General features: G+C 64.0%; 47 protein-coding genes (1 of these 47 cut by a window edge). 23 read left to right on the top strand and 24 right to left on the bottom strand.

The genetic code is table 11. The annotated features are described in order from the left end of the window. Positions 1-187, top strand: the final stretch of a protein-coding gene (locus R4P47_RS12455) for an amidase (protein ID WP_317784896.1). It extends 1,316 nt beyond the left edge of the window; the window shows 187 of its 1,503 coding nt (coding positions 1,317-1,503); the start codon falls outside the window, past its left edge; the stop codon is at positions 185-187. Here R4P47_RS12455 and R4P47_RS12460 read toward each other — a convergent pair. Continuing rightward, positions 166-1,218 (bottom strand): NAD(P)H-binding protein, encoded by a 1,053-nt coding sequence (locus tag R4P47_RS12460; protein WP_317784898.1) that lies wholly within the window; start codon positions 1,216-1,218, stop codon positions 166-168. The genes R4P47_RS12455 and R4P47_RS12460 overlap by 22 nt on opposite strands. A gap of 87 nt (positions 1,219-1,305) precedes the next feature. On the opposite strand from R4P47_RS12460, the gene R4P47_RS12465 reads away from it, so the two are divergent. Both R4P47_RS12465 and R4P47_RS12470 read left to right on the top strand, forming a co-directional pair. Beyond that, a complete protein-coding gene (locus tag R4P47_RS12465) occupies positions 1,306-2,106 on the top strand; it encodes an alpha/beta fold hydrolase (protein WP_188078764.1) in 801 nt (266 codons plus the stop codon). Then, entirely contained in the window at positions 2,106-3,251 is a 1,146-nt protein-coding gene (locus R4P47_RS12470; protein ID WP_317784899.1) for a PP2C family protein-serine/threonine phosphatase, read from the top strand. Before R4P47_RS12465 ends, R4P47_RS12470 begins: the two co-directional genes overlap by 1 nt. On the opposite strand, the gene R4P47_RS12475 is transcribed toward R4P47_RS12470, so the two are convergent. The 5 genes from R4P47_RS12475 to R4P47_RS12495 form a co-directional block, all read right to left on the bottom strand. Next, on the bottom strand, positions 3,228-3,587 hold the full coding sequence (locus R4P47_RS12475) for an STAS domain-containing protein (RefSeq protein ID WP_068054398.1): 360 nt from the start codon (positions 3,585-3,587) through the stop codon (positions 3,228-3,230). The two genes, R4P47_RS12470 and R4P47_RS12475, sit on opposite strands and share 24 nt — an antisense overlap. Before the next feature lie 69 nt (positions 3,588-3,656). Beyond that, entirely contained in the window at positions 3,657-4,988 is a 1,332-nt protein-coding gene (locus R4P47_RS12480) for an MCE family protein (protein WP_317784900.1), read from the bottom strand. Positions 4,989-5,119: 131 nt separating this feature from the next. After that, positions 5,120-5,575 carry a hypothetical protein gene (locus tag R4P47_RS12485; protein ID WP_317784901.1) on the bottom strand — a complete coding sequence of 152 codons (456 nt, stop codon included), beginning with the start codon at positions 5,573-5,575 and terminating at the stop codon, positions 5,120-5,122. 48 nt (positions 5,576-5,623) lie between these two features. Beyond that, entirely contained in the window at positions 5,624-6,865 is a 1,242-nt protein-coding gene (locus R4P47_RS12490) for a DUF6745 domain-containing protein (RefSeq protein ID WP_411567331.1), read from the bottom strand. Between the two features lie 156 nt (positions 6,866-7,021). Next, positions 7,022-8,005 (bottom strand): sugar-binding transcriptional regulator, encoded by a 984-nt coding sequence (locus R4P47_RS12495; protein WP_094638970.1) that lies wholly within the window; start codon positions 8,003-8,005, stop codon positions 7,022-7,024. Positions 8,006-8,127: 122 nt separating this feature from the next. Here R4P47_RS12495 and R4P47_RS12500 point away from each other — a divergent pair, with 122 nt between their 5' ends. From R4P47_RS12500 to R4P47_RS12510, 3 genes are read left to right on the top strand one after another with little or no spacing between them, the layout of a single operon-like run. Then, positions 8,128-8,982: an MIP/aquaporin family protein gene (locus R4P47_RS12500; RefSeq protein WP_032379865.1), complete on the top strand. Its 855-nt coding sequence runs from the start codon at positions 8,128-8,130 to the stop codon at positions 8,980-8,982. Then, the gene (gene glpK, locus R4P47_RS12505; RefSeq protein ID WP_094687540.1) at positions 8,979-10,496 is read left to right on the top strand and encodes a glycerol kinase GlpK; all 1,518 of its coding nucleotides are present in this window, start codon (positions 8,979-8,981) and stop codon (positions 10,494-10,496) included. The genes R4P47_RS12500 and glpK overlap by 4 nt, the downstream gene beginning before the upstream one ends. Further along, positions 10,493-12,199: a glycerol-3-phosphate dehydrogenase/oxidase gene (locus R4P47_RS12510; RefSeq protein ID WP_094638844.1), complete on the top strand. Its 1,707-nt coding sequence runs from the start codon at positions 10,493-10,495 to the stop codon at positions 12,197-12,199. The genes glpK and R4P47_RS12510 overlap by 4 nt, the downstream gene beginning before the upstream one ends. A 60-nt stretch (positions 12,200-12,259) precedes the next feature. On the opposite strand, the gene glgX is transcribed toward R4P47_RS12510, so the two are convergent. Continuing rightward, entirely contained in the window at positions 12,260-14,302 is a 2,043-nt protein-coding gene (gene glgX / locus R4P47_RS12515; RefSeq protein ID WP_317784902.1) for a glycogen debranching protein GlgX, read from the bottom strand. Positions 14,303-14,424: 122 nt separating this feature from the next. Here glgX and R4P47_RS12520 point away from each other — a divergent pair, with 122 nt between their 5' ends. Next, positions 14,425-16,806: an ATP-binding protein gene (locus tag R4P47_RS12520; protein WP_317784903.1), complete on the top strand. Its 2,382-nt coding sequence runs from the start codon at positions 14,425-14,427 to the stop codon at positions 16,804-16,806. Here the strand turns inward: R4P47_RS12520 and R4P47_RS12525 are convergent. Further along, positions 16,800-17,186 carry a DUF5313 family protein gene (locus R4P47_RS12525; RefSeq protein ID WP_149407169.1) on the bottom strand — a complete coding sequence of 129 codons (387 nt, stop codon included), beginning with the start codon at positions 17,184-17,186 and terminating at the stop codon, positions 16,800-16,802. The two genes, R4P47_RS12520 and R4P47_RS12525, sit on opposite strands and share 7 nt — an antisense overlap. Then, complete coding sequence (locus tag R4P47_RS12530) at positions 17,183-17,635, bottom strand: MarR family winged helix-turn-helix transcriptional regulator (RefSeq protein ID WP_317784904.1); 453 nt, start codon at positions 17,633-17,635, stop codon at positions 17,183-17,185. Before R4P47_RS12530 ends, R4P47_RS12525 begins: the two co-directional genes overlap by 4 nt. Positions 17,636-17,880: 245 nt before the next feature. Here R4P47_RS12530 and R4P47_RS12535 point away from each other — a divergent pair, with 245 nt between their 5' ends. After that, positions 17,881-18,858, top strand: a complete 978-nt coding sequence (locus tag R4P47_RS12535) for an alpha/beta hydrolase (protein WP_317784932.1) — start codon at positions 17,881-17,883, stop codon at positions 18,856-18,858. 2 nt (positions 18,859-18,860) lie between these two features. On the opposite strand, the gene R4P47_RS12540 is transcribed toward R4P47_RS12535, so the two are convergent. From R4P47_RS12540 to R4P47_RS12550, 3 genes are read right to left on the bottom strand one after another with little or no spacing between them, the layout of a single operon-like run. Next, a complete protein-coding gene (locus R4P47_RS12540; protein ID WP_283347379.1) occupies positions 18,861-19,811 on the bottom strand; it encodes a helix-turn-helix domain-containing protein in 951 nt (316 codons plus the stop codon). Between the two features lie 20 nt (positions 19,812-19,831). Beyond that, a complete protein-coding gene (locus tag R4P47_RS12545) occupies positions 19,832-20,833 on the bottom strand; it encodes a phenylacetaldoxime dehydratase family protein (RefSeq protein WP_317784905.1) in 1,002 nt (333 codons plus the stop codon). Continuing rightward, complete coding sequence (locus tag R4P47_RS12550; protein WP_317784906.1) at positions 20,826-21,884, bottom strand: carbon-nitrogen hydrolase family protein; 1,059 nt, start codon at positions 21,882-21,884, stop codon at positions 20,826-20,828. The genes R4P47_RS12545 and R4P47_RS12550 overlap by 8 nt, the downstream gene beginning before the upstream one ends. Positions 21,885-22,185: 301 nt before the next feature. Between R4P47_RS12550 and styD the strand changes: the two genes are divergently transcribed. The 8 genes from styD to R4P47_RS12590 all read left to right on the top strand — a co-directional run bounded on the left by styD (position 22,186) and on the right by R4P47_RS12590 (position 32,478). After that, positions 22,186-23,670, top strand: a complete 1,485-nt coding sequence (styD, locus tag R4P47_RS12555) for a phenylacetaldehyde dehydrogenase StyD (protein ID WP_068054454.1) — start codon at positions 22,186-22,188, stop codon at positions 23,668-23,670. A 221-nt stretch (positions 23,671-23,891) separates the two neighbouring features. Next, complete coding sequence (locus tag R4P47_RS12560) at positions 23,892-24,461, top strand: TetR/AcrR family transcriptional regulator (protein ID WP_317784933.1); 570 nt, start codon at positions 23,892-23,894, stop codon at positions 24,459-24,461. An 84-nt stretch (positions 24,462-24,545) separates the two neighbouring features. After that, complete coding sequence (locus tag R4P47_RS12565; RefSeq protein WP_317784907.1) at positions 24,546-26,492, top strand: primary-amine oxidase; 1,947 nt, start codon at positions 24,546-24,548, stop codon at positions 26,490-26,492. Beyond that, positions 26,485-27,903: an APC family permease gene (locus tag R4P47_RS12570; protein ID WP_317784908.1), complete on the top strand. Its 1,419-nt coding sequence runs from the start codon at positions 26,485-26,487 to the stop codon at positions 27,901-27,903. Before R4P47_RS12565 ends, R4P47_RS12570 begins: the two co-directional genes overlap by 8 nt. Positions 27,904-27,908: 5 nt before the next feature. After that, entirely contained in the window at positions 27,909-28,391 is a 483-nt protein-coding gene (locus tag R4P47_RS12575) for a DUF5134 domain-containing protein (protein ID WP_317784909.1), read from the top strand. A gap of 147 nt (positions 28,392-28,538) precedes the next feature. Then, positions 28,539-30,059 carry a GMC family oxidoreductase gene (locus R4P47_RS12580; protein ID WP_317784910.1) on the top strand — a complete coding sequence of 507 codons (1,521 nt, stop codon included), beginning with the start codon at positions 28,539-28,541 and terminating at the stop codon, positions 30,057-30,059. A 120-nt stretch (positions 30,060-30,179) separates the two neighbouring features. Next, the gene (locus tag R4P47_RS12585; RefSeq protein WP_317784911.1) at positions 30,180-31,127 is read left to right on the top strand and encodes a helix-turn-helix domain-containing protein; all 948 of its coding nucleotides are present in this window, start codon (positions 30,180-30,182) and stop codon (positions 31,125-31,127) included. A gap of 115 nt (positions 31,128-31,242) precedes the next feature. Next, positions 31,243-32,478: an acyl-CoA dehydrogenase family protein gene (locus tag R4P47_RS12590; protein ID WP_317784912.1), complete on the top strand. Its 1,236-nt coding sequence runs from the start codon at positions 31,243-31,245 to the stop codon at positions 32,476-32,478. A 10-nt stretch (positions 32,479-32,488) separates the two neighbouring features. On the opposite strand, the gene R4P47_RS12595 is transcribed toward R4P47_RS12590, so the two are convergent. The 11 genes from R4P47_RS12595 to R4P47_RS12645 form a co-directional block, all read right to left on the bottom strand. After that, on the bottom strand, positions 32,489-33,394 hold the full coding sequence (locus tag R4P47_RS12595; protein ID WP_317784913.1) for a helix-turn-helix domain-containing protein: 906 nt from the start codon (positions 33,392-33,394) through the stop codon (positions 32,489-32,491). 1 nt (position 33,395) lies between these two features. Then, positions 33,396-34,703, bottom strand: coding sequence for a phenylacetate--CoA ligase PaaK (paaK, locus tag R4P47_RS12600; RefSeq protein ID WP_317784914.1), 1,308 nt, complete (start codon positions 34,701-34,703; stop codon positions 33,396-33,398). A gap of 16 nt (positions 34,704-34,719) precedes the next feature. After that, the gene (gene paaE, locus R4P47_RS12605) at positions 34,720-35,814 is read right to left on the bottom strand and encodes a 1,2-phenylacetyl-CoA epoxidase subunit PaaE (RefSeq protein WP_317784915.1); all 1,095 of its coding nucleotides are present in this window, start codon (positions 35,812-35,814) and stop codon (positions 34,720-34,722) included. Then, on the bottom strand, positions 35,814-36,275 hold the full coding sequence (gene paaD / locus R4P47_RS12610; RefSeq protein ID WP_373454764.1) for a 1,2-phenylacetyl-CoA epoxidase subunit PaaD: 462 nt from the start codon (positions 36,273-36,275) through the stop codon (positions 35,814-35,816). Before paaD ends, paaE begins: the two co-directional genes overlap by 1 nt. 41 nt (positions 36,276-36,316) lie before the next feature. Next, the gene (paaC, locus tag R4P47_RS12615) at positions 36,317-37,234 is read right to left on the bottom strand and encodes a 1,2-phenylacetyl-CoA epoxidase subunit PaaC (RefSeq protein WP_269594696.1); all 918 of its coding nucleotides are present in this window, start codon (positions 37,232-37,234) and stop codon (positions 36,317-36,319) included. Between the two features lie 28 nt (positions 37,235-37,262). Then, on the bottom strand, positions 37,263-37,625 hold the full coding sequence (gene paaB / locus R4P47_RS12620) for a 1,2-phenylacetyl-CoA epoxidase subunit PaaB (protein WP_149407179.1): 363 nt from the start codon (positions 37,623-37,625) through the stop codon (positions 37,263-37,265). Then, positions 37,622-38,569: a 1,2-phenylacetyl-CoA epoxidase subunit PaaA gene (paaA, locus tag R4P47_RS12625; protein WP_149407180.1), complete on the bottom strand. Its 948-nt coding sequence runs from the start codon at positions 38,567-38,569 to the stop codon at positions 37,622-37,624. The genes paaB and paaA overlap by 4 nt, the downstream gene beginning before the upstream one ends. Positions 38,570-38,689: 120 nt before the next feature. After that, a complete protein-coding gene (locus tag R4P47_RS12630) occupies positions 38,690-39,460 on the bottom strand; it encodes an enoyl-CoA hydratase/isomerase family protein (protein ID WP_317784916.1) in 771 nt (256 codons plus the stop codon). Then, entirely contained in the window at positions 39,457-40,308 is an 852-nt protein-coding gene (locus tag R4P47_RS12635) for a 3-hydroxyacyl-CoA dehydrogenase family protein (protein ID WP_317784917.1), read from the bottom strand. The genes R4P47_RS12630 and R4P47_RS12635 overlap by 4 nt, the downstream gene beginning before the upstream one ends. Then, positions 40,305-41,027, bottom strand: a complete 723-nt coding sequence (locus R4P47_RS12640; RefSeq protein WP_317784918.1) for an enoyl-CoA hydratase/isomerase family protein — start codon at positions 41,025-41,027, stop codon at positions 40,305-40,307. Before R4P47_RS12640 ends, R4P47_RS12635 begins: the two co-directional genes overlap by 4 nt. Then, positions 41,024-42,223, bottom strand: a complete 1,200-nt coding sequence (locus R4P47_RS12645) for a thiolase family protein (protein ID WP_317784919.1) — start codon at positions 42,221-42,223, stop codon at positions 41,024-41,026. The genes R4P47_RS12640 and R4P47_RS12645 overlap by 4 nt, the downstream gene beginning before the upstream one ends. A gap of 110 nt (positions 42,224-42,333) precedes the next feature. Here R4P47_RS12645 and R4P47_RS12650 point away from each other — a divergent pair, with 110 nt between their 5' ends. From R4P47_RS12650 to R4P47_RS12670, 5 genes are all read left to right on the top strand, one after another. Next, the gene (locus R4P47_RS12650) at positions 42,334-42,945 is read left to right on the top strand and encodes a TetR/AcrR family transcriptional regulator (protein ID WP_032380646.1); all 612 of its coding nucleotides are present in this window, start codon (positions 42,334-42,336) and stop codon (positions 42,943-42,945) included. A gap of 76 nt (positions 42,946-43,021) precedes the next feature. Beyond that, positions 43,022-45,049, top strand: a complete 2,028-nt coding sequence (gene paaZ, locus R4P47_RS12655) for a phenylacetic acid degradation bifunctional protein PaaZ (RefSeq protein WP_317784921.1) — start codon at positions 43,022-43,024, stop codon at positions 45,047-45,049. Next, complete coding sequence (locus R4P47_RS12660; RefSeq protein WP_317784922.1) at positions 45,046-45,363, top strand: EthD family reductase; 318 nt, start codon at positions 45,046-45,048, stop codon at positions 45,361-45,363. The genes paaZ and R4P47_RS12660 overlap by 4 nt, the downstream gene beginning before the upstream one ends. 23 nt (positions 45,364-45,386) lie before the next feature. Then, positions 45,387-45,755 (top strand): hydroxyphenylacetyl-CoA thioesterase PaaI, encoded by a 369-nt coding sequence (gene paaI, locus R4P47_RS12665; RefSeq protein ID WP_317784934.1) that lies wholly within the window; start codon positions 45,387-45,389, stop codon positions 45,753-45,755. A 29-nt stretch (positions 45,756-45,784) separates the two neighbouring features. Next, entirely contained in the window at positions 45,785-46,894 is a 1,110-nt protein-coding gene (locus R4P47_RS12670; protein ID WP_317784923.1) for a helix-turn-helix domain-containing protein, read from the top strand. On the opposite strand, the gene R4P47_RS12675 is transcribed toward R4P47_RS12670, so the two are convergent. Beyond that, positions 46,878-48,287, bottom strand: a complete 1,410-nt coding sequence (locus R4P47_RS12675) for an FAD-binding oxidoreductase (RefSeq protein WP_317784925.1) — start codon at positions 48,285-48,287, stop codon at positions 46,878-46,880. The genes R4P47_RS12670 and R4P47_RS12675 overlap by 17 nt on opposite strands. A gap of 295 nt (positions 48,288-48,582) precedes the next feature. Between R4P47_RS12675 and R4P47_RS12680 the strand changes: the two genes are divergently transcribed. After that, the gene (locus R4P47_RS12680; protein ID WP_317784926.1) at positions 48,583-49,884 is read left to right on the top strand and encodes an MFS transporter; all 1,302 of its coding nucleotides are present in this window, start codon (positions 48,583-48,585) and stop codon (positions 49,882-49,884) included. Positions 49,885-50,173: 289 nt separating this feature from the next. After that, a complete protein-coding gene (locus R4P47_RS12685) occupies positions 50,174-52,735 on the top strand; it encodes an AAA family ATPase (RefSeq protein WP_317784935.1) in 2,562 nt (853 codons plus the stop codon). Positions 52,736-52,775: the final 40 nt, after the last annotated feature.

Below are 52,775 nucleotides of genomic sequence, written 5' to 3' on the forward strand. Positions count from 1 at the left end.
CGTCACCGGCCGCCCGGCGCTGTCGCTTCCGCTGCACTGGACGCCCAGCGGACTCCCGATGGGCGCGCACTTCACCGCTCCGCTGGGCGGCGAAGCATTGCTCGTCCAACTGGCCGGACAGTTGGAACGAGCCGTGCCGTGGGCCCACCACTACGCCGATATCGGTCAGCGGGTAGCCCCCAGCTGAGCCTTTCCGAGGATGCCCGACGGCCGTTGCCGCACCTGGCCGTCGACGATGTCGACGACCCCTCCTGCCCACTCGGGATCGGTGTCGGCGGCAGCCTGGGGATCGGCGTGGGCATCGGTGCCCTCCTCGGCGGTCACGGTGATCGAACGCTGCAGTGCCTCCTCGACGCTCATCAGCGAGGTACCGGGCTCGGCGAACACCTCCGTTGCCGCGTTCCCGCGCCGCACCACCATGTCGTGGGTGAGGCTGTCGACCAGCGAGATCACCGTGCCGGGAGGCATGCCGGTGATGATGGCGACGGCGCGCCCCACCAATCCCGTCGGCAACAGCGGCACCGGAATCTGTGCGCGACGCAGACCGGCAACGCTGCCGTACGCCTGCAGCAGCTCCGGGTAGCTCATCGTTTCGGTTCCGCCGATGTCGAACGTTCCCGGGCGTGCGGTGTCGCCGAGGGCGCGGGCGATGATGGCGACCACGTCGACCACGGCGATGGGCTGCACCTGCCTGCGCATCCACGTCGGAATCGGTGTCAGCGGTAGCCGCTCGGTCATGCGACGCACCAACTCGAACGACGTCGATCCCGAGCCCAGGATGATCGCCGCGCGCAGCACGGTGGCGTCGACCGAACTGTCGAGGAACACCTCCTCGACCTGCAGGCGAGAGCGCAGATGATCCGACAACGGGGTGCCGTCGTCGGGGATCAGGCCGGAGAGGTAGACGATCCGGCGCAGGCCGTTGCGCTCGGCGGCGGCGGCCATGGACTGCGCGGCGTGGCGATCCTTCTCGACGAAGTCGCCCTCGTCCATCGAGTGCACCAGGTAGACGACGGCGTCGACATTCTCGGTCGCGGTGTCGAAGGTCTCGTGATCGTCGAGGTCGAAGTGCACTGCGGTGACGCGCGCGCCCCAGGCGAAACGTGATTTCTTGCTCGGATCGCGCATGGCCGCATGCACCTCGTGGCCCTGCTCGAGAAGGACCGGGATCAGCCGGGATCCGATGTATCCGGTTGCACCGGTGACCAGTACTCGCATGAGATTTCTCGTTTCTGTAGGTACAGGCCATACCCGGTCGGGGCAGTCTCACTCCCCGCTGTCGTAGCCAGGTGACAGACTGTGCGGGTGAGTGCGCGCATCAGGAACAACGTCAAGGTCGTGGGGGCTGCCGACGGTCCCGTGGTGATGTTGGCTCACGGCTTCGGATGCGACCAGACGCTGTGGCGCTCGGTGACCGACATCCTGGCACCGAATTTTTCGGTCGTGCTCTTCGATCACGTCGGGTCAGGAGCGTCGGACCCGGCGGCCTGGGATGCCGACAAGTACGCGCCGCTGGAGGCCTACGCCGACGACATCATCGACATCGCCGAGGAACTCGACCTCCGTGACGTCACGTTCGTCGGGCATTCGGTGGCGTCGATGATGGGCGTTCTCGCGGTCCAGGCGGCTCCCGAGCGATTCTCCAAGCTCTTTCTCCTGACGCCGTCTCCGCGATACATCGACGACGGTGACTATCGCGGGGGTTTCAGCCGCGAGGACATCGACGAGCTGCTCGAGTCGTTGGACAGCAATTATCTGGGCTGGTCCGCTTCGATGGCACCGATCGTGGTCAATGCGCCGGATCGGCCGGATCTCGAGAACATGTGGTCCGCGAGCTTCTGCCGAACCGATCCCGAGTGCGCACGGGTGTTCGCCCGCACCACCTTTCTGTCCGACAATCGCGCCGATCTGGCCGGGGTCACCCTGCCCACGATGATCGTTGACTGCGCACGGGATTCGTTGGCTCCGCCGCAGGTCGGCAGATACGTGCACGAACACATCGCCGGCAGCACTCTGCAGACGCTCGACGCCAGCGGGCACTGCCCGCACGTCACCCAACCCGAACAGACCGCCGAGGCGATTGCGGCCTTCGTGAGACCGGCGTAATGCACGAGCTCGACATCGAGGATCTGTACGAGAACGCGCCGTGCGGTTACCTGTCGGTCTATCCCGACATGCGGATCGCGAGGCTGAACGCGACGCTGGCGGGCTGGCTCGGCTTCGAGGTCGACGCCCTGATCGGGACCGACTTCACCCAACTTCTGACCGCCGGTGGCCGCATCCACTACGAGACCCATTTCGGTCCGATTCTGCGGATGTACGGTCAGCTCGACGGCATCGCGCTCGATTTCGTGACGTCCGATCGACGTCGGCTGCCGGTGTTCATGACCGCGAACGTCAAGACCGACGAGTCGGACACGCCGGTGCTCATTCGCATCACCGCGCTCGACGCCAGGGACCGTCGCACCTACGAACGCGAGTTGCTCGAGTCCCGGACGCGAGCAGAGCTGCTGGCCAAGACACTGCAGCGGTCGCTGCTGCCGCCTGCCCTGCTGCCGCCGTCGGGAATGACCGCTGCCGCGCACTATCACGCGGCATCGAGCGACGAGGTGGGTGGAGATTTCTACGATCTGTTCCCGCTGTCGGACGACCGCTGGGGATTCTTTCTCGGCGACGTGTGCGGCAAGGGTGCGTCGGCCGCAGCCGTGACGTCGTTGACGCGGTACACCCTGCGCGCTGCCGCGGTGTACGACCACGACCCGGTCGCTGTACTGCACAATCTGGATTCGGTTCTGCGACAGGAATTCCGCGAGAACAACGCGCAGTTCTGCACGGCGGTGTTCGGGGTGCTCAGTCGTTCGGCCGATGGATTCGAGGTGTGCATGGCCAGTGGCGGTCATCCGCCGCCACTGGTGATGCGCGCCGACGGCAGTGCGCACTACGTCCACATGACGGGCGGGCAACTCGTCGGAATTCTGCGTCATGCGCGCTTCGTGCCTGCCACCGTGACGTTGAGCGCGGGCGACACCCTGATGCTCTACACCGACGGCCTCACCGAGGCCAAGGTGGGCACAGGTCGATACGACGACGAGGGCGCGCTGCTGGAATTCGCGACTGCCCATGCCCCGGCGTCGCCTGCGGCCATCGTCGAGGACCTACGGGTACTGCTGAACAGCTTCGGCGACGGCTTGGCCGACGACGCAGCAGTGATGGCGCTGGGAGTGGCGTCAGTCGAGAGCGGCGAGAGCTGACGCGAGATCGGCGTGCAGCGCGAATTCCTGATCGAGACCCATCAGTTTGATCGGGCGGCTGGTGGTCGGCCCATCGGCGACGACCGAGAAGGCAACGGTGTCTCCGTGGTCCTTCTGCGTCGACGCCAGCACGGTCATGGCAGCCGAGGCCAGAAACGAGACCTTGCTTAGATCGACGATCAGGGCAGCCGGTGTGGTCGAAATCTGTGCTTCGATCGCGGACGACAGCGCGGGGGCCGTGGTGACGTCGAGTTCACCGGCGACCGCGATGACGGCTGCGCGCCCGTCGTTGCTGGACTGGATGGAAAATCCGGCGGTGTTCGTATCGGCTGGCATGTGTGTACTCCTGAATCGTTACCCGACGCGCTCGTCGACGGGGTCTGCGGTCCATTCAATCAGTAGGTCCTACCTGAACGTGACCTGCGTTCCTCTGAGTGCGGGAGCGCCGACCGTCGTGGTCCAGGACGGCACGGCGTCGGGCTCGATTCCAGTGGCCCCGCCGTAGACGACGGCCAAGGTCTGTTGCTCGGTGACCGAGTTCGCGTACGAAGCCGGTACGGGGGAGAGCTGCGGAGCCGGAAGTGACGGAAGGTCCTGCTGCCCGGGGTTTCTCGACGGCACCTGGTACGAGCCGTCGTTGGGGGAGCCGCCCGGGTACTGCGGGAAGTATTCGCCCGCCGAACGGTCGAGGGGGCTGGGGCAGCTCGGGGGACGGTTCTGCTCGAACAGTCGCGGTTCGTCCTGGTTCGGCAGGTACCGCCCCTTCGGGTTGACGAAAGGCATCGAGACGTTGATGCCGGGATACTCGTCACCTTCGCCCAGCAGGATCTTGCCGCGCCTGGCGCCCTCGGCGAACTGACCGACGGTGCACCCGAGAGCGGGGGAGAACTCGGCGAACACCTCGAGTGCTTCGCGGGAATTGGCAGCCAGCCCGATGAGATCGGCAGAGTTGGCATCGAGGAAGTCGGCGGTCGTGCTCGAGGCCGACGTGACCGAGGAGTACAGTGATTCGAGTGCCGGGCGCTTCTCGACGACGGTGTTGCCGGTGGTCCGCAGGTTGTCGAGCGCGTTGATCAGTTCTGGTGCCGCGTCGGCGTAGGTCTGCGAGAAGTCGGCCAGTCCGCGCAGGTCCTCCTGAATGGCCGGAAGCTCGGTGTTGAGCCCGGCAAAGATGTTCTCGAGTCGGTCGATCGTGAGGCCGAGTTCCTCGCCGCGACCGCTCAGACCCTGCGCCAGCGCACCGAGGGTGTTCGACAGGTCCTCCGGCGGCACGGCCTGGAGCAGCGGTAACAGGCCGTCGAGCACCTGTCCGACCTCGATGGCGTTGCCGCTGCGATCCTGCTTCAACACCGTGCCCTCGGTGATCGGCGACCCGGGCCTGCCGTCCGGCAACTCCAACGCGACGTATCGCTCGCCGAACAGTGTCTTCGGCAGCAGTCGCGCGGTGGCGTTCGACGGAATCATCTCGGCCATGTCCGGCTCGATGGCCAACTCCGAGGTCACGACGCCACCGTCCGTCGTCGCCGATCGCACTTCGCCGACGATCATGCCGCGAACCTTGACGTCTGCGTTGCGGGGAAGTGCGTTACCGACGGAATCGGTCTCGAGGGAGACCGTCACGACGTCCTTGAACGTCTTGTTGTACGAGGTGACGCTCCACCCGACGAACATGACGATGAGTACGACGAGACCGATTCCGAGGAGTCGGTTCTGGACCGGTGAGGGGGAGCCGGTCATGGATGAGTCGCAACGACGACAGCAGTCATGTCGCGAACCTTAGTGGTACACAACGTCACACTTACTATCGAAAATTGCTTTGTGAGATGGACCTAGCACTTCGGCAACAATGTGATGCGAGCCACTGGTTCTCAGTCGGCGATCAACTGAGGCGCATGGAACCAGCCGCCCTGTCCGCCTTCACGCTGACGGCCGATGACGTATCGACCCGGAGCGATTCCGGTGGCTCCGTGTTCGGGGTGAATGAGGTACGCCGTCTGCGAGTTGGCCAGAATTCCCAGGGCGAGACCTCGGACGTCGTGGACTGGACTGAGCCACGTGCAGATGCCGCCGTCGGCGACCAGGCTGTGCGGGTTGCCGCCCGCAGCGCTGCGCAGCAGTTCGATTCCAGTCAAGGGCACATCCTCGCGACGGGTCTGCTCGGTGGGGACGACTATGCCGTCGAGCAGTACGTACGGTACGACGATCAGATCGCCCTGGGCTTGCAGGCCGTCGATGACGGGCACGGAGATCTCCTTGTCGAGATAGTCGAATACGTCGAGGCCGGTGATTTCGGTCAGTGCGGACAGCGTGATGTTCGAGTTCATGTTTGTCACCTTGGGTGTGTTGTAAGGGTGTGTGGTCGGGGTGTGCGGTCAGGTTCTGCGGAGTAGTCGGCCGTAATCGGCTCCGGCCAGACCGTAGGTCCAGCCCGCGGCATCGACCGCGGACGAGAACGCCCCGGGGACGCGAAGCCCGTAGCGTCGGCGCTCCCCGTCTCGTTCGCGAGAGCCGTTGACGGCAAGCAGTATTCGACCCTCGTCTCCCCAGCCTGCGGGGGTGGCGAACAGTTGCAGGGTGCAGCCGGGGTTACCCGGGTCGTCGTCGGTGTCGACCAGTCGCAAACCGGCCTGGTCCAGATAGGAATCCCAGCCGATCCGTTCGATGGCGCTTCGCCGAATCTCGACGTTGCGTTCGACGGTGATGCGTTCGACCGTCGGATCGTGGATCACCCAGCCGGGAATCACTGTCCCGTTCAGGACATGGACACCGCTGCCGTCGCCGAACTCGACCGCGGGGGAGGTCGAATGATGCAGTCGCACTTCGCCGTGCACCGGATCGGGAATCGGTTCGGTGTGCAGAGCCGTCGGCCGTTCGGACATCACTGCGATGTCGTCGAACGCCCACCACCATCCCGTCGACTCGATGAGTGCGGATTGAATGTCGAGAAGCTCGTTGTCCTCGCGGCCGAACGTCATGAGGCCGAAAGAGCGATAGATGTCGTAGTAGGCGACGCGATGGGCTTCTTGTTGTCCGTACCAGCTGACGGTGCCGAAGGGGCGCGGAGCGAGGGTTCGGACAGCCGTGGCCACACCATCGAAGAGGCTGGTGTGCAGAGACTTTCGTACGGTTCGGCGAATGATCGGATCGGGACTGATGCCGGCGCGGGCCGCGTCTGTCGGTGAGCGGCGTACGACATCGATACGCGCCTGCAGATCGCGCTGTGCATTGTTGTCGGAGTAATGGTACTGCTGTGGCCATTCGATCTGTCGTCGATCGATTCGCTGGTCCATCCGTCGGCGTGAACTCGACAGCAGTGTTGCGATGAGGGAGCCTGCACCTGCGTTGTCCGCTATCGGTCGAGATGTCATGAATTCGGCGGCGGCTGCAGGCGATGCCACCCACACGAATTGCGGCTCAGGACGACCCGATTTTCGATACAGCTGTGCCACAGCAGATTCCGCGGCTGTTCTGTCGGAGGGACCGGCCTTCAGGCCGTAAGCGAGCCATCGATCGCGTTGCGCGCAGATTGCGCGAATGCTCTTGGCATAATCTTCGGGATTGTCACTGAATGTGCCGCGACGGGGAAATGTCGACGGCATCGGCACGGCGCTCACGTGAGGGAGGCGGTGTCCGCCTTTCCGGTTGTCATGAAGAAAAGAGTGACACGAGAATGGGATGAGCGCAAGGCACACGTGCACGAAACTTCGTAGCAGGGGTCGAGGTGTCTTTTGGTCGTTCCTGCAGGCTCCACTCCTACCCGCTCACGTGGGTCAGCCGCGCGAGCGGAGAATCAACTGGGCCGCGCTGATGTCGTCGATGACGAGGTCGGTGATCAGTCCGCCGCGCAGCGCGGCGGTGAGAGCATCGAGTTTCGACGCTCCGGCGACGATGCAGACTCGGCGTGGCACCACCTTGAGTCGGTCGAGGCTCGGTCCACTCGATCTGTCGTTCAACGCAATTCGATCGTGGCTGCCGTCGGAACGCAGAAACACGGTGGCAATGTCCCCGACGACGCCGTCGCGCTGTAGCTCGGCTCGATCCTCGCGCTCGAGATAGCCGGCGCTGTAGACGTGACTAGGAACGGCACTGCTCATGACACCGATGCTGAACACGGCGAGGTTCATCCGGTCCTGCAGTTCCAGTACTCGCTTGATGCTCCGCTCGCGCCACAGGTGTCGGCGGGTTTCGGGGTAGTCGAAGAATGCGGGAACCGGAAAGCCCTGCGCCACAGCGCCGTAGGCGTCGGCGAAAGTTCGGACGATGTCGGTGGCGTAGGAGACCCCGGTGGTGCGGGTGTTCGCTGCGCCGTTGAGTTGCACGACGGTCGAGTTGTGGGTTCGTTTGGGTGCGAGCTTGCGACTGACGGCGCTGACGGTGGTTCCCCACGCGACGCCCATCACCATGTCCGACTCGAAGAACGACGTCAGCAATCGGCCTGCGAAGGTGGCGACGCGGTCCAGGCGCTGCAATTCGTCGACGGTTTCCGACACGGGGACGACATGTGCACGAATGTCGTACAGATCGGCGAAAGCCCGCTCGATTCGTGGTGCCTGACCGAGAGGGGTGGAGATCTTGATTTCCACCAGTCCCGATGCCCGCGCGAACGTGATGAGCCGGGACACCGTCGAACGAGATACGCCCAGCTCACGGCCGATCGCCGCCATCGTCATGTCCTGGAAGTAGTAGAGGCGCGCTGCCTGGGTGGCATGGCCGGTCCGCAGATCCGATTCGGGTGCGATGCGTTGGTCCGTCACCATCGCCAGTGTACGACCGCTTTGCACATATGTGCATCAGCTGTGCAACGCAGTGCAGGCCGTCTACCGTGGCAAACAGCACGCAATGTGGCGTGCATCACCAACTTTGCGGAGGCTACACAATGGCTCGTAAGGAACCGGAATGGGGACTACCGGCGCACATGGCTGCCGAGTTCGCCGGAACCATGATTCTCATTCTGTTCGGCGTCGGCGTCGTCGCGCAGGTCGTCTCGGGCGGTGAATCGGGAAGTCTCGGAGACCACGACTCGATCGCCTGGGCCTGGGGGCTCGGCGTGATGTTCGGCATCTACGTCGCGGGTCGGATCACCGGCGCGCACCTCAACCCCGCGGTCACGATCACGTTCGCACTCTTCCGCGGATTCAGCTGGAAGATGGTTGCGCCGTACATCCTCGCGCAGACCGCAGGTGCCTTCGTGGCCGCTCTGCTGGTGCGCTGGAACTACAACGACATGATCAACGCAGTGGACCCCGGGCACACCACCGCCACCCAGACGATCTTCTCGACGCTTCCCGGTAACGGAACTCTGCCGGTCAGCGTGTCCTCGGCACTGATCGACCAGATCATCGGTACCGCGATCCTGCTGTTCCTCATTGTGGCCGTGACCGATTCGCTCGGCACCGCGCCGATGGCCAATATGGCACCGCTGATCGTCGGCCTCATCGTCGTCGCCATCGGTTTCGCGTGGGCCACCAACGCCGGCTACGCGATCAATCCGGCCCGAGATTTCGGACCTCGCCTGGCGTCGTACATCACCGGATACGGTGGAGCCTGGCGAGATCAATACGGCGGCCTGTACTTCTGGGTCCCGATCGTCGGACCTCTCGTAGGCGGACCGATAGGAGTGTTCCTGTACGACCTGCTCATCGGAAAGAACCTACGCAAACAAGAAGGTTCGACGCCTGAGCCGCCATCACGACTCCCAGCAGACACCCAGACCACAGGAGAGAAGCCATGACCGAGTTCGCAGGAAAGTACGTCGCCGCGATCGATCAGGGAACCACGTCTTCACGCTGCATGATCTTCGATCACGCGGGCACCGTCGTCGCGGTCGATCAGAAGGAACACCAGCAGATCTTTCCGCAGGCCGGTTGGGTCGAGCACGACGCGTCGGAGATCTGGGACAACGTGCGGGCTGTTGCGGCCGGTGCCATGGCCGCAGCGGATCTGACGCGCGAGGACATCGCCGCCGTGGGTATCACCAACCAGCGCGAGACGGCGCTGGTGTGGGATCGCGCGACGGGCAAGCCGATCTACAACGCCATCGTCTGGCAGGACACCCGTACCGATCGCATCGCCACCGCGCTGGGCGGCGGCGACGCCAACAAGTACACCGCCAAGACCGGTCTGCCCCTGGCCACCTACTTCTCCGGCCCCAAGATCAAGTGGATCCTCGACAACGTCGACGGTGCACGGGCGAAAGCCGAAGCGGGAGAACTGTGTTTCGGAAACATGGACACCTGGGTGCTGTGGAACATGACCGGCGGTGTCGACGGCGGGTTGCATTACACCGATCCGACCAACGCCTCACGCACCCTGCTGATGGATCTCGACTCCCTGCAGTGGGACGAGAGCATCTGTGCAGACATGGGCATTCCGATGTCGATGCTGCCCGAGATCCGCTCGAGCTCCGAGGTGTACGGAACCGGCCGTGAGCGCGGACCGTTCAGTGGAGTGCCGATCGCCGGAATCCTCGGCGATCAGCAGGCAGCGACCTTCGGGCAGGCCTGCCTGTCTCCCGGTGAAGCCAAGAACACCTACGGCACAGGCAATTTCGTGCTTCTCAACACCGGTACCGAAAAGGTGATGAGCAAGAACGGTCTGCTGACCACGGTCTGCTACAAGATCGGCGACCAGCCGACGGTGTACGCGCTCGAAGGTTCCATCGCCGTGACGGGCTCGTTGGTGCAGTGGCTGCGCGACAACCTGGGCATGATCTCCTCGGCCGCGGACATCGAGACCGACGCACGGTCGGTGGACGACAACGGCGGTGCCTACTTCGTCCCCGCCTTCTCCGGTCTGTTCGCACCGCACTGGCGATCGGACGCCCGCGGTGCCATCGTGGGATTGACGCGCTTCGTCAACAAGGGCCACCTGGCGCGTGCCGTCCTCGAAGCCACCGCGTATCAGACGCGTGAGGTGATCGAGGCCATGAACGCCGACTCCGGCGTCGATCTCGAGGTGCTCAAGGTCGACGGCGGCATGGTGGTCAACGAACTGCTGATGCAGTTCCAGTCCGACATCCTGAACGTGGATGTGGTCCGTCCCGTCGTGGCCGAAACCACTGCTCTCGGAGCGGCTTACGCCGCCGGACTGGCCGTAGGCTATTGGGAGAGCGAAGACGACATTCGCCAGAACTGGGCCGAGGACAAGACATGGACCCCGTCCATGGACGAAGACCAGCGGGCGAAGTTGTACGCCGGCTGGAAGAAGGCAGTAACACGAACTCTCGATTGGGTTGATGAAGAATGAGTTCCACCACAACGGCCATGAGTCCTCAGGCACGCGCAGATGCGCTGGCGAGGATGGAAGCCGAAGAGCTCGACATTCTGGTGATCGGCGGCGGCGTCGTCGGTGCCGGAACTGCGCTGGACGCCGTGACCCGCGGATTGAAAGTGGGTCTGCTCGAAGCGCGTGACTACGCGGCCGGCACGTCCAGCCGCTCGAGCAAGCTCTTCCACGGCGGTCTGCGCTACCTCGAGCAGTTCAACTTCGCGTTGGTGTTCGAGGCGCTCAAGGAACGTTCGCTGGTACTGAACAAGCTGTGCCCGCACCTCGCTCGCCCGGTACCGTTCATCTATCCGCTCGAGAAGGTGATCGACCGTCCGTACGTCGGGCTCGGCATCGGCGTGTACGACGTCATGGGTGCCGGACGCGGCGTCCCGAGTCATCACAAGCACCTCGGCAAGAAGAAGACGCTCGAGTCCTTCCCGTCGGGCAAGCGCTCGGCGATCCGCGGTGCGGTGAAGTTCTACGAGGGCCAGGTCGACGACGCCCGGCACACGATGATGCTCGCTCGTACCGCGGCCGCCTACGGCGCGTTGTGCGCCAACAGCACTCGCGTCACGGGCTTCCTTCGGGAGGACGACAAGGTCGTCGGCGTCGTGGCGAGCGACCTGGAAACGGGCCGTTCCTTCGAGGTGCGGGCCAAGCAGGTCATCAACGCCGCCGGGGTGTGGACCGACGAGGTGCAGCAGATGGTCGGTGGCCGTGGACAATTCCAGGTTCGCGCCTCCAAGGGGGTGCACCTGGTGGTGCCGCGCAACCGCATCAACAGTGCCACCGGCATCATCACGCGGACCGAGAAGAGTCTGCTGTTCGTCATCCCGTGGGGTAGTCATTGGATCATCGGGACCACCGATACCGACTGGAAGCTCGACCTGGCTCACCCGGCCGCGAGCCAGAGCGACATCGACTACATCCTGGGCCACGTGAACAAATTGCTCGCCGATCCGTTGGACCGCACCGACGTCGTCGGCGTGTATGCCGGACTGCGCCCGTTGCTGTTCGGCGAATCCGATTCCACCAGCACCCTGTCCCGGGAACATGCGGTGTCCAGCCCGGTCCGCGGACTGACGGTCATCGCCGGTGGCAAGTACACCACCTATCGCGTGATGGCCAAGGACGCAGTCGATTCCGCGGTGCACGGACTCGAACGCACGGTACCGAAGTGCGTCACCGAGGACATTCCGCTCGTCGGTGCGGACGGCTACCTCGGCGCGTTCAACTCCCGCGCTCTGACGGCCGAACGCACCGGTATGCGCGTCTCACGCGTCGAGCATCTGCTCGGCCGGTACGGCACTCTGATGGGTGAGCTGCTGGACTTGATCGACGCCGATCCAGAGCTCGGAAAGCCTCTCGAGAGTGCGCCGGAGTACTTGAAGGCAGAGGTGGTCTATGCGGCCAGTCACGAAGGCGCGCAGCATCTCGACGACATTCTGACCCGTCGGACCCGAATCTCGATCGAGGTTCCCGATCGTGGTGAAGCGGCGGCCATCGAGGTGGCTCGTCTGGTTGCACCCATCCTCGGGTGGGACGATCAGCATGTTGCCGAGGAAATCGAGCACTACCGGCTTCGCGTTCTGGCAGAACGCGATTCGCAGGAGCAGCCCGACGACGACACCGCCGATGCAGCTCGACTCGGAGCACCGGACGTGCGCGCCGGGGTGAGCTGAAACGAACAATGGCGGCAGTCCTCGTGACGAGGACTGCCGCCATTGTCGGCTGTTGCGGGGTCAGCCCTGCAGCAACGTGAACGAGTGTTCGCGAATCAGAATCGACGGCCCGCCTGCCTCGTATGCCTGATCGGGGTCGCTCGAGGTCGACTGAGTCCAATGTCCCTTCGGCAGAGTGAATTCCACGGTGCCGGGCGAGGCGTTGACCATCCACGCGAACGACGCATCGGACTCACCAGCGCGCATGAGGACCAGAATGCTGTGCGCATTGCCGTCCGACCAATCCTCGTCGGAGAGCTTCTCGCCGTCGGCGCGGTAGAAGTCGACGGTGTCCGGTCCGGCTCCTTCCTCGTCGGAATCGCTGTCGTGGCGGAACCACGTGGGGCGCAGAGCCGGGTGTTCGTCGCGTAGAGCGATCAAGTGGGTGGTGAAGTCGATGAGGTCCTGATCGGCTGTGCTCCAGTCGAACCAGGAGACCTCGTTGTCCTGGCAGTAGGCATTGTTGTTGCCGTTCTGTGTCCGGCCGAGCTCGTCGCCGCCGAGGATCATCGGCACGCCGGCCGAGAGCAACAGCGTCGCAAGGTGATTGCGCTGCTGGCGGGCCCGGAGTGCGTTGACGCCCTCGTCGTCGGTCGGGCCCTCGGCTCCGCAACCCCACGAACGGTTGTCGGACTCGCCGTCCTGACTGTCCTCGCCGTTCTCCTCGTTGTGCTTGTCGTCGTAGGAGTTCAAGTCGGCCAATGTGAAGCCGTCGTGTGCGGTGATGAAGTTGACGCTGGCCAACGTGGGACGACGAGTGCTCTCGTAGACGTCCGGGCTGCCGGTGACGCGCTGCGCCAGGGCCGGAAGCGCGCCGCTTTCGCCGCGCCAGAAGTCACGAACGTCGTCGCGGAACTTGCCGTTCCACTCCGACCAGCGGGCCGGGAAGCCGCCCACCTGGTAGCCCTGGGTGTCCCACGGTTCGGCGATGAGTTTGACAGGTGCGAGCGTCGGGTCCTGGTGTACCAGGCTCAGGAATGCGCTGTGCACGTTCAGGTCCGAGTCCTGACGCGTCAGCGTGCTGGCGAGGTCGAAGCGGAACCCGTCGACGTGCATCTCGGTCACCCAGTAGCGCAGCGAGTCCAGGATCAGTGCCAGGGCAGCGGGGTGGCCGACGTTGAGACTGTTGCCGGTGCCGGTGGTGTCGTAGTACGCGCTGCGGTCCTCGTCGACCAGACGGTAGTGCGAGCCGTTGTCGATTCCCTTGAGCGAGAGCGTCGGTCCGAGGTGATTGCCCTCGGCGGTGTGGTTGTAGACGACGTCGAGAATGACCTCGATGCCGTTCTCGTGCATGGCCTTGACCAATGTCTTGAACTCGTCCACCTGGCCGCCGGTGTCGCCGCTGCTGCTGTACTCGTTGTGCGGTGCGAAGAAGCCGATGGAGTTGTAGCCCCAGTAGTTCCGCCGCCCCTCCTCGAGCAGATGCGAGTCCTGAACGAACTGGTGGATGGGCAGCAACTCCACCGCGGTGACGCCGATGCGCTTGAGATGTGAGATCGCGGCGGGATGCGCCAGACCGGCGTAGGTACCCCGAATATCCTCGGGCACATCGGGATTGGTGGCAGTGAAGCCCTTGACGTGCACCTCGTAGACGACCGTGCGATCGAGTGGTGTGCGCGGTGACTCGTCGCCGGACCAATCGAAGTTCGACTCCACGGCAACGGAATACGGCATGTGGGGGGCCGAGTCCTCGTCGTTGCGGGTCTCCGGCTCGGCGTGGAGGTGGCTGAACACCGATTCGTTCCAGTCGACCTGACCGGTGATGGCGGTGGCATACGGGTCGAGGAGCAACTTCGCGGAGTTGTGCCGCAGCCCCGACGCGGGATCCCATGGACCGTCGACGCGCAGTCCGTAGCGTGTACCTGGCGTGACGTCGGGAACCAGATCGTGGAAGACGTGGCCGGTACGCAGCGTCAACGGTGTTGTACTGCGCTCTGTTCCGTCTTCGTTCAGCACGACCACGGACACCGAGTCCGCGGTTTCGGAGTAGACGGCAAGGTTGGCACCGTCGTTCGACAGACGCGAGACGCCCAAGGGATACGGGAGACTTGATGAGAGGGGCATGCTCGCGGCAGTACCCCCGTGGGGGATCAGCGAAACGCCTGCATACCGGTCGTTCGGCTAGTATCGATGCCGAGATCGCGCCCGCCGGACTGGAGCGGAACGACAGTACGAAGGACGAGGCGATGAATTCCCCACAACCCGATGGCAGTTCGGCCCAGCTGGACGAGCTGTTCCCGGGTGACAACGCCACCGACGCGCGATTCCGGGAACTGGACTGGGCGGCGACCGATCTGGGGCCGGTGGAGAGTTGGCCGCAGGAGTTGGTGACGGCCGTCCGCACCGTCATGCCGTCGACGATCCCGATGCTGATCTGGTGGGGCCCGCATCTGGTGCAGATCTTCAACCACACGTACACCGATTTTCTCGGGGACAAGTTTCCGCAGGCCGCAGGTCAGCGGGCCAGCGAGAGCTGGCCCGAGATATGGGACGACGTCGGCGTTCTCTGCGCGCACGTGGTCGAGGACCGCAAGCCCGTGCACGGCGTTCGGCAGCTGTTCGTCATGAATCGGTTCGGCTACCCCGAGGAGACGTACTGGACCTTCTCGTACAGCCCGATCTTCGGGGCCGGACGGACGGTACTCGGCGTGTTCGTCGCCACGACCGAGGTCACGATGCAGGTACTCGGCGAACGCCGCATGCACGCGCTGCTCGCCCTGGGCTCACTGACGGGTGACGGCGCCGAGGGGCCGGTAGGCATCTGCCGCGCCGCGGTCGAGACGCTGGGTGACGAGGCCCGCGAGTTTCCCCTCGTGGTGGCCTACCTGCGCCGCGACCTCGCCGAAGACGGGCAGCTCGATCACATCGCGACCTCGGGCGCACTCGGCTGCGACGACGCGACCTGGGACCTTGCCGACGTTCTCGAAGTGTGCGACGGACGCGTTCCCTGTTCGACGGTCGAGATTGCCGGATCCGTCGCGCAGGCGGTCATCGTTCCGCTGACGCTCGCGGGACATGCTCAGCCCATCGGAGCCCTGTTGGTCGGAGTCGACGAATTTCGCGCCCGCGACGACTCCGTCGTGTCCTTCTCGATCGCGGTGGCCGAGCGGGTGTCCACGGCCCTGACCGCCTCGCATGCTTTCGAGATGGAAAGGCGACGCGTCGCGGCACTCGCCGAAGCCGACGAGGCGAAGACACGGCTGCTCGAGAACGTCGGACACGAGTTCCGCACGCCGCTGACCTTGCTCGCCGGCCCGTTGGATTCGGTGCGTGAGAGTGTCGACTCGACGCTGACCGACGTCGATCGTGAGTCCTTGGACGTCGTTCACCGCGCCTCGACTCGACTGCGTCGACTGGTCGACGATCTCCTGGACGTGGTCAGTGCCGATGCCGGTCAGCTGCGTCCCCGTCTCGAACCCACCGACCTCGGAGCGGTGACGCGCGACTGCGCGTCGCTGTTCGAGGCGGTGGCGTCGGGCAAGGGTCTCGAGCTCGTGGTCGACGTAGCCGACGATGTCGTCGTCCTCACCGACGGTGAGATGTGGACGAAGATCGTGTTCAACCTCGTCGCGAACGCCGTCAAATACACGCCGGTCGGTCGGATCTCCGTGCGCCTGCGTACCGACAGCGACGTGGTCCGCCTGGTCGTGGCCGATACCGGCCTCGGGATCCCCGCAGAGGACCTGCCGCTGATCTTCGATCGATTCCATCGAGTCGAACGATCGGGTGCCCACAGCATCGAAGGATCCGGTATCGGACTGGCGCTGGTATCGGACCTGCTCACCGTCTTGCGCGGCCGCATCGACGTCGAGAGCGAGGCGGGCCGTGGCAGTACCTTCACGGTCGTGGTTCCGCGCCTGCCCGCCGAGGCGGCTGCAGCCGTCGAACGGCCGGCCGCCCCCGCCGATTCGGTGTCGGCGATCTTCGCCGCGAGCGACTCGATGACGGTGACCACCGAGCGTGCGGACATTCTTCTCGTCGAGGACAACGTCGACATGCGTAACTACCTGGTGCGCCTGCTGACCGGCGAGGGCTGGTCCGTCACCACCGCGGGCGACATCGAGACCGCACTCGGCAGCGCTCGATCGACGATGCCTGGCCTCGTGCTCTCCGACGTTCTGCTGCCCGGACGCAGCGGTCTGGAACTCGTGGACGAGATCCGTCGCGACGACGCCTTGCAGCGGGTGCCGGTGATCCTGCTGACCGCGCGAGCGGGAACCGACTTCGTGCTCGACGGGCTCGGGCGCGGGGCCGACGACTACATCGTCAAACCGTTCCACGACCGAGAATTGGTGGCTCGAATTCGAGTGCACCTCGAACTCTCGCGCATGCGCGAACAACTGATCCAGGAAAGCGGCAACGAGGCCGCGACACTACGGACTGCACTCGACACCCGCGGATCCATCGGCCGAGCCGTCGGAATCCTGATGTCGGTGTACCGCATCGACGCAGACGCTGCCTTCACGCAGCTGACCGAGCTCTCGCAGAACACCAACCGCAAGACCCGCGACTTGGCGGCGATGATCGCCGACGATTTCACCGCCGGGCTCGACCGAGAGCGTCAGTGATTGCGGCGGTAGTTCTCTCGCTCGCGTTCCATCTCGGCCATCTTCTTCGGGCTCTTCAGATCGGCCGGTAGCCCGTGGATCTCGAGGCGTCGAGCGCGGTTCTGGTCCATGTAGGCGGCGGTGTAGAACAGCGCGAGCAGCAAACTGAGCAACACCATCGACGCGCGTAGCCAGATCGCTCCCGGAAACAGAACGAAGAATCCGATGAAGATCGGCAGGAACGGGATCATCGACCGCAGGATGTGACGTGGTGTCGCTCCTGGGCCGACGAGGTCGCGTCGAACCCAATCCTGCATGGAGTCAGGCAGTTTGCGGCCGAGGACGGCGTAGCCCAGCCACTGACCGAAGCGCGGGCGGGTGCGGGTAGAACGAGTGTTCACGACAGTGCTCCTGCTGCGATGGCCGCGTCGTTGACGCGGGTGAGGACGCGTCGTAGTTCGTCGAGTTCGGCGAGTGACGCTCCGAGTTTCGAAACGACGGTGGGTGGAATTTTCTCCGCTTTCTTGCGAAGCGCGGCCCCGGCCGGGGTGAGCGCGACGAGTAGAACGCGCTCGTCCTCGGCGCTTCGATTGCGGGTGAGCAACCCCATCGACTCCAGACGCTTGAGAAGCGGCGAGAGGGTGGGGGAGTCGAGTTGCAGGGCCGATCCGATGGATTTGACCGACATCGGCGATTCGCCCCACAGCGCCAGCATCACCAGATACTGCGGATGCGTCAGTCCCATCGGCTCGAGCAGTGGCCGATACACCGACAGCACGGCGCGGTTGGCGACGGCGAGCGCGAAGCAGACCTGGCGGTCGAGCGCGAGTGGATCTTCGGTGGTCGTCACGATGCCCAGGCTACCAGTATTGGTTAGTGCACTAACTATTAGTGAACGAAGCGATGCGGTGAAATTGGAACTGGATGCCCGAAAAGCGTTGCAAAGAAGGGTGAATGCTCGTGCAGTGATGTGTTGCCAGAGTCCCGGTCGGTCCGAATCGGGTGGATGTTCGTAGGGCGTTCCATCCGGTCGGTTGCTGTGCAATGCTCCATGCAATTCGCCGTTCCCCTGTGACAAATCCCGAGAGGATCGCCATGCGTCGTCGACGCATCTTCACCACGTTCGCCGTCGCCGCCGCGCTGTGCGTGTCCTCGGTCGGCATTGTCTCCGCCGATCCTGCCGTCTCGGCCGCCCGCATCGTCGATACCGTGATCGCGTCCGACACCCTGCGCACGCTGAGTGTGGAATCGCCTGCGATGGGGGCCGTTGTCGAGGTGCAGGTGCTGACTCCGGCAGCGAAGACCGGATCGCGGCCGACGTTGTACATGCTCAGCGGAATCGGCGAAGAGGATCCGAACAACAGCATGTGGCTCCGCAAGGGCGGAGCGGCCGAATTCTTCGCCGACAAGAACGTCAACGTCGTGCTACCGCTGGCCGGACCGGGCAGCTTCTACACCGACTGGCAACGGGACGATCCGAAACTCGGCCGCTATCAATGGGAAACGTTCCTGACCGAAGAGCTTCCTCCGCTGATCGACGCGTCTGTGGACGGCAACGGACGCAACGCGATTGCCGGACTGTCGATGGGGGCACAGTCGGCCATGATGCTGGCCGCACGTAATCCCGATGTCTACTCCGGGGTGGCGTCGTACAGCGGGTGTTTCGCCTCCTCGGAGCCCATGGGGCAGGCGAGTATCCGCGCGATCGTCGGAGCATTCGGCGGAAATGCCGACAACATGTGGGGCGGTCCTCTCGATCCTGCCTGGGCGCAACATGATTCGGTGGTCAATGCCGAAAGCCTGCGCGGCACCGACGTGTACGTGTCGGTGGGAACGGGAGCACCGGGTCGCCACGAAAGTTTCGACAGCGCGTCGGCGCTCGACGTGGTGGTGGTCGGTGGTCTCATCGAGGTGGGCGCGAACTACTGCACCCATCGACTTGCGGATCGACTGAGCCAGTTGAACATTCCCGCCACGTTCGACTTCACCGAGACCGGAACCCATTCGTGGCCTTACTGGGTGGAGCAACTGCCCAAGAGTTGGCCCACGCTGGCGGGATCGCTCGGGATCTGAGCTCACCCGCGGTTGGTGTCGCGAAAGTCCTTGGGGGTGCAGCCGAAGCGGGCCCGGAAGGCACGGCTGAAGTGCGCCGGGTCGGTGAATCCCCAGGACGCCGCCAGGGCTCCGATGGTGGTGCGGGAATTCTGGGGTTCGCACAGAGCGCGTTTGACGCCGTCGAGTCGCTGCATCCAGATCCATTCACTGGCGGTGCACGGTTCACCGGCGAACGCTCGATGCACCGTACTCAGCGACAAGTGCAGCGAGGCTGCCACTTCCGTCACGGTCAGATCCGGATCTCGCAGCCGCGCGGTCATCGCACGCTTGATTTCGCCCAGCCGTTCGGAGGCTGCGTAGGGCGCAGGCTTTTCGACACCGGTCAGCCCCACCAGACCTGCGACCAGGATGTACTCGACGCTCTGCGACACGGCCTCGGCCGACGCGGTACTCATGTCGGCGTCGTCCATGATCGACGAGATCATGCTCACGAGCAGTTTCCCTGCGCCTTGCCGTCCGGACACCGCCCGCGCGGTCAGCGAACCCGTGTCCCGGACGAGCGTTCGCAGTGTTGCGCCGGGGAGCATCAGCACGTACTGGGCAAACGGGTCGTCGAAGCGAAGACTGTACGGCCGGGTGGTGTCGTAGAGCGCGAAGTCTCCCGGTTGCAGGACCGCCGTTCGGTCGTCCTGGACGACGAACCCGGTCCCCGACGTCTGGACGCTGACCAGGAAGTAGTCGTCACTGGTTCGGGAGATACCTGCGGGCGTTCGTAGGACGGTCTGAGCTGTCGCAGATACCCGCGACAATCCGAGGGTCGCAAGTCCGGTCGACTCGATATGCCCGGTGATGGCTGACGCGTTCTCTGGAATCGTGCACTCGAGATCGACGTACGTCCGACTCACCGCAGCGGTCCAGAAATCGACGCTGTCGGCCAGATCGACGGAGTCGGTGCGCAGCGGATCGGCCATGTCAGGTACCTCCCGTCTCCTCACAGGGTAGAACGCTCCGCAGCGGTACGCAGTAGACCCGTGCGGTCGTGGCAGCCGAAATACTCGAAGTACTGCTCGTCCGCCGCCGCGACGGTCACCTCGTGATAGAGCCTGAGGGAGGCCGCGGGCCCCATCGTCGACAGATACTTCAGCGCGGCACCGAAGATGGCGACATGCGTCGGATGCGACTCGGCCCACGCTTCGAGGTCGCTCAGGCTGCGCCACCAACTCATGCCGAACGACTTGTCGGTATCGGTGCCGTTGTCGTCGACCACGGTCATGTACCGGTTGGCGAAGCAGCCGATGGCCAGTCCGTCGTCGCGAAGAAAGTCCATGCCGGCGCGCAACACCGGTTCGACGTCCCGCAGGTACATCTCTCGTTCGGACCCGGCCGTATCGGCCCAATCCTGCCCGGATCGGATGAGGCAGAGGTTCTCCTGCGGCACAATTGTGACTCTGTCGCCGTCGCGTACGACCTGAGGCTTCCCGCCGGGAGCAAGTGAGTCGTTCTGCGACAGGGGGATTCGATCCCGGACCCCACCCCAGTAGGCATGTTCCTCGATGGAACCACTGAGCGAATCCGTCAGAGTGGCAACACCTTCCATGCGGCCGATGGAGGAGAAGAGTGTCTCGTATCGGTCGACGGTCGGTCTGATGATTTCGACGAAGCGGCCTCCGACGCTGGTCCAGTGCCGACCGACGGTATCGAACCAGCGGTCGAACACTGCGACGTCGTCCCAGTAGCCGATGAACACCGTCGTGTCGATGCCCTCCTCGTCGGTGTAGCGGGCTCGGTCCCTTCGGGAGGGACCCTCGTCACCCCACGGGGAAGCGTCGGGCATGCCCTGTATTCCGAAGTAGCCCATCACGACTCGTTCGGTGGATACCGGAAAGCGGGCGACGTACGACGGGAAGGGTGGCTGGTAGCCCTCGGGTGTGCGACGCGGACACGACCGGGGAACGACGAGATGGGCGGGAATTGCCGACTCGAGTTCAGACACGAGCGGCGCCCTCGTCGAGAGCGAGCTGCTCGGTGATCTCCAGACGTAGCTCGGCCGCGACGTCCTCGGTGAAGTCGTAGCGCGTATTCGCATAGGGCTGCGTCCCCTGAACGACGCGGTCGCCCGGAGTCTTGTTGAGCCACAACCGTGTCACGTCGGGACGGGAGTAGTGGCCGGCCGGGTCGGCGGCGGCCTTGGCGATCGAAATGAGGCTGGTGTCGATGTCGGCGTAGACGATGCCTTCCGCGTCGGGTGCGAGCGGCTCGTGCATCAGTTGGCCGTCGGGCGCGAAGATGCGGGCATGACCGCCGCCTGCGGTGAGCATCGCGCGCTTGGCGTCGTCGGTGCACATGATGTCGATCATCTCGGGGGAGACGGTCGCGCAGGGGCTGATGACGAAGCAGCCGCCTTCGACGGCGTAGATGCGGCTGGCAGCGGTGTTGACCTCCGGCCCGAGGGCATAGGCCGCGCCGGTGTAGAGCGAGAAGCTGGGCCAGGCACCGATGTGCACCTGCTCGTTCTGGGCGTACATCGCGTACTTCGACAACGGTTGCAGGTGCTCCCAGCAGCACAGTGCGCCGACGCGTCCGAGGTCGGTGTCGTATACCGACAGGTCGGAGCCGTCACCTTCGCCGTACACGGTGCGTTCGACGTGAGTCGGCTTGAGCTTGCGGCGCATCGCGACGGTCTTGCCTTGGGCGTCGATGATCCACTGCGCGATGTAGAGGCTGGCCTTGTATCGCTCGCTCAGGCCCATCACGACCATGATGTGATTGTCCTTGGCGGCCTGCGCAATTCGAGCCGCCTGCGGTGTTCCGTACTCGAGTGAGTTGTCGAAGTAGCGCTGCGTGAACTGAAACCCCCAAGCCGGTGCGTCGAGCCAGATGTACCAGGGATAGCCGGGCAGGTAGGTCTCGGGAAATGCGATGAGCTCGGCTCCGGCGCGGGCCGCGTCCTCGATCAGGCCGATCGCCTTGTCGATAGACGCGTCGAGATCGAGAAATACCGGCGCGGCCTGGACTGCTGCGGCGCGAAACTGGTGGTGTGTCATTGCGGGCCTTTCGTATGGGAGGGCACCAGTTTTGCCTGCTGAGAGGCCGATGGATGGCCTCGAAGTGTCGGAATAGTTGACTCTCCGTCGCATGCCAGGGCGGTGAAACACGGCGGTAACCGGGGCCCGGTGTGTCGACACATATTCGTCATACCGACTCGTTGGCTCGGGGCTGAGAACGGTGCGCATCTGCCGCACAATGTGTGCGCGATCACACAAGACCTTCTCGCCTGTCCGGGCGCAGTCTGGACCGGACACGCCACAGGTGCCGCGATCGGCACCCGAGAAGGAGCCAACACACATGACTGCAGTCCAGGAATCGGCCGCACCGTCGTTGCCGACCGACACCGCCACCGAGCTCTACATCGCGGGGCAGTGGCACGGCGCTTCCGACGGAGGCACGTTCACCGATATCAACCCCACGACGGAACAGCCGTTGGCCGAGGTTGCTGCGGCCACGGCATCGGATGTGGACGCAGCGGTACGCGCAGCGCGTGCTCAGCTGGGTGGGGAGTGGGGCGCAACCCCCGGAGCAGTGCGCGGGAAGCTGCTCAACCGGATTGCCGACCTCATCGAACGTGACGGGGACCTACTGGCCCGGCTCGAGGCTCTCGACGTGGGCAAGCCCGTGGGTCAACCGGCCATGCTCGACATTCCCAATGCCGCAGCCACGTTCCGGCACTTCGCCGGCTGGGCCGACAAGATCACCGGCAGCTCCATCCCCACTGCGGGATACTTCGGCCAGCCGACGCACTCGTACACCGTCCGTGAGCCGGTGGGCGTCATCGGCATGATCGTTCCCTGGAACACCCCGCTGATGATCGCCGCGTGGAAGCTCGCGCCCGCGTTGGCCGCCGGAAACACCGTGGTCGTCAAGCCGCCGGAGGATGCGCCGTTGTCCATCCTGCATCTGGCTCGTCTGATCGACGAGGCGGGAGTACCTGCCGGAGTGGTCAATGTTGTTCCAGGGCTTGGAGAAGTGACCGGCGACGCGTTGGTCGGGCATCCGGACGTAGACAAGATCAGCTTCACCGGCAGCCCTCGGGTCGGCAAGCTCATCGCCAAGAAAGCTGCAGATACGTTCAAGCGAACCACGCTCGAACTCGGCGGCAAGTCCCCGCAGATCATTCTCGAGGACGCGGATCTCGAGGCGGCGATCAACGGAACCGCGATGGGATTGTTCTTCAACCAGGGCCAGGTGTGTGCGGCCGGTACGCGGGTTCTGGTGCATCGCTCGCTGTATTCGCAGGTGGTCGACGGTCTGGCCGCTGCGGCGTCGGCTCAGGTTCTGGGTGATCCGTTCGATCCGTCGACGACGATGGGTGCGCTGGTCAACGCGAAGCAGCGCGACAGCGTTCTGGGGTACATCCAGGCCGGACGCGACGGTGGAGCGCGAGTGGCGGCGGGTGGCGGACGGCCCGACGGCGCAGGGTATTTCGTCGAGCCGACGATCTTCACCGACGCGGACAACGACATGAAGATCGCGCAGGAGGAGATTTTCGGCCCCGTGGGCACGGTGATTCCGTTCGACACCGCCGACGAGGCCATCGCCATCGCCAACGGCACGGTGTACGGACTGGCCGCGAGCATCTGGACCCGAGACGTGTCGAGGGCGCACACCCTTGCTGCGCAGGTTCGTTCCGGCGCGGTGTGGGTGAACGGTTGGGCCGCAATCGATCCCGCACTCCCCTGGGGAGGCATGAAATCCAGTGGCACGGGCCGTGAACTCGGATGGGCCGGAATCGAGGCCAACACCGAGGAGAAAGTCGTCACGATCGTTCTGTAGAGCTGACGCAGGTGAGCGGAACCTCGTAGCAGGGGTCGAAGTTCCGCTCACGTGGGGTAACGCGGTGTTTACCGACGGAAGCGCGATTCGTAACGAGCAGGTCGGAAGATTTAGTTCAACGGACGTAGAACAACGTCCGAACGGATCGGAAGGCGATGATGACGATGCCCGAACCCTAGGTCCGAGCAGGGAGCCGCTACCGTAGGGCTGTGCCGAAGCTCGTGGATCACGACGAACGCCGCCGCGCGATCACTGCGGCAACCCGGCGTTTGATCGCTGCCAAGGGGATCGATGCCGCGAACATGCGGGACATCGCGACCGAGGCGGGATACACGAACGGTGCACTGAGCCACTACTTCGCGGGCAAGGACGAGATTCTCCGCACCGCATTCGAGCACGTCTTCGAGGCAACGAACCGCCGTATCGACGAAGCTCTCGGCGATGCAACGGGATTCGATGCCCTCCGCATCTTTTGCCGAGAAGTGATGCCGACGACCGAAGAGACTTTGCTCGAGGCGAGAATTGCAGTCTCGCTGTGGCAACGCGCAATGTACGACGAGCACATGGACGACACGAACCGTCGATCCTTGGTGTCGTGGCGGGCGCGGATGGCGGAGTTTCTCGAGCAGGCTCGTGCGGAAGGCGACGCCGGCGACTTCGACGTCGATCTCGCCGTCGAAACGTTGCTCAACATGATGATGGGTATGCAGATTCTTGGCGTGCTCACTCCCGATGACACCACTGCCGACCGGCAGTTCGAGATGCTCGATCGGTTCATAGCTCAGCTGTAGTCACCCTGCGTGCGATTCGGTCCTGCCCGCATGCCTTCGTTATTCAACGTCTGTAGAACCAACACCCGACCTCGAGGAACATCCATGCCAACCCTCACGCCCCACGCAATCGACCACGCCTTGTCGTTGCCCACCGAAGACGAGATCGCACAGGTTCGGAATGTCGTCGACGACGCCGGATTCGTCACTGCTGCAACCCGGTTCGTCTACGTCGGACTGGACGAACCGGACAAGGCCGAGCTGTACGTCGCCGAACCGACCACCCGACGTACCTTCCGGGTGCTGTTGCACGACATCTCGACACCCGATGCCGTCGATCTTCTCGTCTCTCTCGACGAGCGTCAGGTGATCGGCTCCACGCGGCTCGACGCGATCCGTGACGGCCAGATGCCGGTGCTCGACGAGGAATTCGAGCTCGTCGAGAGCGTGCTCTCCACCGATCCGGACTGGCTTGCCGCGCTGGCCGCGCGCGGACTGGACGTAGCACACGTTCGAGTGGCACCCCTTTCAGCAGGGGTGTTCGACTACCCGGGCGAGCACGGTCGACGCATCCTGCGCGGCCTGGCCTTTCGTCAGGACTACCCGGCCGATCATGCGTGGGCGCATCCCATCGACGGTCTGGTCGCCTTCGTGGACGTGATGAATCGGACGGTGGACAAGGTCGTCGACCTGGGTGCGGTTCCCATTCCGGAGGAGTCGGGAAACTTCGACGATCTGTCCGTCACCGGCCCGCTGCGCACCACGCAGAAGCCGATCGAGATCACTCAACCCGACGGCCCGAGCTTCACGGTTCGGGGCAATCTCGTCGACTGGGAGAAATGGTCTTTCAGGGTCGGCTTCGATGTGCGTGAGGGCCTGGTGCTGCACCAGATCGGGTTCGAGGACGGGGGTACCGTGCGCCCGATCGTTCACCGCGCTTCGATCGCCGAAATGGTTGTCCCCTATGGAGATCCGTCCCCGGTTCGGTCGTGGCAGAACTACTTCGACACCGGTGAGTATCTGGTGGGACGGTACGCGAACTCACTCGAACTCGGGTGCGACTGCGTCGGCGATATCACGTACTTCGACGCCGTGATCGCCGACGAATTCGGCAACCCGAAAACGCTGACCAACGCCGTGTGCATGCACGAGGAGGACTTCGGAGTGCTCTGGAAGCACACCGATCTGTGGTCGGGCTCGCAGGAGACCCGCCGCCAGCGCCGACTCGTGATCTCCTTCTTCACCACCATCGGCAACTACGACTACGGATTCTTCTGGTACCTCTACCTCGACGGCACCATCGAATTCGAGGTCAAAGCAACCGGAATCGTATTCACGTCCGGGCATCCCGGTGGTGACTACCCCTACGCAACAGAGATCGCCCCTGGACTCGGAGCGCCGTGCCACCAGCATCTGTTCAGTGCGCGACTCGACATGATGGTCGACGGTACCGGCAACTCCGTCGAGGAGATCGAGACCCGCCGGGTACCGATGGGACCGGACAACCTGCACGGCAATGCCTTTGCTCTGCAACACACCCCACTGGCCACGGAAGCCGAGGCGCAACGTATCGCCGACGGCACGGTGGGCCGCGTCTGGCACGTCACCAATCCGACCTCGCTGAGCCGGCTCGGAAAGCCCGTCGGATACACGCTGCACCCCGAAGGCCAGCCATTGCTGCTGGCCGACGACAACTCGTCGATCGCGCGACGTGCCACGTTCGCCACCAAGCATCTCTGGGTGACGCAGTTCGACCGAAGCGAACGTTATGCCGCAGGCGATTTCGTCAATCAGCATCATGGGGGAGCGGGTCTGCCGGCATTCGTGGCGTCGAACCGTAGCCTCGTCGACGAGGACATCGTGCTGTGGCACACCTTCGGGCTCACCCACTTCCCGAGACCCGAGGACTGGCCGATCATGCCGGTGGACTACACCGGCTTCAAACTGAAGCCCGCGGGATTCTTCGATCGCAACCCCACCCTCGACGTGCCGCGCTCGAGTTCTGCGCACTGCGCCGCCTCGAGCTGCGCGAGCGGTGAGCAGAATGTCTGAAACGCAATCGAATTCGACGGCAGGTGCGCTCCGCGGATCCATCGGCGTCGTCGGAATCGTGTTCCTGGTCATCGCCGCTGCAGCGCCGCTGACCGCCATCGGCGGGGCCCTGCCGGTCATGATCGCGACAGGCAACGGAGCTGGCGCTCCGCTCGCCTACATCGTCGCGGCCATCGTCCTGCTGATCTTCAGCGTCGGGTACGCGGCCATGAGCCGACACATGGTGGATACCGGTGCGTTCTACGCCTACGTGGAGAAGGGGCTCGGGAGAACCATGGGCCTCGGTGCCGCGGGTCTCGCGCTGCTGACGTACACCGCCATTCAGGCGGGCATCTACGGCCTCGCTGCATCGACCGTCGACAGCCTGGTCGTGAAGTACGGCGGACCCGACCTGCCGTGGTGGTTGTGGGCGCTCGGTCTCGTCGTGATCGTGGCGCTGCTCGGCTACCGCAGCATCGATCTCGGTGCCAAGGTGCTCGGAGTACTGCTGGTGCTCGAGATCGGCATCATCGTGATCCTGTCGGTCGCCGTGTTCGCCAAGGGTGGCGCCGCGGGCATCGACGTCGAATCGTTCACTCCCTCGGCCTTCTTCAGTGGATCGCCGGGAATCGCCCTGATGTTCGCCATCGCGTCGTTCATCGGCTTCGAGGCCACCGCGATCTACGGCGAGGAGGCGCGTAACCCCACGCGGACCGTTCCGATCGCGACCTACGCCGCCGTCGTCACCATCGGATTGGTGTACGCGGTGTCGAGTTGGGCTGTGGTACTCGCCTTCGGCAGTGCATCCGTCGCGCAGGCCGCTGCCGACGACACGGCGGGATTGACTTTCGCCGCTGCCGCCCAGTACTTGGGCCCGATGTCGGCGGACATCATGGAAATCATGTTGGTCACCAGTCTCTTCGCCGCCCTGCTCGCGTTCCATAACGCAATCGGGCGATACGTATTCGCACTGGCCCGAAAGGGAGTCGCCCCGTCGATGTTGGCACGCACCCACTCTCGGCACGGCTCCCCTTACATGGGGTCACTGTTCCAGACCGCCTCGGCAGCGGTGGTTCTCGTGGTCTTCGCGGCAGCAGGCGCAGACCCGGTGTTGCAACTGTTCACGTGGATGTCCGGACTTGCCACCGTGAGCATCCTGGTTCTGATGATCCTCACGGGCGGCGCGATCATCGCGTTCTTCCGTCGATCGACCGTGGATACGCGCACCTGGCACACCGTCGTCGCGCCTGCGCTGGGAACCCTGGGGCTGGTGGCGATTCTGGGCCTCGTGCTGGACAACTTCACGCTGCTGATCGGTGGTTCGGGAGTGCTCGCCGCCCTTCTGTTGATCGTCGTCGTGGCATTCTTCGTGGGAGGAACAGTGACGGCACGAGCGACTCGGAGTCGAACTCTCGAGACGACGGAGGTCTGACGCCGATGGTCATGACGGTGCTGATGGCGCTCGGTGCAGTGGGTGCTGTTCTCCCGCTGCTCGGACGTGGCAAGCACACGGGGCGGGTGCGGTGGGCTCACCTCTGCATGGGCACCGTCATGGCAGCCATGGTGGCCTTCGGTACCGACCCATCCATGGCACTGATATCGATACTCGCTCTCGTCGCGGTTGCCGTGCACGTCACCGCGGACGTGCCGAACAGGACCCGATCTATTCCATGCGCGGTGGACCTGACGTGCATGGCCGTGCTGCTGATGATGCTGCCGCCCATGCACTCCCACGCGGAATCGCAGGCGGCGACGCGGCACCGGCACGGAGTCGAGGCCGATCCGAGGATCATCGCCGCGCTGCTCCTGGTGGGGTGGATGGCCGTGACGATCCACCTGCTCCGCACCAACCCGCCCGGACGACGAGTGACCGCGGGTTCCGCATTGATGATCCTGGGAATGGCGCCGATGGCCTTCTGACCGAGCTCGCTTCGCCACTTGGTCGCTCCTGCAGGCTCCGCTCCCGGTGGTGCGCATCTGACCCAGAATGTGTGCGCGCAGCGACATGTTTGTGCCTGCGAATTCGGCCACTGTTGTGTCGACGGTCACAACAGAAAGAGGCGGCGCATGTCGACGGACTACATCGTAGTGGGAGCAGGATCAGCAGGAAGCGTCATCGCCAGGAGGCTTCTCGACGCCGGGCATACCGTGCACGTGATCGAGGCCGGACCGGTGGATACCGACCCGGCGATCCACTCACCCCAGGGCTGGCCGACACTGCTCGGCGGATCGCAGGACTGGGGACTGTTCACCACCCCGCAGAAGCACGCCAACGATCGGCGGATCTTCTGGCCGCGTGGACGCGTACTCGGCGGCAGCTCGTCCCTCAACGGAATGATCTACGTCCGAGGACATTCCAGCGACTACGACGGGTGGGCGTCCGCCACCGGCGATGCCGGGTGGTCGTGGGAGAACGTACTGCCGCTGTTCAAGCGCTCGGAGTCACACGAGCTCGGAGCCAACGAGTTCCACGGCGGCGACGGGCCACTGCCGGTGTCCATCATGGGCACCCCGCATCCCCTGGCGGCTGCCTTCGTGGATGCGGCAGTCGAGCACGGGCACAAGCTCATCGACGACTTCAACGCCGACGAGATGGTCGGCGCGGGCTACAACCACACCACCACCCGTGACGGTGAGCGGATGAGCGCGTGGAAGAGCTTCGTCGGCCCGGTGTTGAGCAATCCCGATCTGATGGTGACCACCGGGGCGCTCGTGCACAAGGTGGTGCTCGAGAACGGCCGAGCGGTGGGGATCGAGTTCAGCCGAGGCGGCTCCAATGTACAGAAGTCGTTCGCCGATCACGAGGTGATCCTGTGCGGCGGAGCCATCGGTTCACCGAAGGCGTTGATGCTCAGTGGAATCGGGCCGTCCGGGCATTTGGCTGAACTAGGAATCGACACAGTTGTCGACCTGCCGGGCGTGGGCGAGAATCTGCATGATCACCTGCTGCTGAGCAATATCTACGAGTCACTCGAGCCGCTCGCTGCCGGCACCAACAACCTGCTAGAGGCGCAGTTGTATGCCCGCAGCACCGGATGGGCAGGCGCTGCACCGGATCTGCAGCCGCTGTTCATGCACATTCCGTACCCGGCAGACGGATACCCGGTGCCAGAGAACGGCTACACCATCGCACCCGGCATCGTCGCTCCACGCTCGCGGGGGACCCTACGGTTGGCGTCCTCGGACCCGAGTGAACTGCCACTGGCGGATCCGAACATCCTGGCCGATCCGTACGACCTCGAAGCGATGGTCGACGCGGTGGAGATCTGCCGCGAGATCGGTGCCTCCGACGCGTTCGCGCCGTGGCGTAAGGCCGAGGTGGTTCCTGGACCGAGCGCGCGCACACGCGACGACCTGCGGGCCTATGTTCGCCAAACCGCTGGCACCTACCACCACCAGGTCGGAACCTGCAAGATGGGAGCCGAGTCGGACGTCGATGCCGTTGTCGGAGCAGACCTTCGGGTCCGCGGCGTCGAGGGGCTGCGCGTCGCGGACGCGTCGATCATGCCCACGGTGCCGTCGGGGAACACCAACGCACCGTCCATCATGGTGGGCGAGCGGGCCTCGGATCTGATCCTGGGAAGCTAGGGGATCGGACAGGCTTGTTGCACCCGCGAAACGTGGAGGTGACGTCGTCGAAGTGCAGTGACGTCACCATGGATGGTGCATGCCTCGTGCGGAGGTCATCGGTAGTCGAGCGGAGTCGACATGGTCGTGCACGATTTGTCCACCCACCGTCGAAGCGATCGATTCGAGGTGTGGCGGGAGGTGATCTGCCGTGAATTCACTCCGCTCACACCCGAGATCGAGTCGATCGTCGACGGCGGTTTCGATGCCCGCGTCGAATTGAGGCCACTCGGATCGACCAATCGCGCCGTGCTCGAGTCCGTGGGGCAACGCATCGCGCACGGAGAGACAGAAGTAGCGCACACCGGTGACGGCGTCTACTTCGTGAACATCCAATTGGCCGGTATCTGTCGGGTTCGCACGGAATCTGCAGGTGCCGTCAATGTCGTGCCCGGTCAATTCACCGTAGTGGACACCACTCGTCCGTACTGGTTCGACTACGAGGGTCCTTGGCGCGTCATGTCCTATCAGGTCCCGCACAGTTGCCTGGCGCACTCGGGCCTGTCGCAGGCCCCGACGATCGGGCGGCCACTGGATACGGGTGCGGGTACCGGCCTGGCACTGACGTCGATAATGAAGGCTCTGTGGGAGCTGGCCCCGGACGAGTCGACGTCGTCAGGCGTACATCTCGAGCGCGCCTTCTATGCCACCGTAGCGGCAGTTCTCGGTGAAACGTGGGGGACTGCCGCAGCTTCGTCGAGCGCGATCACAGCGGCAGCGACCGAATACATCCGCACGCATCTGGGTGACCCCGACTTGTCCGTTTCGGTTGTCGCGCGCGCGTTGTCCGTGTCGCCGCGGACCGTCCACTACGCCTTTTCCAAGGGAGCGTCGTTCTCCACGGTGTTGCGTGAGCACCGACTGGCTGCGATCGCTGCCGCTCTGCGAGATCCGAAAAACTCGGCCGGTATCTCGCGTATTGCGGTGCACCACGGCATGATCGATGCGAGCGCGTTCAGTAGGGCCTTCCGACAGAAGTACTCGATGTCTGCACGCGACTATCGGGCCCAGGCGCGCTTCTCTGCGTGAGGACCCGCGGACGTTGCGCACACGGCACAGAGTCTTGCGCTGCACAGCAAGACCATCGGAGCGCTCCGGCGGTGAGATGGGAGTCTGCAACTCGCCGACTGGAAAAGGACGCCCCATGCCCATCAGTTTCGACCTCACCGACCAGCAGGAAGCACTGAAGAAGGGCGCGCGTCAGTTCGCCGACACCTATCTCCACGACCTGTCCGCACAGGTGCGATCCACGCCGGACCCACTCGAACGCGCTCTGTTGGCGCGACCGGTATTCGAGAAAGCGGTGGAAGCGGGTTTTCTGAAAGGCCTGATTCCGATTCCCTTCGGTGGACTCGCCTCGAGCGGTGTGGACGCAGCGCTGTTCGTCGAGGAATTTGCCTCTGCCAGTCCAGATTTCACGATCAGTCTGGCGGGTCCCCTGATTGCTCTGGCTCCGGTGTACGAGGCCGGGACCCCGGAGCAGATCGCCCGTTTCGTCGCGCCGTTCCTGGTCGACTCCGGCAGCCCGGTGGCTGCCATGGCGTACAGCGAACCCGGTGGCAGTGCCAATTTCGACGCGCCGCTGCCTGCCGAAGGGACCCGGACAACCGCAATCCTCGACGGCGATCACTGGGTTCTCAACGGCGAGAAGGTCTGGGCGTCACATCTGGGAGGGTGGGACGGATTGGGACCCGACATCATGACGGTCGTATGTCGCACTCCTGGTGGCGTGTCGATCATCGTCGTCGAGCGCGAACAGCTCTCGACCGGTTTCTCGGTGGAAGAGGTGTACGACCTACCCGGTCTCAAGGGGTGCCTGACCTCGCGCGTCAGATTCGACAACGTCCGCGTCCCGAAGTCCAACCTGATCGGGGAGGAAGGGCAGGGAGTGCAACTGACTCGCAACGCATTCTTGGCGAGCGGTGCATCGATCGGAACGTTCTCCGTCGCCGCCATGCGCCAGGCCTTCGCTGCGGCATTTGCGTTCGCCACGTCGGAGAAGAGGGGCGGGCCGGTGCCGATCATCGATCATCAAGCGGTCGCCGACGTGCTCACCGACGCGAAAGGCAAGATCGAAGCGGTTCGATTGCTGTCGTGGCGTGCGCTCGACGCAGTGATGTCACAACATCCGAGCGCACTCGAAATGGCCCTGCACGCCAAGATCTTCGGATCCGAGACAGCGGTCGCGGTCATCAACGACCTGGTCAAGATCGTCGGCGTCGAGGCGTACAACCCGAGCTTCCCGATACTGCGGTATCTGGCGGACGCCACTGCGTACCCGATCATCGAGGGCAGTAATACCGGTGTACGTCGTCGGCAGATGCACGACGTGATGCGGACTGCGGGATGGGATCCACTCGGTGCCTCCGGGATGGCGTGAGGTCTCCAGCTCAGCCGGCGCGATACGCGCGCGGTGACATGCCGTACGTCTCCTTGAACAGTTTCGAGAAGTTCGAGGAATCAATCAAACCGTGACGCGCGCAGATGGTTCCGATACTGTCTGCGGCGAAACGGGGGTCGCGTAGTTCGCGGTGGCAACGGTCGAGTCGCCTGGATCTGATCCAGCCGGCCACGGTACGGCCGTCGGACTCGAACAACTTCTGCAAGTAGCGCGTCGAAATATGGAGTCGCGCAGCGATCGACGCCGTGGACAGTGTGGGATCGGACAGATGCGACTCGACGAGGCTCTTGGCCTCGATCAGTAGCGTGGAACCCGGCGCATCATGGGGAGCCGCATCGTCGAGCGCGGCACAGAGAAGGTCGAGCACCGCGTTCTCGAGCATCGGCGTCGCCGGCAGTGTTCCGTCTGCGGCGTTGCGGCGCAAATTGAACAGAAACGGCGAAACCAACGCGCCGACGCCGTGATCGCCCTCGATGCGACGCGCGGCAACAGTCGTCAACTCACGGGAATCGATGCGGAGCGCGTCGCGGGGGAACATCACCACGAACATCTCGAAGTCTCCGACGAAATGCAGATCGTACGGGGCACTGGTGTCGTACACCGCGAAGTCGCCCGGCTCCAGCACGGCCTCGCGGTCGTTCTGAACCAGCGTGCCGCGGCCGGTCAATTGCAGTCCGACCTTGATCAGGCCGGGATCGGCACGCTTGATGGTGGCGCGGGTGCGCCGCACGTCCACCTCGCGCCCGGCGACCTCGCTCAGTTGCAGCGATCCCAACGTCGACGACACCAGGGTGCCCTGGAACGGAGACCGCCCGGTGGACACAGCGTCGAGCGGCACGAACGCCGTCGAGACGTTCTCGCGCCATTGCTCGAAATCCTGTGCCACCGGGCTCATGTCATACGGCCGGGCGGTTGTCGATCAGCCTGCGGGCCTTACCGATCGAACGCTCCAACGCCGCCTGCGGCAGTACGTCGACGTTCACCGTCACACCGATCCGATTCTTGACCAGCTTCTGCAGCGTCACGCCAAGGCCGGCGTACTGATCGGACGGCACATCGGGCCTGGCCTCGACCCGCACCGTCAGGGAATCCATTCGGCCTGCGCGATCGAGTACACACTGGAACTGAGGTGCGAGCGCGGGGACACCCAGGATGAGCTCCTCGATCTGCGTCGGGAAGAGATTGACGCCGCGCAGGATGATCATGTCGTCGGTCCGGCCGGTGACCTTCTGCATCCGACGCATCGTGCGGGCCGTGCCCGGCAGCAGACGCGTCAGATCCCGGGTGCGATACCGCACGATCGGCATCGCTTCCTTGGTCAGGGACGTGAACACCAATTCACCCTCCTCGCCGTCGGGCAGAACTTCGCCGGTCACCGGATCGATGATCTCCGGGTAGAAATGATCCTCCCAGATGTGCAGTCCGTCCTTGGTTTCGACGCATTCCATCGCCACACCCGGTCCCATCACCTCGGACAGGCCGTAGATGTCGACGGCATCCATCGCCAGAGTGTTCTCGATTTCGGTGCGCATCTCCTCGGTCCACGGCTCGGCACCGAACACACCGGTCTTCAGCGACGTCTTCGCGGGATCGATCCCCTTCTTCACCATCGCGTCGACGATCGTCAGCATGTAGGACGGGGTGACCAGGATGGCGTCGGGCTCGAAGTCCTGGATCAGTTGGATCTGACGATCGGTCATGCCACCGGACATCGGAATGACCGTGCAGCCGAGTCGTTCCGCGCCGTAATGCGCGCCGAGCCCGCCGGTGAACAGTCCGTACCCGTAGGCCACGTGCACCTTGTCCGACGGCTTGACGCCACCCGCGCGGAGACTACGGGCGATGAGATCGGCCCAGTTGTCTATGTCCTTGGCGGTGTAGCCGACGACGGTCGGGCGACCGGTGGTGCCCGAGGATGCATGAATGCGCGAGACCTGGTTCTGCGGCACGGCGAACATGCCGAACGGATAGTTGGCCCGCAGGTCCTGCTTGGACGTGAAGGGGAACTTCGCCAGATCGCTCAGGTCCTTCAGGTCGCTGGGATGCACTCCGGCATCGTCGAATGCCTTCTTGTAATGCGCCACGTTGTCGTAGGCGTGCTGCAGAGACCACCGCAGACGCTCCAACTGGAGAGCGGATATCCGGTCGCGAGAAGCGAACTCGATGTCGGGGGTGTCGGTGGGGGTGGACAAGACGCTGGTCATGGCAGTCTCCGGGGGATCAGGCGTCGAAGTCGACGGTGACGGTGTCGCTGACGGGGAAGGTCTGGCAGGTGAGTACGAAGCCGGCGTCGACCTCGTTGTCCTCGAGCGCATAGTTGCGACGCATGTCGACATCGCCGAAGGTCACCTTCGCACGGCATGTGCCGCACACTCCGCCCTTGCAGGCGAACGGAAGATCGGAGCGCAGCTGCTCGCCCGCGTCGAGAATCGACTCGTCCTGAGGCAGTGCGCCTTTCACCTCACGGCCGTCGAGGATGATGGTGACCTCGCTGCTGGGCCCGGTGACGCCGGGCTCACGGTGCTTCTCCTGCGGCGGCGGAATGTCGTCGACGTAGAAGAGTTCGGCGTGGATGCTGCTCTTGGCGACGCCGAGTTCCTTCAGCACGTCCTGTGCGTCGTTGACCATCCCGAACGGACCGCAGAGCCAGAAGTGATCGATGTCCGGTGTCGCGACGACAGTGTCGAGTATCTCGCGCAAGCGCTCGGCATCGAGCCTGCCGCTGAACAACTCGACCTCACGCGGTTCGCGGGACAGGACATGAATGATGTCGAATCGACTGCCGTACTGGTCTTTGAGGTCGGCTATCTCCTCGGCGAACATCACGGTGCGTGTGCGCCGATTGCCGTACAGCAGAACCACTTCGGCATCGGGGTTGGCGAGGACGGAGGCCGCGATCGACAGCATCGGGGTGATGCCGGATCCGGCCGCGATGAGAACGTGCCTGCCCGCCACTGCCGGGTCTGCATGGAAATTTCCGGTCGGACCCTGAACGTCGACGCGGTCGCCGGCCTTGACCTCGCGGACGAGCCAGGATGAGAACAGGCCGTCGCTGACCTCGCGAACGCCGACGCGGGGACGCGAGCCCGCGGGTGCACAGATCGAGTAGGAGCGGCGATGCTCGACACCGTCGATCGTGCGGCTGAGCATCAGTGACTGACCCGGCTTGAAGTCGAATTCCTCGCGCAGATCCTCCGGTACGTCGAAGGTGACGGCCACCGCGTCGTCGCACAGTGATTCCACATCGGCGACGGTCAGGGTGTGAAACGGCTTGTTGCGCTGGGTCTTCTGTACGGGCTCGGCGGTGACGGTCATCAGATTTCCTTGACGTGGTCGAAGGGTTCGAGGCAGTCGTCGCACCGATACTGGGCCTTGCACAGCGTCGCGCCGAACTCGGACGTCAGACGGGTGTTGACGGAACTGCACTGCGGGCAGGCGATCTCGCGGGGTTTGACCGTCAGGGTCAACGGAACCGGGCCGGAGGTGCGGGTCGGAGCAGGACCGGGCGTCGAGTAGCCGGATTCGCGTAGCTTGCGCAGGCCCTCCTCGGAAATCCAGTCGGTGCTCCACGCCGGGGTCAGGCTGGTGACGATCTCGACGTCGGAGTACCCGTGATCGGTCAGCTTGTGCGCGATGTCGTCGCGCATCGTCGCCATCGCCGGGCATCCCGAGTACGTCGGGGTGATGGTGACGAGAACGCTTCCGTCCTCGCGGACTTCGACGTCACGGAGGACGCCGAGGTCGTCGAGGGTGAGCAGCGGCATCTCGGGATCCATGACGGTAGCGGCGATCTCACGCGCCGTTCGTTGAAGTGTGGTCACCAGACTCCCTCCGGATGTGCCCTGGCCACTACCTGCATCTCGGCGATCAACGGCCCGAAGGCTTCGGTATGAATCCCACGTCGACCCCCGCGGCCACCGATGGTGCCGACGGATTTACCCTCGGGTGCCTCGAGCTCGGCGGCGTGCAGAACCTGTGCGAGAACGGAATCGAACTCCTCGCGAACATCCCGAGGGTCGACGGCAACGCCGACCTCGGCCAGGGCGATCTCCTCGTCCGTGGGGAGAAACAGCTCGGAGACATACGGCCAGATTCTGGTCACGGCGTCGCGCACTCGTTGCTTGGATTCATCGGTTCCGCAACCCAGCGTCACGACCCAGCGCGCGGCGTAATCACGATGGTAGGTCAGCTCTTTGACGCCTTTGCTCGCGACAGCGGCCAGAACCGGATCGCGAGATTCCTGCAGACGGGTGAAGACGGCGAGCCGCCACGTCGCGAACACCAGCAGGCGGACCTGGGATTTCGCGAAGTCACCGTTGTCGAGTTCGGTGAGTCGCACACACCGGAAATCTGCCTCGTCGCGGAAGAACGACAGTGCATCCTCGGCCGGTGCGGGAGAGGTGTCCGAAATGAACGGCACCACCGTCGGGTCTGCTTTGGCGGCGCGGGCCAGCAGCAGCCGAGCCTGGCCGAGGAGATCGAGGCCGACGTTGGCCAGGGCCACTTCCTCTTCGAGCTCCGGTGCGCGAGTGCTCCACTGCGCCAGTCGCTGCGAGCTGATCAGCGCGTCGTCGCCGAGCATGAGGCAGTATGCGGCAAGGGCTTTCAGGTCGACGTCGTCGGGGACGGTGGTGTCGACTCCGGCGAGGGGGTCGTCGAAACTCGTTCCGAATGCCCACTGTCCGTGCGAATCCTCGTCGACGAGGCCCTCGTAGGCGCTGTCGTGATCAGTCATCAGTGCTTGTCCTCTTGAAGAATGGGTCTCACATGTGCGGGACGTTGTCGGGGATCTCGTAGAACGTCGGGTGGCGGTACACCTTGTCGCCACTCGGTGCGAAGAAGGGATCCTTCTCCGACGGGGACGACGCGACGATCGAATTGGACGGAACCACCCAGATGCTGACGCCCTCGTTGCGACGGGTGTAGACGTCGCGAGCGTGCCGCAGTGCCATGTGGTCGTCGGCAGCGTGCAGCGATCCGACATGCACGTGGTTCAGGCCGCGCTTGCCGCGCAGGAACACCTCGTACAACGGCCAATCAGCCTTGACGGCTTCTCTTTTCGGCTCGACCGGAACGTTGTCGGTGGGAACTGCTCCGTGGCCGCCCTCGGCGGTGAACTCGTTCATGATGCTGCGTTCCTTGCTGCGAATGCGGTTGCGGCCTCACGGACCCAGGCACCGCCGTCGTGCGCTGCGCGACGGTTCGCGATGCGCTCGACGTTGGAGGCGCCGTTGCCCTTGATCACCTGCATGAACTCGGACCAGTCGGGCTCGCCGAAATCGTGCGACTTGCGCTCCTCGTTCCACTTCAGATCCGGGTCCGGGAACGTGACACCCAGAGCCTTTGCCTGCGGGATCGACATGTCGACGAAGCGTTGGCGCAGTTCGTCGTTGGTGTGACGCTTGATGCCCCACTTCATCGACTGCTCGGTGTTGGGGGACTCGTCGTCCGGCGGACCGAACATCATCAGTGCCGGCCACCACCAGCGGTTCACCGACTCCTGGACCATGGCGCGCTGCTCCTCGGTGCCGCGCATCATCGTCGCCAGTAGTTCGTAGCCCTGGCGCTGATGGAAGGATTCTTCCTTGCAGACGCGGATCATCGCGCGTGCGTACGGTCCGAAACTGCTGCGGCACAGGGGAACCTGATTGCAGATAGCTGCGCCGTCGACGAGCCAGCCGATGGTGCCCACGTCGGCGTACGTCAGGGTGGGGTAGTTGAAGATCGAGGAGTACTTCTGCTTGCCCTCGATGAGCTTGACCGTCAGGTCGGCGCGGTCCGCTCCGAGCGTCTCCGCGGCGGAGTAGAGGTAGAGGCCGTGGCCGGCCTCGTCCTGCACCTTGGCCATCAGAATCGCTTTGCGGCGCAGCGACGGCGCGCGGGTGAGCCAATTGCCCTCCGGCTGCATTCCGATGATCTCGGAATGCGCGTGCTGGGCGATTTGCCGAATGAGTGACTTGCGATAGCCGTCGGGCATCCAGTCTCGCGGCTCGACGCGCTGCTCACGGGAAATGGTGTCGTCGAACCCGTCCTGAAGCGTTTCGGCGGACAGGGTGTTTGACGTGGTCATAAGTCCTACTTTCATTACCGAATGATCGGTTGGTAACCAGTATGCCTCGAAGTGACCCCGGGCACAAGAGCGGCTGCGCCGCACGTGCGCGAAACCTCGTAGCAGGGGTCGAGTTTCTGTTCACATGCCGACGAAGGAGGCTCTCGTCTTGTTCAGGAAGGCGTCGACGGCGGCCTTGTGGTCCTGCGTCTGTCCCAGAGCCGTTTGTGCCTGCGCCTCGCGGTCCAAGGCGTCGGACAGTCCGGATCGAGCGATCAGAGACTTGACCTGCCTGTAGGCCTGGGTGGGCCCGGCAGCGAGGGAGGTGGCCAACGTGCGTGCGGTCTCGAGTACGTCCCCGTCCTCGACGACGCGATGCACCAGACCCCAGTCGAGGGCCTGCGCGGCGGTAACCCTGTCGCCGAGCAGCATCAGACCCGCGGCCCGGCTCGATCCCAGCGCCTCGACCAACGAGTAGCTCAACCCCGAGTCGCTGGCCAGGGCGATGCCGGTGAACGCCGTCGCGAACGAGGACTTGGTGCCCGCAACCCGAATATCTCCGGCCAAGGCAATCCCGAGACCTGCGCCGACGCATGCACCGGGGATGGCCACGACGATCGGTACCTCGAGCGCAGCCAGTCCGCGAATCACCGGGTTGTAGTGCTCACCGACGGTATCCATCGCCGTGGCCGGATCGGCCTCGAGTGCGGCGACGTGCTCGCCGAGATCCTGGCCGACGCAGAAGTTCTTCCCCTCTGCGGTGATCAGCACGGCGCGCACCTCGGGTGCAGCGGCCTTCTGGACGGCCTCCGCCAACGCAACCTTCGTTGCGACGTCGAGGGCGTTGTGTGCCTCGGAGCGCGCGAGGGTGATGATCGCCAAGCCGTCGGCGATGTCGAACCGTACCGTCATGTGTTCGTCCAATCGTGAAAGCCGCGACCGGACTTGCGTCCGATGTCGCCGCGAGCAACCATGTCTCGCAACAACTGCGGGGGAGTGAATCTGTCGCCGAGGGTCGACGCCAGGTGTTCTGCGATGGCGAGCCGAACGTCCAACCCGACGAGATCGGTCGACCGCAACGGTCCCATCGGATGCTTGTAACCGAGTTCCATGGCGCGGTCGATGGATTCGGCGTCGGCTACGCCTTCTTCCAGCATCCGAATGGCTTCGAGCCCGAGGCAGACTCCGAGCCGCGAGGTCGCGAAGCCGGGGGAGTCGTTGACGAGCACCTCGGTCTTGCCGAGGAGCGACACCCACTGCTGCACTCGCTGCACCACGTCTGCGGAGGTGGCGGGAGCGCGGACGATCTCGACGAGAGTCGACGCCGGAACCGGATTGAAGAAGTGCATCCCGATGAAGCGGCTCGGATCACTCAGTGCTGCGCCGAGTTCGGCGATGGAGATCGAGCTCGTGTTCGACGCGATGACCGTGCTGTCGGATGCGACTTTGTCTATCAGCGCCAACACCTCGACCTTGAGCGCCGGAATCTCGGGCACGGCTTCGACCACCAGGTCAAGGTCGGCCGGGAGGTCCGCGGGCCCGGCGACGGTGGAGACCCGCGCGAGAATCGCAGCGGGATCCTCACTGAGTTTGCCGCGCTCGTGCGCCCGATCCAACCCGGTCGAGACTCGACCGAGGGCCGCTTCTTGGTCGGCGGCTTCGGCGATGACGACGGTGGAACCGAGGGCCGCGAATACCTGCGCGATACCTGCACCCATGCGGCCGCCACCGACCACTGCCACCTTTGATGGAGCTGTCATTTCTTCTTCTCCAGAAATGCCGTCATCCGGCGTTGTTTGTCTTCGGTCTCGAACAGAACAGCCTGCGCGATGTCGTCGGCCCACGGGTGTGAACCAGGCGCATCGAGAATTTTCTTGGTCAGCTTCAGTGCCAGAGGTGCTTGCTTGGCAATGCGATCCGCGAGGGAATGCGCCGCAGCCAACGGCTCGTCGACGACGTCCAGTACCAGTCCAGAGCGGAGCGCCACCTCGGCGTCGAGCGTCCGGCCACCGAGAAGTACCTGCTTGGCGACGGACACTCCCACCAAAGTCGGCAACCGGTAGCTGGCCCCGGCGGCCGCCATGATGCCCAGCCCCGGTTCGGGATTGCCGAACACCGCCGTCGGCGACGCGAGACGGATGTCGCAGGCGTAGGACAGTTCTGCGCCACCGCCGAGGGCGTAACCGCGGACCGCGGCGATCGTCGGCAGGGGCAGTGCGGCGATGCGGTCGAACAGGTTTCGGTTGATGCCGCGCAATGCGTCGTCGCGGGTACGGGCCCGCAGCTGGTTGATGTCGGCACCGCCGGCGAAGTGCTCGCCCTGCCCCGTCAGGATGACGATCTTGGGATCCTGCTCCACGAGCGCGCACACCTCGTGCAACTCGCCGATCATCTCGGCATCGATTGCGTTGCGCTGCTTCTCGCGATTCAGGGTGACGACAACCCGGTCGGTCAGCTCCTCGACGACGAGCGTGTTCACGGTGCCTCGATCAACATCGACACGCCTTGCCCGACGCCGACGCACAGCGTCGCGAGCCCACGGGACGCCTTCTCACGTTCCATCCGGCCCAACAGCGTCAACAGGATTCGAGCACCGGAGGAACCCAGGGGGTGGCCGAGGGCGATGGCCCCGCCGTCGGCGTTGACGATGTCCTCGTTCAGCTTCAGTTGACGGATGACGCCGAGGGACTGGGCCGCGAAGGCTTCGTTGAGTTCGACGGCACCGAGGTCCTCGACAGACCACCCGGCGCGAGCGAGGGCCTTCTGTGTGGACGGCACGGGCCCGAGCCCCATGATGTGCGGCGCGATGCCTGCACTCGCACTGGTGACGATGCGTCCGCGAACGTCGAGGCCGTACTTGTTCACGGCCTCCTCGGAGGCCACCACCAATGCCGACGCACCGTCGGTGAAGGGAGAGGACGTTCCGGCAGTGACGATGCCGTCCTTGCGGAACACGGCCTTCAACGTCCCCAGCTTGTCCACTGTGGTTCCGCGTCGCGGTGTCTCGTCGCCGGTGACCTCGCCGTTCTTGGTCGTGACGGCCACGATCTCGTCGGCGAAGCGTCCGGCATCCTGGGCGGCGATGGCACGCTGCTGGCTGCGGAAGGCGAAGGCGTCGGACTCCTCGCGGGTGATGCCCTCGCTGAGCGCGACCTCCTCGGCGGTCTCGCCCATCGACAGGGTGATCTTGGGATCGGTCCCCGCGTCGTGGGAAGCGAAGGTCGGATTGGTGAATCGCCAGCCGAGGGAGGTATCGAAGATCTCCCCGGGCTTGGCCCATGCGGTTCCCGGCTTGGCCATGACCCAGGGCGCGCGCGTCATGGACTCGACGCCACCGGCCACGATGATCTCGGCCTCACCGCTGCGAATGGTGCTCGCGGCGTTGGCGACTGCGGTCAGTCCGCTCGCGCACAGACGGTTGACGGTGTATCCCGGCACGGTACGGGGGAGTCCTGCGAGCAGAACTGCCATTCTGGCCACATCGCGATTGTCCTCGCCGGCCTGGTTCGCGGCACCGAGAATCACCTCGTCGATTCGGTCGACGGGAACGCCCGAGCGCCGGACCGCCTCGGCGACGACGATCCCGGCCAGATCGTCGGGGCGCACGGTCGACAGCGCACCACCGTAGCGCCCGTGCGGGGTGCGTGCGCCGGCCACCAGAAATACTTCGCCCACTTCGAACTCCTTCGTACGGTTGCGTCATTGATAACCGAACATTCGGTCGTTTGGCAAGGCCTGCTGCCCGTGGTGCTGTGGAATCGGCCATCGGCTGAGAAGATGTGGCAATGACAACCGCACGCGCGCCGCGCAAGACCGGACAGCCAGGGCGGCCGGGATACGACCTCGATTCCCTCCTGGCAGTGGCGGTCAAGGTCTTCAACGACCGCGGATACGACGGCACCAGCATGGAAGTTCTGGCGAAGCGGCTCGGCATCACCAAGTCCTCGATCTATCACCACGTGTCCGGCAAGTCCGAGTTGCTCGAACTCGCGCTGTCGCGGGCTCTCAATGCACTGTTCGCCGTCACGACCGAGGATCGGGCCACGACCGGGCGATACATCGACCGCCTCGAATACCTGGTGCGACGCAGCGTGGACATTCTGTGCGCCGAACTGCCCTACGTCACGCTATTGCTGCGAGTCCGCGGCAACACCGACGTCGAGCGACGGGCCCTCGCCCGTCGCCGCGAATTCGATTCCTTCGTCACCGGGCTCGTGGTCGCCGCCGCCGAGGAAGGCGACCTGCGTCCCGGTGTCGACCCGGCGCTGGCGTCGAAGCTGGTGTTCGGCACGGTCAACTCCCTCATCGAGTGGTACCGCCCGCGCACCGGCGGATCGGTCGAGGAGTTGGCCGACGCGGTAGTGGCTCTGACCTTCGACGGGTTGCGTCGCACGTAGCCGGACAAGTCTTGACATCTCGGCGTTCGACGGCGATGGTAATTACCGACCGAACGTACGGTGAGATGGAGGCGTTGTGAGCAGACTTCTGGAAAGCTATGCCCAGGGAGCGTGGTATTCCGCGACCGACGAGGGAACGCCGCTGCTGAGCGCCGTCGACGGCAGCGAGATCGCTCGGGTGTCCTCCAGCGGCCTCGACGTCGCCGGCATGGTCGACTACGCCAGAACTGTCGGCGGCCCGGCCCTCGCCGCCTTGACGTTCCACGAACGCGCGGCCCTGCTGAAGCAGTTGGGCCTGACGCTGATGGCCGGCAAGGAGGAGTTCTACCAACTCTCCCGACATACCGGAGCCACCGTCCGTGATTCCGGCGTCGACATCGACGGCGGCTTCGGTACCGTGCTGAGCTACGCGAGCAAGGCTCGACGCGAGCTGCCCAACGACACTGTCTATCTCGACGGCGCGATCGAACAGCTCGGCAAGAAGGGCACCTTCCTCGGTCAGCACATCTACACCTCGCGGCGCGGTGTCGCCGTGCAGATCAACGCCTTCAACTTCCCCGTCTGGGGATTCCTCGAGAAGCTGGCACCCGCGTTCATCGCCGGCGTGCCGTCGATCATCAAGCCCGCCAGCCAAACTGCGTACCTCACCGAGCTGGTGTTCCGCCGGATCATCGAATCGGGATTGCTGCCCGAGGGATCGGTACAGCTGCTGTGCGGTAGTGCCCGCGGCGTCCTCGATCACCTCGGCGGTCAGGACTCCGTAGCGTTCACCGGAAGTGCCGATACCGCAGCGACTCTGCGGTCGCACCCCAAGGTCGTCGGCGAGGGATTGCACTTCACGGCCGAGGCCGACTCTCTGAACGCGTCCATTCTGGCTTCCGATGTTGCGCAGGACGATCCGGAGTTCGATCTGTTCGTCAAGGGCGTCTTCGTCGAGATGACATCCAAGGCGGGACAGAAGTGCACGGCCATCCGGCGCGTGTTGGTCCCGCAGGACTCGGTCGAGCCCGTCATCGAGGCGCTGAAGGCAAAGCTGGAGAAGGTCGTCGTCGGTGATCCGGCAGACGAGGGCGTCACCATGGGTGCGCTGGCAAGCATCGAACAACGCGACGAGGTACTCAAATCCATTCGTGGACTGACCAAGTCCGCTTCGGTGGTCTTCGGCGATCCGGAGACGGTGGATCAGCGGGCCGGCGCATTCATGGCACCGGTGCTGCTGAAGGCCGGAGACAAGACCGCGACCGAACCGCATGACATCGAGGCCTTCGGGCCCGTCTCGACCGTCATCGGATACGACAGCACTGCAGACCTTCTCGATCTCGTCGCCCGCGGCAAGGGTTCGTTGGTCGCCTCTGTCGTGACCAAAGATTCGGCCATCGCACGCGAGCTCGTACTCGGGTGCGCTCCGTACCACGGTCGCATCCTGGTGTTGAACTCCGAGGACGCAAAGGAATCGACCGGCCACGGATCTCCGCTGCCAGTTCTGGTGCACGGCGGACCGGGCCGGGCAGGCGGTGGTGAAGAACTCGGCGGTATCCGCGGCGTGCTGCACCACATGCAGCGCACCGCAATTCAGGGAACCCCGGACGTTCTGACGGCCATTGGCAACAAGTGGGTCACCGGCGCGAAGCAGACGACCGGCGACGTCCACCCGTTCCGAAAGAACCTCGGCGAGTTGAAGCTGGGCGACACCATCATCGGTGGCCCACGACAGGTCACCCGCGCCGACATCGATCACTTCGCCGAGTTCACCGGCGACACCTTCTATGCGCACACCGATCCCGAAGCGGCAGCGGCCAATCCGCTGTTCGGCGGCATCGTGGCGCACGGCTACCTGGTGGTGTCGCTGGCCGCCGGGCTGTTCGTCGACCCGGCACCAGGCCCCGTGCTCGCCAACTTCGGCGTCGACAGCCTGCGCTTCCTGACGCCTGTCAAGGCCGAGGACTCGTTGACGGTCACGTTGACGGCCAAGCTGATCACACCGCGCCAGAGTGCCGACTACGGCGAGGTGCGCTGGGACGCAGTGGTTGTCAACCAGAACGGCGATCCCGTCGCGACATACGACGTGCTGACTCTCGTCGCGAAGCCCGAGGTCGCGTCATGAGCGTGCGAGTGGCCGTCTGTTACGGAATGCCCGAGGACCCTGCCGCATTCGATCGTCACTACGCCGACGTGCACGTCCCCCTCGCTCGCGCTGTCCCCGGTCTGATCGACTTCACCTGGGGCACGCTCGACTCACTCGACGATTCACCACCGCCGTACTACGCGATCGCCAGCCTGTACTTCGCGGACGAGACGTCGCTGAAGGCAGGATTGGCCTCGCCCGAGATGACAGCGGCAGGCAAGGATCTGCGCAATTTCGCGACCGGTGGGGCCGTCATGTTCACTCAGAATGAGCGATCGGTGTTGGAGCCGTGACCGATTCGCCTATCGCCCGCGAGATGTTCGAGGTCGACGCCGCGTCGCGCAAGCTAGGCATCGAATTGATCGAGTTGTCACCCGGGCACGCCAGGATGTCGATGGTCGTGACCGAGGACATGGTCAACGGCTATGCCATCACCCACGGCGGCTACGTGTTCCTGTTGGCGGACACCACGTTCGCGATGGCCTGCAACTCGCACGAGGACTCGGCCGTCGCGGCACGTTGCGACATCCGATACCTCCGTCCGACGAAGGCCGGGGACGTGCTGGTTGCAGATGCCGTCGAGCGTGCGCGGTTCGGCCGGAACGGCCTCTACGACGTGTCGGTGACGTGTCGAGACGAGCTGGTCGCCGAATTCCGAGGTGACAGTCGCACCGTGGCCAGGTAGTCGGATCTGCTCGGAAGTACGGTGAGTCGATGACCACTGTCGATCTGTCTGTCTTGGCCGACGCCACGGCGGCTGCTGTGGGCGGCGCGGTATCGGTGATGGACCCGGCCGGCTACGTCGTGGCCTACTCGTCGCTGCCCGGGCAACCGATCGACGACGTGCGGCGCGACGGGATTCTCGGCAAGCAGGTTCCGGCCGAGTACATGGCGCACCATACCGACGAGGAGTTCCGGCGCAGTTCCACTGTGCGCATCGTCGCCGTAGCCGGGGTGCTACCTCGCCTGGCCGTGCCGGTAACTAGTGGCGGCGAATATCTCGGTTCGATCTGGTGCATTGTCCCCACCGCGGCAGTGTCTCCGCCCGAGCCGGCCGCGATGGCCGCATTGCTACGGGCAGCCGCCGAAGCAATACCGCTGCTGAGTCAGCGACCACAGGCGGTGGGCGTCGAAAAGCCCAGGGCACGTGAACTACTGACCGATCCAGCCGCCGTCACACCTGATGGGCAGTTGTACACAGTGCTGGCCACTCGGGTGCAGTCGGACCGGCCGGACGCGGCCGCGTCGCGACTGCGGGGGATGCTCGACCTGACCTTCGGGCAACAGCTCGACTCGGGTGCTGTCGTGATCGACGGTGCAGTCTTCCTCGTGATGCGTTCCGAAATCCCAATCACCGTAGATGAATTCGAGCATGTTCGACGCAGGGCTGTATCTGCCCTCGGAATTCCGGTGACGTTCGCGCTCGGTGGACCGGACGAGCGCCCGATGACTGCTCGAGTGCATGCGCAGTGGGCGCTCGACGCCTGCGAGGACGGTGCTCCGACCATCATGTTCGAGGACGTTCGAGTCCAATCCGCGCTGCGCAGGGCAGGGGCAGTTCTGTCGGAGGTGTCGTTGGCGTTGCCTGCCGTCGAGCGGATGCTTTCCTGCGATGCTTCGGAAGGTACCGAGTACGCCGCGACGGTGCTGGCGTTGTTGGCGCACGAGTCCAACGTCGCCGCCGCAGCTGCATCGCTGTACCTGCACCCCAACACCTTCCGCTACCGACTCCGGCGTACCAAGGAGTTGTTCGGTCTCGATCTCGACGACGCGGACACCCGGTTGCTGGTCTGGATGTCGCTACGGCTCAGGGCCGGGCGGTGAGGACCTTCCCGGGGTTGAGCAGATAGTGCGGGTCCAGCAATTCCTTGATGCCACGCTGTAGTTCTGCTGCGACCGGATCGAGTTCGGTCTCGAGTAGGTCCCGCTTGAGCAGTCCCACCCCGTGCTCGCCGGTGATGGTTCCACCGAGTGAGAGGGCGAAGGCCGCGATCTCGTCGAACGCGCTGTGCGCTCTGGCCAACGATGAGGGGTCGAGGGGGTCGACGATGACCGTCGGATGGATGTTGCCGTCCCCTGCGTGGCCGACGACTCCGATGACGATGCCCAGCCGGTCTGCCACCCGGCCCACCTCGTCGATCATCGTGGCGAGTTGTGAAATAGGAACGGACACATCGTCGACCAACGGTGAGCCGAGACGCTCGAGTGCCGGGTACGCCAGTCGACGGGCCTGCACGAGCTGCTCCGATTCGACCTCGTCCTCGGCAACGGCCACATCGGTCGCACCGGCTGCGGTGCACAGTGCGGCGATAGCCTCGAGCTCCTGCACGGCACCGTCGCCGATGTCGGATTGGGCGATCAGCACTGCCGCGGCGTCGGTGCCGAAGTCCATTCGGGCGTAGGCGTCGATAGCGGCGATGGTGGTGCGGTCCAACAACTCGAACAGGCTCGGGGTGATACCTGCCGCACGAATCCTCGACACTGCCTCTCCTGCAGCGACAGTGGAGGGGAAGGTCGCAGCCATCGTCAGCGGAGTTGAACTGGGAAAGTCGAGGCCGACGGTGGCTTCGGTGATGATGCCGAGCGTTCCCTCGGAGCCGACGAACAGTTCGGCCAGAGAGAGCCCAGCGACACCTTTAACGGTGCGTCGACCGACGAACGTCGCGCGGCCGTCGGCGAGTACGACGCGCAGCCCACGGACGAATCGTGCTGTGACACCGTATTTCACGCAGCACAGGCCGCCGGCGTTGGTGGCGATGTTGCCGCCGATCGTCGACGCCTCCCAGCTGGATGGATCGGGGAGGTACGTCAGTCCCTGCTGCACGGCAGCATCTTTCAACTCTTTGTTGGTGACACCGGGTTGCACGACGGCGGTGCGGTTGACGACGTCCAGCTCGACGATCTTGTTCATGCGCCGGGTATTGAGGGCGATGGCTCCGACGCTGGCGTTCGCTGCTCCGGCCAGGCCGGTCAATGCTCCCTGTGGCACAACGGGAATGCGGTGTGCCGACGCGATGCTCATGACGGCCTGGACGTCCGACTCCGTGGTCGGCAGTACCGCCACCAGTGGCAGGGTGGATTCGCACAGAGCTGCCGAGTCGTGCCGATAACTGGCGAGAATGTCGGGGTCGGTCACCACCGCGTCGACACCGAGGGCGCGCATCAGTTCGTCGATGACCTGAGAGTGGTGAACGAGAGTCGACGTGGGTGCGGCCATGAGTTTGAGTATGACCGGCGTCACTGTCGACGTCTGCGTCGTTTCGGACGAAGCGAGAGGCCCCGATCGGTAGTTTCCGACGAAGTGCGTCCATCGCCTTGTTATGTACGCGACCACCTTGACAAACTACGGTGGCGCCGGTCACAGTAATTACCGACCGAATGGACGGTGAGTTTTATCCGATTCTGCGCTTGCACGTAGTCGCCGTCCTTCACCCATCGCAACCCGCCCCGCCCCACTCCGAACGGCCGCTCGATGCCCGAGCGCCGGAGCCCGAACGAAACGAGACAAGTCGATGTCAACACAGGTCGAGACGCCCGCCGGGGTGTCGCGTGAGCATCGCCGCGCCGCGATGGCCAGCATGGTCGGAACCACCGTCGAGTGGTACGACTTCTTCATCTACGCGCAGGCCGCGTCGCTCATTTTCGCTCAGCTGTTCTTCGCGCCGATGGGCTCGTCCGGACAGCTGGTCGCCTACGTGACCATCGGTATCAGCTTCGTCTTCCGTCCTCTCGGGGCCATCGTCGCCGGCTACTTCGGTGACAAGATCGGTCGCAAGAAGGTCCTCATCGCGACGCTGACATTGATGGGTGCGGCCACGGTCGGTATGGGACTGCTGCCGACCTACGCGACCATCGGCATCTGGGCTCCGATCATCCTGGTCGTGCTGCGCATCCTGCAGGGTTTCTCCACCGGCGGCGAGTGGGGCGGCGCGGCACTGATGGCCGTCGAGCATGCACCGAAGGGCAAGCGCGGAATCTACGGCGCGGCAACTCAGATGGGTGTTCCGCTCGGCATGCTCATTGCGGTGGGAACGTTGGCACTGTGCACCGGTTTGCTCAGTGAGGAGCAGTTCGAGGCCTGGGGCTGGCGTATTCCGTTCCTCATCAGCTTCGTGCTCATTCTCGTCGGCTTCTACATCCGCCGCCGCGTCGAGGAGACTCCGGTGTTCAAGGAGCTCGCAGAACGCAAGGAGCGCAACCACACTCCGGTTCGTGCACTGTGGCGCACCAACAAGAAGCAGGTCATGCTGGCCGCGCTGTCGTTCATCGGTACCAACGGCAACGGCTACATCATCGTCGGTGGATTCATCGTGGCGTACTCGACGAGGGAACACGGACTTGCTCGCGTGGACGTGTTGGTGGCCAGCCTGTTCGCGGCCATCGTGTGGGGAATCTTCACCCTCCTCGGAGCGTATCTGTCCGATCGCTACGCCCGAACCACGATCATGAACCTCGGCAACGCGGCAATGGTGTTGTGCGCCATCCCGTTCTTCCTGCTCGTCGACACCGGCGAATTGCATTGGATCTACGTGGCCCTCGGTCTCTTCGCCGTCGGACTCGGGCTGTCGTACGGTCCGCAGCCGGCTCTGTACGCCGAGATGTTCCCCGCAGCAGTCAGATTCAGCGGCGCATCCATTGGCTACGCCATCGGCACGGTGCTCGGTGGAGCTTTCGTTCCCACGATCTCCGAGGCACTGTTCAAGGGAACAGGCACCTCGATGTCGATCTCGATCTACCTGATGATCCTGGCCGCGATCTCCTTCGTTGCGACCTCACGAATCAAGAACCGTAAAGACGAGGATCTGAACGTCTGAGTTATCTGTGACGAAAGCCCCGAAACAATAGTGGTTTCGGGGCCTTAGTCATCGATGACCAGGCGACCCCGCCGCGCGCGCTATGCCCGCGATCCCACCCCACTCGTCGGATGACGAAGAGTTGCTCTTGGCCTTGTGAAGATAAGTGGCGAGCCGTGAGGGCCCTTGACAGGAACGTCGTTGGTCGTGCGATGATCCGGGATCGATCCAGGGCAAGTCAACAGGCGGGTGGGACGTGGCAGACACCACAGCAAACAGCTGGGCACGGTTTTGGGCAGTCGACCTCCACGTGCATACACCGGCCTCAAGTGACGCCAGAGACCAAGATTTCGGTTCGGCGGCGGACATCGTGAGTAAGGCACTCGAGGTAGGCCTAAGCGCCATTGCAGTCACAGACCACAACACCGTTGCGTGGTGCAGTCAGATGACGGCGGCTGCCCGTGGCACAGACCTTGTGGTTCTCCCTGGTTTTGAGTTGAGTACACCACAAGGGCATCTGCTCGGCATCTGGGAGGAAGGAACGGCATCTTCCGCCATTGAAGACGTGTTGATACGGGTGGGAATCGAGCGCGAGCACCTTGGTGATCTAAACGTTGTGGCGACTAAGAGTATGAGTGAATGCGCCGCGGAAATCGCCGCAAAAGGCGGACTCGCCGTGGCCGCCCATATCGACAAAGAGAAAGGAATTCTTACCCAACCGAGCCCGACCTATGTCAACCATCTTTTGGCCGACCGGAAGATCAACGCGTACGAATACGTACTGAGAGAGACTCCAGCCAAGGTCGCCGCAAAGCTTGGCGACACCCGCGAACCCGCCCTGATTCAAAGCTCAGACGCATACGACGCGACAATCAGCCGCCACTCCGCCTCTGGAATTGGCATTCGGCGAACCTGGATCAAGGCTGCCCGTCCTGACCTCTGTGGGATTCGATATGCGTTGGAGGATCACGAATTGCGGGTTCGACTGTCCGATCCTGCCGCATGTGCCCCCCACCCCACCATTAACTCGGTCGCTATCTCGGCGGGATTCCTCGGCCAAACCGCCTTCGGTTTTAGCCCTGAGCTCAACTGCCTACTAGGTGGCACCGGTGCCGGTAAATCACTGGTTTTGGAGGCGCTCCGGTTTGCGCTCGACCAGCAAGTTGATGCAGAACTTTTCAAACGCATCCGCCACGAGGTCGACCAGCGACTCGCTCTTGCACTGGGCGATGGTACGCAGGTCGCAATCGAGATCAGTACGCATGTGGGGTTATTTCGAATCAGACGAACGTTCCGCGCCCTTAACGGCTCCGAGCCGATCGTTCAGCAGGACGTTGCCGGGGAGTGGGTAGACGTGGATCGTAATCCGTCGAGCCTCATCACGCTGGCCGCGTTCTCCCAAGGCGAGATACTGGAGTACGCAAGGCAGCCAGTCGGCCGCATGGGTCTAGTTGACGCCAAGCTTGACCTGGAGGATGTTGAGGCGCGCATCGCGGCGAGCACGCTGCGGCTACGCGCCAACGGGATCGAACTGATTGCGTCACGTGACCGAGTGCAATCGTTGACCGAAGACGCAGCTGAAGCCGAAGCGCTTAAGTCACGAGAGCGTGAACTATCACACCTCTTTGACGGCGATCTAGTCAAAGCTCAGGGTCGCTGGACCGCGGAGAAGAGCGCCCTAACTGGGCTTGTAGAAGAAGTCGAGCAGTTGACCTTCATTCCGCCACCTATTCCAGGTCCAGTTGCCGCCAAGATCACGCCGGAGCACGACGATGAATTCGCTCGAATCCTATCTGCGCGTAAGGCGTTCGCGGACGAAGTCAGTTCAGCTAGGTTGGCCATCGATAAGAGTTTAGTCAATTTTCAAACGACTGTTCGCACAGTAGCGAGCGAGCTAGACGCTAAGTTCGAGGTCTTTAAGAACCGACTAGACGATGCTCTCGCCGAGTCCGGAGCGAGCTCGCTACCCCTGCTGCGGACTGAGCTTGAGGGTATTCAACTAAGGCTGAACAAGGCCGAGAGCGCCGCGCAGACTCTCGCGAGCGACGCGCGGCCTGAACAATCTCGCTTGAACAAAGAGCGCGACGAGCTGCTGACCGAACTTAAACGGGCGCGAGACGACCGTCGATCACTTAGGCGTGCCCGTGCTGACGAACTGAACCGCAAAACAAGCGGCTTTGTAAAGATTGACATCCCCAGCAGGGGTGATACGACGGAGTTCCGAAATGCCCTCGAAGAGCTTAAAGTTGGCTCACGTCTGCGTGAACAGGTACTCGACCTGATCGCCGGTGGGATCAGGCCGTACAACCTCGTGCGAGCGATCTGGAGTGGAGACCCCACCTTGGCCGGCGACTTGCCCGAAGGAGTCACCGCTACAGAAATTTCCCGCCTTGTGGCCGCCGTTGCTGACAGGGATCTCTGGCAACAACTCTTTCAGACCCAGCTCATCGATACCCCGGATGTCCTCAACGTTAAGTTTCGAAAGCCAGAGGGCAAGGACTATGCCCGGATTGAGGATCTTTCCCATGGCCAGAAGTGCACAGCGATCCTCGTGATCCTGTTGGCAGACGGCGATACCCCTGTGCTGATTGACCAACCAGAGGATGCGCTCCACGCTCCGTGGATTGAGGAATACCTTGTAGACCGATTGAGAGATCTCAGGGGTTCCCGCCAGTACATACTTGCTACTCGCAGCCCGGGGCTAGTCGTCAGTGCTGACGCTGAGCAGCTGATCACCATGAGAGCAACCGCCAACAGTGGCGAAGTGGAAGCATCCGGCTCGCTAGAACGATACGATCTCAACAAGCTGGCACTTCATCACCTTGAGGGCGGGCGTGGCGTGTCCCCGGTGAACGGGGCCATCTTGTTTTAGAGTCTTGTTGCCCCTGACGTGGGCGGATAGGACGATGGAG

The sequence above is a fragment of the Rhodococcus sp. IEGM 1370 genome (assembly GCF_033142325.1).
Taxonomy (GTDB): Bacteria; Actinomycetota; Actinomycetes; order Mycobacteriales; family Mycobacteriaceae; genus Rhodococcoides.

What these genes read in the sequence shown, in the direction of transcription:
- R4P47_RS12460 (WP_317784898.1), bottom strand. Translation starts at nt 1,218, where the DNA reads ATGCGAGTACTGGTCACCGGTGCAACCGGATACATCGGATCCCGGCTG.
- R4P47_RS12470 (WP_317784899.1), top strand. Translation starts at nt 2,106, where the DNA reads ATGCACGAGCTCGACATCGAGGATCTGTACGAGAACGCGCCGTGCGGT.
- R4P47_RS12475 (WP_068054398.1), bottom strand. Translation starts at nt 3,587, where the DNA reads ATGCCAGCCGATACGAACACCGCCGGATTTTCCATCCAGTCCAGCAAC.
- R4P47_RS12480 (WP_317784900.1), bottom strand. Translation starts at nt 4,988, where the DNA reads ATGACCGGCTCCCCCTCACCGGTCCAGAACCGACTCCTCGGAATCGGT.
- R4P47_RS12485 (WP_317784901.1), bottom strand. Translation starts at nt 5,575, where the DNA reads ATGAACTCGAACATCACGCTGTCCGCACTGACCGAAATCACCGGCCTC.
- R4P47_RS12500 (WP_032379865.1), top strand. Translation starts at nt 8,128, where the DNA reads ATGGCTCGTAAGGAACCGGAATGGGGACTACCGGCGCACATGGCTGCC.
- glpK (WP_094687540.1), top strand. Translation starts at nt 8,979, where the DNA reads ATGACCGAGTTCGCAGGAAAGTACGTCGCCGCGATCGATCAGGGAACC.
- R4P47_RS12510 (WP_094638844.1), top strand. Translation starts at nt 10,493, where the DNA reads ATGAGTTCCACCACAACGGCCATGAGTCCTCAGGCACGCGCAGATGCG.
- glgX (WP_317784902.1), bottom strand. Translation starts at nt 14,302, where the DNA reads ATGCCCCTCTCATCAAGTCTCCCGTATCCCTTGGGCGTCTCGCGTCTG.
- R4P47_RS12520 (WP_317784903.1), top strand. Translation starts at nt 14,425, where the DNA reads ATGAATTCCCCACAACCCGATGGCAGTTCGGCCCAGCTGGACGAGCTG.
- R4P47_RS12535 (WP_317784932.1), top strand. Translation starts at nt 17,881, where the DNA reads ATGCGTCGTCGACGCATCTTCACCACGTTCGCCGTCGCCGCCGCGCTG.
- R4P47_RS12540 (WP_283347379.1), bottom strand. Translation starts at nt 19,811, where the DNA reads ATGGCCGATCCGCTGCGCACCGACTCCGTCGATCTGGCCGACAGCGTC.
- R4P47_RS12550 (WP_317784906.1), bottom strand. Translation starts at nt 21,884, where the DNA reads ATGACACACCACCAGTTTCGCGCCGCAGCAGTCCAGGCCGCGCCGGTA.
- styD (WP_068054454.1), top strand. Translation starts at nt 22,186, where the DNA reads ATGACTGCAGTCCAGGAATCGGCCGCACCGTCGTTGCCGACCGACACC.
- R4P47_RS12565 (WP_317784907.1), top strand. Translation starts at nt 24,546, where the DNA reads ATGCCAACCCTCACGCCCCACGCAATCGACCACGCCTTGTCGTTGCCC.
- R4P47_RS12570 (WP_317784908.1), top strand. Translation starts at nt 26,485, where the DNA reads ATGTCTGAAACGCAATCGAATTCGACGGCAGGTGCGCTCCGCGGATCC.
- R4P47_RS12575 (WP_317784909.1), top strand. Translation starts at nt 27,909, where the DNA reads ATGGTCATGACGGTGCTGATGGCGCTCGGTGCAGTGGGTGCTGTTCTC.
- R4P47_RS12580 (WP_317784910.1), top strand. Translation starts at nt 28,539, where the DNA reads ATGTCGACGGACTACATCGTAGTGGGAGCAGGATCAGCAGGAAGCGTC.
- R4P47_RS12585 (WP_317784911.1), top strand. Translation starts at nt 30,180, where the DNA reads ATGGTCGTGCACGATTTGTCCACCCACCGTCGAAGCGATCGATTCGAG.
- R4P47_RS12590 (WP_317784912.1), top strand. Translation starts at nt 31,243, where the DNA reads ATGCCCATCAGTTTCGACCTCACCGACCAGCAGGAAGCACTGAAGAAG.
- R4P47_RS12595 (WP_317784913.1), bottom strand. Translation starts at nt 33,394, where the DNA reads ATGAGCCCGGTGGCACAGGATTTCGAGCAATGGCGCGAGAACGTCTCG.
- paaK (WP_317784914.1), bottom strand. Translation starts at nt 34,703, where the DNA reads ATGACCAGCGTCTTGTCCACCCCCACCGACACCCCCGACATCGAGTTC.
- paaE (WP_317784915.1), bottom strand. Translation starts at nt 35,814, where the DNA reads ATGACCGTCACCGCCGAGCCCGTACAGAAGACCCAGCGCAACAAGCCG.
- paaD (WP_373454764.1), bottom strand. Translation starts at nt 36,275, where the DNA reads ATGGATCCCGAGATGCCGCTGCTCACCCTCGACGACCTCGGCGTCCTC.
- paaC (WP_269594696.1), bottom strand. Translation starts at nt 37,234, where the DNA reads ATGACTGATCACGACAGCGCCTACGAGGGCCTCGTCGACGAGGATTCG.
- paaB (WP_149407179.1), bottom strand. Translation starts at nt 37,625, where the DNA reads ATGAACGAGTTCACCGCCGAGGGCGGCCACGGAGCAGTTCCCACCGAC.
- paaA (WP_149407180.1), bottom strand. Translation starts at nt 38,569, where the DNA reads ATGACCACGTCAAACACCCTGTCCGCCGAAACGCTTCAGGACGGGTTC.
- R4P47_RS12630 (WP_317784916.1), bottom strand. Translation starts at nt 39,460, where the DNA reads ATGACGGTACGGTTCGACATCGCCGACGGCTTGGCGATCATCACCCTC.
- R4P47_RS12635 (WP_317784917.1), bottom strand. Translation starts at nt 40,308, where the DNA reads ATGACAGCTCCATCAAAGGTGGCAGTGGTCGGTGGCGGCCGCATGGGT.
- R4P47_RS12650 (WP_032380646.1), top strand. Translation starts at nt 42,334, where the DNA reads ATGACAACCGCACGCGCGCCGCGCAAGACCGGACAGCCAGGGCGGCCG.
- R4P47_RS12660 (WP_317784922.1), top strand. Translation starts at nt 45,046, where the DNA reads ATGAGCGTGCGAGTGGCCGTCTGTTACGGAATGCCCGAGGACCCTGCC.
- paaI (WP_317784934.1), top strand. Translation starts at nt 45,387, where the DNA reads ATGTTCGAGGTCGACGCCGCGTCGCGCAAGCTAGGCATCGAATTGATC.
- R4P47_RS12670 (WP_317784923.1), top strand. Translation starts at nt 45,785, where the DNA reads ATGACCACTGTCGATCTGTCTGTCTTGGCCGACGCCACGGCGGCTGCT.
- R4P47_RS12675 (WP_317784925.1), bottom strand. Translation starts at nt 48,287, where the DNA reads ATGGCCGCACCCACGTCGACTCTCGTTCACCACTCTCAGGTCATCGAC.
- R4P47_RS12680 (WP_317784926.1), top strand. Translation starts at nt 48,583, where the DNA reads ATGTCAACACAGGTCGAGACGCCCGCCGGGGTGTCGCGTGAGCATCGC.